Raw genomic sequence first — 57,671 nt, 5'->3', positions numbered from 1 at the left:
ATTTGACACATCTAAAAGGCTGAATTTCTGCCTTGTGATGGACAGTACTGATATTAAAAATAGAGGTGTATTGTGGGACATTTTATTCCACCAAATTGTCTCCTGTTTTGATTGCAGCGTTCGCTTTTTTTTGGCGTAGGACCTGTGGCCATCTTCGACGCGTCGAAGACATTTTCGGTTCTTCGACGTTTGATGTGGAATTCATGAAGCCACCACGACCTGAAAAGTGGCCGCGATCAGAGTGTACGAGGTGGCCGTTTTCCGTTGTTTTGGGTGGCCGTTTTCGATTGTACTCCCCGGCCGTTTTCACGTGTTCCGCGCAGTGATAAAAGTTCAGAAACGGTGCTCTCAGCTTTGCCAATCAGTTTTGCCAGGTCGACTTGGGTTTTGTTGACAGACTTGTCTTTGAGTTTTTGTAAGGCCTCTGCGACCTCCATCTGGGATAGGTCCTCGCGGATCAGATTTTCTACAAGACCGAGTTCTGCTGGATCTCCATCGGTGAACCATGCGGGGATTTTTTTGAGGTTCAGAAGTTTATGAGCTTTGTAGCGACGCGACCCAGATACGATGGAAATTGTACCGTCTTCCAACTCCTTCACTACGATAGGATGAATCAGTCCTTTCTTTTGAATTGAATCAACAAGTTTTTGAAATTCATTTTCTTCCATCAATTTTCGAGGCTGATCTGTATTAATTTTTAGTTCGCTCACCGTGAGTTTGTAGATTTTCCCACATTTATACTTTCCCATGGTGTCCCCTTCAGGATGATTCGTTCGATGGCTACTGAATATTGGGTATGTCATCACGCAATAGATATTCTTTCGGCAATTCCTCTTCACCGGGAGTTAAAATCCCAGCTCCGTTCGCGCACGCTCGATTCCTTTCTTCTGAACTTCAAGGTCAGGGCTTCTCTCGGAGTTAAGGATCGCGCTGCGGATCAGGGCATCGACTTTTTCCCGCCCGATGAGTGATTTTGCCGCTTCCCGGGGAGTCTGCCCGTCAAGGATCGGAAGGGGGGTATCGACCCATTGACCCCAGTGGTCGAGAAACATGTTTTCCATGTGTTCCCTCACCGCAGGATCTTGCATCATCTTGTTGTGGAAACCAAGCGGGTCTTCATCGTCTTTGGCGCCCTCGTCAGGATTACGCATGGGCTTTATGCTTGTGGTTTTGAAGTGCGCCTTCTCACCCATCACGTTCTGAATGATTTCCCGGATTTTAGCCGCTCTTTTTTCCGAGTTCACTTCGACGGTCATGGTTTCACTTTCGATGTCTATGTATCCGAGGATGGTGTTTGACATTGGCGTTGCTTTGGCTGTCTCTAGCCGACTCCAGGGGATTGTCACGCCAGCAAGTTCGCCGTTCTCGGTAAAGTCGGCGTTTTCGAGGAGCTGTTCTGGCGACTCCGTCACGCAGAAGTGGACCAGGGCGTCAAAGGCATCTTTCGGGCTTGAGATGCGGTAGTGAAGCGTCTGCAGGGATAGAGGATCGCCATCCGTATTCGACAGAGACGGAGGGTTGATGGCCGCCGCGTACAGTTCCAGAAAAACCTCGCGAATCTCAAATTCGTATTCTGGCAAATCTTTCGTTGAGAGCGCATTTTTCTGGCCTATCAGGGATGTGCGCAGGTCGATGACATGGGTTTTCCATGGCAGAGGGAAGGATATGGGGCTCGCGGCAGAGAGAAATTCAACGTCGTCGACCCTGGAGATGGCACAAAACAAGATGGACCCTTGAGCCAGCCACTCTGAGGCGCTGTGATCGGTGACCCTGTGCGAACTGCCGGTGAGAATGTCGATGCAGGCAAAGCCGTTGCCGGGGAATACGCTCGTTACTTCGTAAAATGAAAAGACCAAGCGACCCACGGATTCAAGGACGTGAAGTTCAAGGCTGTCGATCTTACTTGATCGTTTTTGGCGGTAGAGTTCCGCGATCGTGGTATCGGCGGGGAGGACAATTTCAAAATCAAGTTCATCGATGTCCGGTTGCGTCAGATCCCAGCTACAGAGCATCCAAGGCACCATCACCTGTGAGAGTTCATCGATGGTGTCCTCGTTATCGAGTTCGTCGCCCCAGAGCAGGAATGTGTCGATGGCCTCGTCCATGCCTTCTGCTTCAAGCGTGTTTTGCGCGAAGGTCATGAGCTTGCCAGTCAGGCTTTGGAAGGTTTGGCTGATTCTTCGGTATGAAAAATCCTGACTTTCTTCCTTGGGCAGGCAGCATTTCTTGTATTTTTGTCCACTGCCGCATGGGCATGAGGCGTTCCGGGATATTTTCACCGCACATCTTCTCCCTGAAAGGATTTTTCAACTAACGTTGTAGACATGTTGTTATTTTGCAGACCAACCCACAGCCCCCCCGGGAAGGGATTCGTACCCACGATCACCATGAGCATCGCGTGGAGTTCATGGGTCGACTTCCGGAAGCGACTTTGGAAAGTCTGGTAGTCCATTGGCGAGGGGGTGGGAATAGTCACCGGATGCGTATGCCAATCACCCAAGTAGTGCAGCCCCCTTTCGAATTCGGCGTTGATCTCCCTCTGATCAGCCCGTTGGTTCAAAATGATCTTATTCCAGAATCTTCGATAGGCCGACACCGGTCCGGTCGCCTTCTCTACCTTCATAATGTTCGGGGAGGGGAATGTCCCGAACAGTTGGCCGCCTGCCTCACTGCGCTCCCCTCGCTGCGCGTTCGCTTCAAAGTGGGCAAGGACGTTCGGAGTGAGGGTGACAACTAGGTCGGACCCCTGGGCCGTAAAGGTCAACTCCTGCATACGTGGCAATCCTTGTCCTGATCCCATGGGGCTGTAAAGAAGGTCCCTTCGTGCCTAGGGGGAAGAAAATCGGCAGCCCAGTCGGATTCACGTCCGTCGTGAGCGCTGATCATGCTGGCTGCAGCAACGTACACGCGCTGACTGGGTGATTCAAGCTCTCCGAGAATCACTTCAATAGAAAATTTGGCAGTCATGGATGCGATAGGATTCATCTCCAAGGCACCATACGGCATAAATGAATCTCCGCAGGCCGGGACCAAAGTCTTAAGGAGTCTTTCGCGAGGGAATGTACACGCTTCGCTTTTAACTGTACGCTCCCCTTCTATGCCGCACTCCAAGCATCCGGAAACAGAATTCACAAGCACTGCCTTCCCCGCACAACAGTAAGCCTCCGCCCAAGCAAAAATTGTATCAGGCACGGGTCTCTTCCTACTATGCGATACTAAAAAACGATTCAGGAATAAATTCGACTGAAGTTCGCCGGTTGTGGACAGGATCAAATCTGCCCCAAGAAGCTCTTCTTTGTGCTTCGGGATGTTCAAAGCCTCTTCCCACTTCAAGGGGATCCCATTAAGTGACAGATGCGGAAAACGTCGTAGGAGTGCTCGGCTCGTCTCCTTGGCCTTGTTCCCGCGTATGGTGTCAACTCCCAGCAAATGGCGACCGATATTTCCTGCCTCCATGTCATCATGGTCCAGGATCGTAAGTTGGCCAACGCCCGCCGCGCACAGCATCTCCGCCACCCGGCTTCCGAGGGATCCCGCGCCGACCAAGACCACATGGGATTCGCTTAGTACCTGCTTCTTTTCCGATGCGGAATTGTCCCCCCCTCGGAATCCGAGCCAATCGCCATCGACGCGTGTGATATTGAACGGCAATATCTCGCCACCAAGGCCGAAAAACTGTCTCTGGATCAGATTACTCATACCGGGCTGCCAATAACCGGAAGAAGTCTTTGGACCTTGATTTCTGGATGGTGGAAGCGCAAGTAATCCGGCGAGAGCTGGTCCGTGTTCCGTATCGAACCCAAAGCAAATCGGTAGGTCGTTGCGGCGGCCTTTTGCCACCTTCCTAATGGCCTTCTGGCGTTTTGTAGGAGTGCATGCAAGGAGCACCTCTGCGGCAGCATCGTCCGCCAACGAAAGGAGCGCACGGAGGTGCTTGTTTCTCAAAGGGTATAAACCCGGCATGAGCCCTTCTTTCAGCCAAAGAAACGCTGCGGGTTGTGTATACACCTTAACGTCGGGACCAAAGACGTTCTTGGCCCAAGCCACCCCATCCTCTTGATTTTCAGCGAGGAGGTAACCTGCTTTCTTGTCTCCGGTGAGTGTTAGATGGGATACGACCCGGGATCGCTTTATGGATATTTTAAGAAGAGACCAACGATGCTTCATAGGCGTTTGCTTCAATCTACAAAAATTGGCCCAATAGCTAAGAAATTCTTGTACAAAATGATCTGAGTTTTTACTCGAAAAATTGTCACGCAGAAGATTCGCAGTGGCGTCGAGAAGATTGTTGCAAAGGTCGCGGCACATTGCGTCGTTCAGAGCTGGATATGCATTATCCTGCGGTCCAAGAAGACACAGTCTACCACTGAGCTCGACGTGAGGATACTGTATGGCCATCTTCTCGTGAGGTTCAAGGAGGTAGACGTCGGGAGGAGACAGTGGAAAACAGTTCCGCAGGAAGATCCCTAGGATAACTTTATGGTCATCAACATTAAAAGGGAAAGACCAACCTTTCGCGAATACTCCTTTGGTGGAGGTGCGCTCTTGGATTTCCACGAGGGAGAGCTCTTCAATGTTGCCGACAAGCCGGTTTAGGTGTCGGCAGATACCTCCAGCAGCCTTATAGTAGATTTCTGGGAAAAAAGGTAAAGAGGAGCCTTTAGCCAAAGGTGGTGTCTCCACCCTTGTCTACTGCTTTCTTGGGTATCCCCCCCATCGCGACGAAGCAATTGCGATTCTCGGGATTGTCTTCATCCTCAATGTACTGATCGAAGTAGTGCGTGTTAAAGAACTTATTCCATGCGTCTAGTGCTTGTTTTTTAGTGCAGTCTGGGTCGTCAAGGATTTCGAGCTTCGGGAGCCACTCGTCGAGCTTGGCCTGCAAACTGTCCATCTTTGCCTCGCGCCCGGACGCGAAATTCTCATCGGTTTCGGGGTCGGGGTGTTGGGCTGTTTTGTCACCTCTGTCCAGGCGGGCCTTGATGGTCTTCAATAGAGCATGAAAAGCAATGTCGTCACGATCGCGCTGGGGAACGTACAGTTCGTCGACCAAGACGGAGAAGATTAAACCGCTGGGAAGGTTCCACGATTCCCGACTAGATGCCCAAGCTTTGAGCAAGCACACAAGTCTACGCATCTGGTAGGGTTGATTGTCTTCGGGGCTTTTTTCGGGAACCACCTTCTTGAACCAATTTGTGATGATCTGTGGGTCCGACTCAATCCAGTCTGCGGCGGCCAGTTCGTGGTGTTCAGTGCCGTCGTCATCGGTCCACTCTCGATATACCGGGATGTCGACGTGATAGCCAGTTGCGTAGTGCACGCGGACGCACTTTGGAAGGCACTCGGGCTTCTTCTTGAATCTGTAGCTGTCATCGTCAATCGCATCACGGACCATTTGGCGGGCTGCCAACGCCGTCTTGTCGGCACCCTGGGCACCTTTCAGTTCATCACGGGAGAAGCAGGCCCCGTCATCAATGTCGTAGTCATCATTGGGACGCTGGACCATTGTGTACATCGCGTAGGATCCCTGAATCAGATGATGTGTGGGCGTAGGCATCTTGTTTTTTATCAATCCATTATTCAACCGCTTCCGGTTTGTCTTACGACGCTCCTTCATCTCTTTCCTGTTATCTTCAGGCAGTTTGACCTCGCTCCCATAAAACGCAAATAACTCAGCATGAGTATTTACAGTGGTCATTGATATACCTCCTCATATGGCTTCATCATCTCGAAAACCAGGGCTAAACGACAAAGATCCGCATCTCCGTTTTTGATTTTACTAAGCACCGTCTGCGAATCATGCCTGGCTCTGTCTAGAAGGACCTGGACGGCCTCTTGTGAGGGATTGTCTAGAGCAAGGTGCTGGGCTTCTCCGGAGGAAGGAGACGAACATGGAAGGCGGACGATGTTGGCTTCACATTTCAAGTATCTTGCGATGTGCACAGCCATGTAGCCGTGCCCTGTGGCCTGGGCATCAATGGACAAGCCTAGAGGCCCCACTCCGAAGTTCCAATCGAACACCCCCCGATCGGGATTCGTAATGGCATGTCCAGTTGCCGGAGAACATGTGCCGACGGAAAAGATATCTATAGGCCGATCCTCTTCGCCATTAAGTTTGTTGATATGAAGGGCTTCGATGAGGCCTACCAAAACAGGATTGTTAGCCCAGAGGCCGCCGTCGAGAAAACAGCACTGGCGATACGCATTTCGGTGGTCTTGTATCTTGGCAACCGGGAAGACAATCGGAGCAGCGCTCGTCGCCAGGCAAACATCAGACAGCTTGAAACAGCTGTCTATGGTAAAGTCTGGGTCGTGGGGCGTCTTGAAAACCTTACTACAGGAGGTTTCCGCGTGGACGGCAGGAACGCAAAGGGCGATTCTCCGTTCCCTGTAAAGGTCAGCCAAAGTTGTCGTGCCAAACACGTCTTCGAGCCTTTTCTTCAGAGCCAAACCATTTGCAGATGAGGAGCGTCTGTGCTTCCAGGCCCAGCGTATAAGTGCGCTCCCCTTCCCAGAGGGTTGCGGGCTTGGAAAAATCGAAGGGCCATGCTCACTGTAGAGAGAGACCACTTTGTCGGGGTGAAGCCCCTTTGCTAATGCGCAGGCCAGTATGCCTCCGGTGCTCGTCCCGGCAATCAGGTCGAAGCCGGTACCGATGTCGAGGCCACTTTTCACGCCCCTTAACTGTGCATAGTGGTCCATTATGTCTTTCAGCAATGCGGCAGTGTACAGGCCGCGTATTCCACCGCCATCTATGGTCAGGACTCGAAACGGTATTGCTTTATCCTCTGGCGAACACACCGTGAAACCTCGTCTTTATGACAACTCTAAAAATTCGGACGATCAGTGGCCTAGAGTAGTCACTTAATCATTAAAGATTTATAAATCCTGACACGCATTGGCCACAAACGATTGCTTCTAAATTGAATACGTAGTTTAGCCTGCTTTGTTCTTTATTTTGGAAAAATGATCTAGTAGGGGACTTTTTTTCTATTTTGTAAACATCCCATTGTCCATCATGTGTTCGGATAAGAAATGTCTTGTTAGCTTCGAGTGTTTTATTGGTAAAGTCGACAATAACTATGTCTCCATTTTTTAAATATGAAATTGAGTCTTTATTGTCATGGACCCAATAGCCAGTGTTTTTTGGTGTTAATTTATTTATTTCCATAAAAGATTTTGTAAGGGGGATTCGTGGACTGATATCACTGATGATTGGCCTTCCGTCATTAGTTATTTTTGAGATGTGATTGATGAGGACGATATCGTTATATAGAGAAATATGAAATGAGTCATATTTCTCGCCAATTCCATATGCGATCCAGTCAAAGTTAAATCCCTTATCCTCAAATCTTTTTTTCCATCCAGTTGGTATGTGATTTTTTTGCAGAGCTGGGGTGATATTCGATCGGTTACATTCTAATATCCTTGCAAGTGATGAATAATTTCTTATAACTTTGGCATCAACTAATCTGTTATAAACTTCTTCAAATGTGACACCTGGGATCGCAGTATCGTAATTATTCGCTGGCATTGTGTGTGTTATTCTTGATAAAAAGTTGGCGGGGCATGGAGGGGAGTTTTTGTCCTCCACTCCAGCACTTCTCCTATGCAATTTGCTATGGATTCGTCGATATACCCGCTATAATGATGGTTATCTATGCCCCAGAAGTGCGATTCCCGCCATTAATAACGTTAATTCAGTCATCTTTTTTGCTCCTTCTGCAAATTTCGTAGTAAATGTTGATTGAACTAAATCAATTTCCAATTTAATGAAATTTGGGGCGAAGCTGATCATGAAGATAAGTACATCAATTATTCCATAGCCAGTGAATAGGTATGTTCGGTTTTATATGTTTATCAAAAAGATTTATTCATATTTGATGTCGTCCAAAAATTCCGATGAAGGGTCAGCACTTGTGACAAGCAGGTGATCCCTTGCACGAGTACATGCTACGTAAAGCAGATGCCTCTCCGTATTGTACACCTCCTCTAGGTCGGCTTCATCCATGATGGAATTGATTCGCGTCTGTGATGGAATAATTTCGTCATCACACGCCATCACCGCGACGGCCCGGAACTCCAAGCCTTTAGCCAGGTGCATCACGCTTACGGACACGCGGTTGGGTTCAGTCGAGACATTCTCATCGAGAACGACGTAGGCCAAATTGGATTGCTCCAAAGCCGTGCTCGCTCGGTCCAACTCGTCTTCTGATCTCACGAATATGCCCATCTCGTGGAGGGCTAAGCCACTGTCGCGAAGCTTAGCGAGCCAATCACCAACAAACTGGCCTTCATCCTCTTGAGTGTCGAAGACCTTGATCGTCGGGGACGGTCCATTGAAGACGGAAACCGTGCCTGTTCGCCGATCTGTATTTCCGTCCGCGTCCGAAACTTCCGGACCGAGCAATCGATCGGCTTGGGTGCGGATCTGGTGGGAGGTGCGATAATTGACGCTCAGCGTGCGTGAGCGGCCACGGATGTCCACGCCAAGGGCCTTCCAGGAAAAAGGCTGCTGGAAGATGCGCTGCCCCATGTCGCCCGCGAAAAAGAGCCCATTGGGGTTGCCCTGGCTCAAGGCAGCCAGGAAGCGCATTTGCTGGATGCCAATGTCCTGGGCTTCGTCGACCACCGTGTAATCAAAAAGTGGCCGTTTCCGTTCGGCCATGTGTTCAGTCAATGCTGCAAATATTTGGGCGGTTGTCATGAGCCCATGTTGAGCCATCTGGCTGCGAACGGCCTCGAAGATTTGCCAAAGAATGGCCCGCTGCGTCTCGGGAAGACGAGTTTTTCGGCCCAAACGTCGCACATCACGGTATTCTTCCCACGATGTGATCTGCCAAGCATCGACGATTTCGTCCCATTCTCCACAGAGAAAGTTGAGGCTGAATTTGTGGGCTGGAATGGTGTCAGACGCTGCTCCCAGCATTTTTCGCAGTTCATTGTTGTTCACGAGACGGACCTTGCCGAACGCGGATTCGTAAAGGCGAAGCCCAATGGCGTTCATGGCATGAACTTCGAGTCTTTCCCCAAGACGCGGTTCATTGCTGACAAGACGGCGAAGCTTGGTATGCAGAGCCTTCGCAAGAGTGTCGGAAAAGGTGGTCAGTAAAACCCGTGCATCAGGATTGGATTTGGCCAGGAAGACAGCCCGGTGCAGTGCAACAATTGTCTTGCCTGTGCCAGCGGAGCCGGAAACTCGTGCCGGTCCGGAATAGTCTTTTTCCACCCACTGCCGTTGGGCGGGATGAAGGAATACCGTCCATTTTTCCCATGGGTATTCCAAAGCCCTCTCCAGTTCCTGGACATCGTGCATAACCCTGAAACGACGCTGAGCATCGGGATGGGCAAAGGGGTCTGAACTGGCAGGGGTCTGGACTGGTTGAGTGGGCTTCCCCCCGGTTGCCAACTCCAGAAGCGCTTCAGCCGCCTCCGATGGGAGATGGTCTGCAAGCGTGAGCAGGGTGTCCTCGTCGGCAGCGTGCACGTCCTCGACCCACTCGGCGGGCACTCCGTATCGGAGCAGGTCTTCGCGCGTGAGATGACTCAGAACGAGTTTTTTAGGGGAAGTAGTATGTCCCGGCACATAGATGGGGATTCGAATTTCCTCGACACGTTCACGGATTTCGACGAACTGGGCAGCCCCTGTCGTGGGATGGGTTTCCAGCTTGCGGCGTTCAGCCCAGCGGTAGGCCTGTTCATGATGATCCACATAGCAAAGCAGCAAACTTGACGCTGACTTGTGGACGATGAGCCGAATGTCGTTGTTGACCCGGACGGACCAAAAATTTGGGTCCTTGGCCTGGCCAAGCTTGTGAAAGCTCATACCGGGATTGGCCGGGTTCATTTGCAGATCAAAGGCCGTCGTCTTAACGGCCTTTTGTTCCTCAGAGGTCAAGCGGACCAAGCTGTCCGTGAAGGTTATGGCGATTCGAAAGTTCATTCACTGCTCCGTTACAGCTTGGATAAACGCAAATTTGAGATCGATTGCTTCCCTGGCAACATTTTCCAAAATACGATCCGGATGAATGCCTTCATCAAGAAAACGGGCGCAAAATGAGTTCGGTGCGCTCAGTGGCTTTCGGTGTACGAGGGAATTTCGAAATGTGCTGAGATTTTTCGCCCTATCCAGGAGATTATGCGGAAAAAAATCATTCTCTTTAGCTATTTTAATGGCGCTACCTAACTGTATTCTGTTGTCTTCATCAGCATGCATGTTCGCGATCAGAGAATTCATAACAACATGTTCGATAAAGCATGTGCTTAGAATAATTGCAGAAATGAACAATCCTTCAACATAGCAGCGTTCAATTTCTCCGAGAATCGACATCGTGTCCAATCGCCCGACAGTGACTCCGTGGTCCTTCTTGTATTGAGATAACCACAAATCGCGTTCGACACGCTCTTGCCTGCGCTGTTCGTCACTCTCCGCAAATGCGGCGGTTAGACGAGATACAAAATCGGGGTTGAACACACCCATTACACCTTAAACACCTTCATAACCTCATCCCCCAGATGGTTGATGACCTTCACCGCGATACGACCATTCTGCGGCTTATCGAAGGGACGGGAGATGTCGCTGTTAAGCGAGGCCCACGCGTCTTCGTTGATTTCAGCTTTCAGTGTGGTCTTGAGGGATTTGTAGGGGTCATTTGCGCCTAGGAAGTAGGCGTGGCGGACGAAGAAGCTTTCTTCGTTGTAGTCCGTGTCGATAAACCAGCAGGCGATGCCATCGGCACCGTCGCTGCGTACTTCGCCAGTATTGGGATGGAAGACGTCCACCCCGTTGATTTTGACCTGGATTTGGTCGGACTTGGTGGTGATGATGTCGATGTCTGGCTCACCGAAAATGACAAAGAGGTTGCCCTTGCCGGTATTCTTGAGGTCTTCGGCCATGTGTAGGTCAGCGTTCATGCGAGCCTTGAGCACGGGCAATCGGCCAAGTTTGGAGAAGTCCGTGGTATGGGCCTCATAGCTGAAAGCGCAGGCAATCAGGACGTCAAAATCCGCGTCACTGGCTTCACGGGCGGCGCTGACCAAATCTGCCCGCTGTACTGTGCCGAACTCCGGTCCAATAAAGATAGCAGCCCGGCGGTCCGTGTCTCCCTCCAAGTAATGCCCTTCCGCGCAGACTAGGTCTCCGGCCCAAGGAGTCAGTGACACGAACGAGATTTTGTCTTCTTTGTGAGCCTGCTGAACACCAGATATTTTCAGGTTTTCGAGGATCATCTGAACGAAATCGCCCCCGCTAGCCGTGGCATCATTCTTCTTTTGTGGATCGATGAGGGCGTCGTTTTCGTCCACGATCATGGTACGATGCGGTGACAGGCTTTCCACGGTAAACGGGCCGGCCACGCGGACCTTTTTCTTATCCTCGTAGGGTTTGTCGTAGAGATGTTCAAAATCGGCCTTGGCCGCGATGGAAGCATCAATGGCCTGCTGTCGGGCAATGCGTTCCTTCCACCACTGGGCATGGATTTTATTGATCGGTTCCGGCCAGTTTTCTTCAGCCTGCCTGGGAATTTCCCACTCTTCCCAAGTTTCCTTGAGTGCCTTGTTGAGTTGCTGTCGCAACGGCTCTAGACGCTCCTGATAGTCCTCCCAAATAACGTCGATCTCGGCATTATTGGTAATGGACTTGAGGGTAATGTGTGGCACACGCTCATAAACAAAACCATGTCGAATGTCGTTGTGCGTAGGCTTGCTGGAAGGGTGCGAGTTGGTGACTTCTGCTTCTTTAGCTTGGCCCTCGGGAGAATCCGCCAGTAGATAATAGGGGTATCTCGCTCCCATAATACGAGTACGAGCCAGGGCTAATGCTACGCGCGAGGTATCAATAGTGATCCAGCGGCGACCCCATTGTTCAGCAACATAGGCTGTGGTGCCAGAGCCGCATGTTGGGTCGAGCACAATGTCGCCGGGGTCAGAAGCCATGAGTAAACATCTTTCAATCAATCGCGGGTTTGTCTGAACTACATAGATCGGAAATTTTTCTCCGTGAAATTCGGTCCAAATATTAGATATTGAAGCATAGGACCAGTCATCCCAATATATCACACCTCCAAGTGATTTGCCTCCACCGTCAAAGATACGATCAGCTTTTTCAAGTCTACGCATGTCAATATCTGGTTCATACGTCCAATGACGATTTGTTCCGCATTCAAACTCTTTTCCATGAAATAAAAAGTTTTTACTACGTTCTGAGCGATCTTGACTAACTAAGGGGTAATTGACACGAGCCCATCTCCAGCCCGAATTGAGTTTTTTATCAATTTTTTCAGGATCTAGATTTACGATTCTAACTTGCTCTCCGTCTTTAGAAACAAGTGTATTGAATTTGTTGTCATCCTCTGGATCTCTTCTTTCTTTAAACAATGTGCATAATTTCAATTCATTTCTATTTTTTGAATACCACAGTATGAAATCATTTACAGGATCAGTTGATGTTGTTGCGCTCTTCTTTTTTACAATAATTGTAACAATTGAATTTTCAGATCCAAAAATTTCATCCATTAACACTCGAATTCGATGTATATTTTCTTCCCCAATTTGGACAAAAACAGATCCTGAGTCCGTTAATAAATCTCTGAAAATAGTCAGCCTATCCCGTAAGTACGTTAGATAGCTATGAATTCCATCCCGCCACGTGTCGCGAAAAGCTTTTACCTGCTCAGGTTCGCGAGTAATATGGTCCATTTTCCCATCTTTCACATCACGACTGGTAGTTGACCATTGAAAATTTGAATTGAATTTGATGCCATACGGTGGATCAAAATAGATGCACTGCACCTTTCCGCGTAGCCCTTCCCGCTCAGCCAAACTTGCCATGACTTGGAGCGAATCGCCCAGAATCATGCGATTGCTCCAATGCGCATCGTGCTGGTAGAATTCGGTCTTGGCCTCAGCATCGGCCTGGACCTCAAAATATGAAAACATGTCCAACTGACGCTGGCCGGACTGCGGCTTGGCCTTGGCCTGTTTTTGCAGGTCGTCAATCAGGGCTTTGGGGTGGACGTGCTCTTGGATATACAGCGGAGCGGCATGGACGATGAGATCGGACCAGTCCTGCTCATCCTTGCCACGCCAGACAATCTGTGGGTCCAGGTCGCGATTGCGGCGCTCATACGCCACACGGATAGGCGATCTGTCCGTGTCCTTGAGCAGTGGCTGCAATTCGGCGGAAGGAATGTTCTTGCGGGACTCGCCATCGTGGACGATGGTCTCAACGGTTTTCATCTTGTCGTTCTTTGCCATGGGTATCCTTCTTATCGTCCGCCCTTCACTTAGGGTCGGCAGTACTTCGCTGTGGACTTGAAATATGATATTTTTATGAAAAATAGACCGCTTAGCCAGACTAATGCCTACCTGCGTGATCCGGAAAAACGCCATCGGGCAGTACTGCGGTCCGTGCTGCCATCTTCTGCCGTCGAGGGTATCCTGTTCACGGACAATGAACTGGCAGAAATCGAACGACAATGGGCAGAAAAGCAGACTGCTGAAGGCTAAAATCTACCCACTCGCGCCAACATACTGCTCGATCATGGCGTTGAACCTCGCTTCGATCTGCGCCTTGAACTCCGCTTCCATGACATACATGTCCGTGAATTCAGCAAAGGCCCAGCGGCCATGTGTGCCCAGGTTGTTCACGCCGGGCACCCAGTAGGTCTCCATGGTGTCCTTCTTGGTCTTGGCGTCCTCTTTTCGATAGCCCTTAATTTCGACCACCAAATGAAGTGGGTCGTCATGTCCGTCATCCACAAGCACGATGAAATCCGGAAAATAGGTGCGGTTCTCGGAGCCGTATCTGTACGGCACTTCCAGCCCAAGATTCTGGTTTTTAACATACGCCAGTACCTTCGGATGGTTCTCGGCCACACGGCAGAATTCGCCTTCCCAGTCACTGTCCAGGATGACCCAATTAAGATGACTACGCCTGGAGTCCGTTTCCCAGCGGTCAGTCTTGGAGGTGACGAAATTGACGAACATGGTCGAACCGGTGGAATTGTATGGATCGAGTACCGCCTTGATGGGACGGGTATCGGACAGTGCGCGTGTGATGGCTGCTGTGATTCGCTCGCAGGCCATGTCGGCCAGTTCCTGATACATAAGCTGCGCCGGGTAGGTGTCGCCTTTGCAGACGAGACATTTGTCCAGCCATTCTTTGGCAATGCGCTTCAGTTGGCCAAAAAGATGAAGTTTTGGAGCCTCTCCGGGATCGCGCCATTTTGTGATCAATAGGCGATTGGTCAGATGGAAAAGCAGGGTGGATTTGCGCAGATCCCCGGTATGGACCAGGTTCAGGTTAACCCCTTCACCGATGATGCCCCTGTTCTCGGTTTGGGTGGGGCCGACTAGATCCGGGGTAAGTTCCAAGGTCGAGTCTGGGGTAAACGATGCACTGAGGCGTTCTTCGGGTAATTCCACGCGGTAACCGGCAACACGGGGAAAAGTGATTTCCAGCGCATCGCGTTCCGGGCGTACGGCTTTGACCTGAACTGTTTCACGAGGACGCTGAGGTTTGGAAACGACGGGTTTGGCCGTGAAGTCGAAAGGAATGCCAAGGACATCGGCATACTCGACATTAAAAAGGCCTTCCTCGTTCAATTGGTATTCCTGACGGCGCAACGCGCGGCCAATGACCTGCTCACACAACAACTGCGTGCTGAAAGCCCGCACTCCGAGGATATGAGTCACAGTGTTAGCGTCCCAGCCTTCTGTCAGCATGGACACGGAAACCACGCAACGGATGGAGTCACCCAGATAGCCGGATTTGCCTACAGTGTTCATGACTTCGCGCAGGAGAGTGACATCATCGAGCTCCTTGCCCCTGCGAAGTTCATCGGCCATCTTGCCGCCACGCTCTAGGATATCACGTCGGAATTGTTCGATTTCACCGGATGCAATTTTGCGAAAGTTGTTGTCCAACCCCTCCCCAGATTCCAACTGTTCACTATCAATGAGCAGGGTTCGCGGACGTGGATAGGGATTGCCGTTGTCGTCGAAATTCCGGAAGTGCTCCAGCCGTCCTTGGACAAAAGTGGACGTGCCGTCGTCATTTTCACGGTTGAAACCGGAGATGTAGTCGTAGACCAGTTTGGATGTCGCGGTGTTGTTGCAAACCACGATAAAACACGGCGCGACGGATATTTCGGCCATTCGCCATTCCTCGAATGTCTTGGCGTAATGGCCGTAGAGGGCTTCAAGGGCCGTTTGCAATTTGACCGGGATGCTGAGCGGATCGAGATCCTTGTTCTTGCCTCGGCCTTTTTTGGGCATGTCCTTGCGAATATGTTCCCAGAGGTTGCGAAACATGGGAAGTTCATCGCCTGGAATGTTTTCAGCAACAGGCACTCGGGGGAGTTTGACGATGCCACATTCGATGGCGTCCATGAGGGAAAAATCGCTCATGGTCCATGGAAAGAGCGTACCTTCGACATATCCAGAGCCGCTCAAAAAAAATGGGGTGGCTGAAAGATCCATGACCCTGATCAGGGCTAGCTTCCTGTTGACTGCTTCCAGGCCAGAAATCCACAGTCGAGCGGCCTCGTTGTTTTTTTCGGCCTCTTTTTTGTCATCACCTTTGAGATCCGGATCAGCCTCGCCGGGTTTTTCCCGGTAACAGTGGTGAGCCTCGTCATTGATAGCTATGATATTTTTCAAGCCCATGAGGTCAGGCATGACCCGCTGGAGCATCTGACCTTCTGTTTCCAGAGTCTGGAGATCCTCTCCTCGACCTTTAAGCAAAGAGCGACCGCCTTTTGAAAGGTCCATGCGTTCACGCAGTTTGAAGGCGTGGTAGTTGGTTATGACGATCTTGGCACGCTCCAAATCTGGTAACATGTCCGTAGGTATGAGTTCACGGCGTTGATAGTAGCTGTCTGGATCATTGGGCAGGAGAACACGAAGACGATCTCTGATGGTGATTCCTGGCGCAACGATCAGAAAACCGCGTGTGAACTTTTTGCTGTTTGGGCGGCGGACGGCATTGATTGTCTGCCAAACAATGAGCATGGCCATGACCGTAGTTTTTCCCGCACCAGTAGCCAACTTCAGCGCCAGACGTGAGAGTTCTGGATTGGCATCAGCGTTGGCCTTGTCTAGATGGTCGAGAAATTTTTTGCCGTAGGCTTTGAATTGCGGCGCCACTTCCGTGAGCCAAATGGCGGTTTCCACTGCTTCGAGCTGGCAGAAAAAGGGGCGGATGCCGCTGAACTTGTGATGCCGCCAGTGCTGAAGCAAACGGGCTGTTTCCGGCGTGACCTGCCATTGGTTGGGGTTGGGCAGGGTCCGCCAGCGGTCCACATGTTCACGGACTTCGTTGATGAGAGAGGTCAGGTCGTATTGCTGCTTCTCATTGGACAGACCTTTTCCTTCATCAACGACAAAGGAAAGTTGCTTTTGGGCGGCCTTCTGCTTTTTTGGTTTTGGAATGGGAGTAATGAACTCGGCTTTACGCCGGGATTCCATGACGCGTTGCGTTGGCTGACCGGTTGCATCAAGTTCCCAGTGTCGCTTTGGACAAGCGTAGGGGGAATTAAGGATAGGGTGGTCAAAAAACGGGTTACTAACGGGTTGGTCCACAAGATCCTCGCTGCGTACATGGAAAAAATTTGGGTTCTGGCCAAGTCACATCTTCACGAATCCGCCAGCGCTTTTGAAGGCAGCCTTAACCCAGGCCTTTGCTTCTGCAAGAGGGCTTGGGCCTCCTTTCTGAAGGAACATGCTGGACGTGGCTTGAATGGACGTGACGTTGCCTGTTTTCATCTGAGAACTCAAGGTAATAAGGGCTTTTTTCGCTTCTGATGCTGGGCCGAATAAGTCTTCGTAGCCCTGCCAGACTGGGCCGGTGACTATGACGTAACCCAAGTCTACAAGTGGAAGTGTCGTGGTCAATTTTTCGTTCGCGCGAACGCAGGCCCGCAATGCGAGAGTCTTGGCTTTGTTGTCAAAGAAAAGCAGAATGACGTTCTGTCCTCGATCTTCCTCAAAGACGAAAGTGATCGCCTTTGCCGAATTGTCCGATGAGACCGCGTGCGTCAGTGGAAATGCTACGGCTTGAATTGGATGCTGCTCATTTGGGATAGGCCTTGCTGGGGCCTGCTTAGTTTGCGTTTGTTTGGGGCTGAAAATGCTGGTCACTGTGGCCTGCATGGTTTTGTAAGCGCCGATCAAGAGGAGGGCGGCCAGGGCGCATGCTGCGAATTTGAGCGCCAGCACAGGCCATTGAATTTGTTGGGTTGCCGATTTTTTGTGCTGCGAATTCTGGCCAGAAAGAAGGGCCTGCAGTGTCGCGGCTAAGCCCTTGGGGTCTGAGGTCTGGGCAGAATGGGTGTCGTGGAGCGGATTCGTTTGGACGCGGGCGTAGATGACGCCGCATTTTGGGCACTCGCCTGCACTAAAGTGCAGATCATCGTTTTGTGTGCGCTCATGAAAGCATTTCGGACAGACAATGGCGCCGGTCTGGGACTGAGGGACCATTGGGCTGGGTTGTGCAGCCTGGTCGGACAGCGCAGCGGCCAGCAGGGGGATGATTTGATCTCTTGTCTGGGCCGGAAGGCTACCGCGCTGCGAGAGAATGTACGGTCGCAGGTAGCGGATGTTCAGCACCTGCGCCCCTCGTACAGGTCCGCGAATTTCGACAAATCCCCGCGAGAAGCAAAGGATTGGCTTGATCGACAGCCCTTCAAGTCTCTCCGCGCCCAGATGATCCCGGAGCGAGTAGGTCTGGCTCCAGCATTGATTCAAAAAATCCTTGAAAAATTTACGCCCGTTTCTCAGCAGAACGTCGTTTTCCTGAGTGATATTCCCTTTTTGGCTTTTGGTCTCCACCAAGAAGATGCCGTTGGGGCCGAGGACAACATGGTCGATGTTAAAACCAGCAAATTCGAGGTCATGGAAAACGTAGTATTCATCGGGAAGTTCCAGCAAGGCCTCGGCGACAGCTTGCTCGGCTTTAGCTCCAGTGTCGGCGTCGGAAATCCGTTTTTTAAGCTTGAGCCCGGCTTGTTCAAGCGACTTGATGGAGACGAAATAGATGACAGCGACCCCGAGACCCAAGTAAAGGTGCCCATGTGTCAGCAGATAATACGCGGCAGGTATCAGCAGCAGTGACGAAAGCATGGGTAGGGCGATACGAGAAAGCATATCCTTGTACCGCGAATTCCCCATGGCAAAAGCACTTTTGCCAGCTGATCCAAAGACCTGAGCCATTTCCTCCTCACCCTCCTGGAATATGTGCACCTGAGATGTGCTGCACATTTTATTGCAGCCATTCTGATAAGCCTCAGCTGTGCAAGAGTGTCAAGTATTTTAGGATGTAAGACATATTGGTCGGCGTTGTTGGATTCGTGTCGTTAATTGGTGCTTGTCAGACAGCTATCGAGATATGCTTTCCATAGAAAATTTCTGTAGCCATTTCGTCGATAATTTTGGACATCGTCCCAGGCAGTTGGGACGATCCTCATGATTTTGATTGCCTTGACCTTTCATCATCTTGTACCAAGAAAATGTTTTTTAAGTATTCACAGGTGCAATATGTTCAAATCTATTATTAAAGACACTGGTCGGCCGGTCGTAATTCTTGACCCGCAATGGAATAGCCAGATTGATGCTCTTCGCAACCTGGCTGATCAAAATGTACTTGAGGGAAAAACTGCCGTGCTCGGGGATGAGGAGCAGTCATGACTCATGCGAAAGATAACAGTGAAAAATCATCTTTGATATTGAAAAAGAACACGGCTGAGATGGTCCTAGGTCGGACGCATGACATGCTTGGACTTACAGCGCGGACCATGGAGGTTACATCAGGGCAGCAGATTAAGGCTGAGGGGCCTGAGAGGCAAAGGGATTCCAAAGGTCCGTATGGGCCTGAATATTTGGATCCATTTACGGGCATGGAGTTCGTGTGGGTACCTGGTGGTAGCTTCGAGATGGGGGATGTGCTGTCAGACTATGATTTGCTGGAAAGTTCCTGCCCTGTGCATACTGTGAAGCTTTATGGCTTTTATATGGGGAGGTGCGCGGTGACACAGGGTGAATGGATGCGAGTCATGGGAAAAAATCCGAGCGGATATCCAAGAGGGGACCGCTATCCTGTGGTGGAAGTGAGCTGGAACGATGTTCAAGAATTCATCTTCCGGTTGAACCAACAGAGTGGGCGCACTTATGCCCTGCCGTCGGAAGCGCAGTGGGAATATGCGGCTAGGGAGGGGGGAAAACGTGTTCGTTTCGGCACAGGCCGAGACTGCATTGGCCCAGACGAAGCCAATTATGACTGCAGTGGGAAATATGTCGAGACCTATTCGCGTGCCGGGTTGTATCGTGGAGAGACCGTGCCGGTCGATAGTTTTTTCCCAAATGCTTTGGGGCTATACCAGATGAGCGGGAATGTATGGGAGTGGTGCCATGACGAATGGCATGATAATTATGAGGGTGCTCCACAAGATGGCTCAGTCTGGAAGACAGGTGAGGATTTGGATCGGGCTACGGACCGAGTGATTCGTGGTGGGGGGTGGAACTGTCTTCCGCAAGATCTGCGTGCCGCAAGTAGAAGCGGGGACTATTCTAGTAGTTGGTTAGATAATCTGGGTTTTCGCCTTGCCCGCCCATGTTCTCTGCAAGAGGGTTAATAGTCGGAATTTGAGCGTTCGCTCCTGGTTTGCTCATTTTTTTGGGCATTAAGAGTGCGGAGGTGACAATGCGCCGACTGCTTAAACGGTTGGAGATTATCAAAGCGGCGACCTTCCTTGAGGACGAGGAAACCATTGCCCTAAACGTGAGCAAGATGTGTGGCACGGCCGAGGAGACCGAGGGGCTCAAGGCCATTTTGGCTGATTTGGATTCCCTAAATTATCCAGGCGCATTCATCTCGATCTTGAATTCCCCGTGAAGTTGCTCGCGGGTGCCCCGCTTGCGATATAGTTTCAAAGCCTGGTCGGCATCAAATTTCAGGTTGGTCCACAAAGCGCAGATGCGGACCTCTGGAATCATCATGAACACACCGTCCTTGCTCAACACTTCCGTGACCTCGAAAATCTGGCGGACCACCATTTTCTTCTTGCTGTTTGACGTCTTCCAGTTTGGCCATAATGCGGTAATGCATCAGGAAGAAGGTCAGCACCGTTCGCTGATCAGACGGAACGGCCTCGATTGCCGCCATGAACTGATTCTTTTGGCAACATCTACAGCCAAGCGCTCACTCGTGTATTCGTTCGTTACTATAAGCACAAGTCAAAGGAAATGATTTGTAGGTCAACAGATTTTTTGTGTTCCGTATGTCTCTAAGTGCTCTCCGCAGTGACCTATTAATATTTTCTTTTCTTCATGTAAAAAAGCAATATGAATTCGTAAATATCCTTCTCTCTTGTTTGTTTTTATATGTGGAGTGCATGTATAATTTATTCCATTGTACTCGCATTCTCTTTTTTTCATTATTGATTTGTCTTTATTTGTTTGTTTTCCTTCTCTTAAAGAGAGTCGTATTCCCGTGCTGTCACAAAATTCTTTTTCTACGTCGCAATCTTTATCATCTGAAAAAATAATATTGTGCAGTGTTGTTGATATCTGGTTCAAAATTCTCCACGCTGATTTTACGCTGTAAATATTATCGTTTCCAGAAAAATTTTTTGCACTTTCAAAAGCATTTTGATGAATTATAATTTTATCAGGAAACATTTCTGAGAAATATACTAAGCAAGTTGTGATATCATCAGGGAGTTCTGGTATAATAGGTAGTATTAATTTTGGTAAGCTCTCTTGTTTTGTCGTTGTGAGGTGGTAATTTTTTGATTTTAATTTTGATATCTCTTCGTCAAAAATATTGTTCTGTTCAATAACCTCGTCAATAAATTTTTCTTGATCTTTAATTTTGTGTTCAAGATTCGTATTAACTTCTTCAAGTAACTGAACGTATGTGCTTGTTGCGCTTGTCGTGTTTTTGTTTTCATGCTTGAGATGGGTGAGGTAGTCGCGCGCTCTGGCGTTGATGACATCTTTAATTGTAATTATTTCTGACGCAGTGAATGATTTAGAATTTCTAGATATTGCAATTCCAATTTGATCAAAAACGCACTGTTGTCCAATTTCCTGAATTTTATTTTCAGTATAAAATCTATGAATTTTTGCATTACTTGGTGTGTTGTCAAATTTGAAAAATATTCTTATCATTCCTGGCTGTATAGATAATTCGTATGGGAAAATAGAATTGAAATCTGAAATTTTATTAGATTTTATTAGATAAATGTTTGCGTTTCCAATCGTAATTTTTTGTAATGTCTCAACGTCGATTGAATTTTTATTAGATTCATTTTCTGCAGCAATAATAATTGGTAAAACTCTTTTTTTGTTAATTATTTCTGATTGTATTGAATTAATGTCTACTTCAATGCATTGATTTATTGTTTTTTGTATTGTCGTTTCTTCTTTGTAGCATTCATATTTTGCAATAATATCTTTAATAAATTTTGGAACTGAAAAAAATGGTTCGCTAGGAATGAAGCCAACCCAATTTTCAAATATGGCATGCTTTAATGTGCATGCAAATCTTAATTTTTTGTTTTCAAGTTGGGTGAGCGCAATTTCTGTGCTCCATAATCTACACATTTCTTTAAAATCTTTATGTAAAAATTCTATTGCCCATGTTTTAGGGTTGGTTTGTCGGTATTCTCCTTTGTTTATAGCTGTTCTGATATAGCCCTCGCCGATTTTGTATTGTTCTGTATCCCCCAAATCAAACCATGACTGGTCTAGTTTGTGTTTTTGATTTTTCGTTGCATCATGATTTTTAAGCCAATTTTTAATTTCATTTCGCACTGAAGTAAGGGCGTTTCCTTTGCTGTTGTTGATATCAAATGCGGCTTTATAGTGTATTGTGTGAGATATGGGGATAAGTAACATTTTTCCTTCTGTAATTTTTGTAATATTTGCTTGACGTTTTGTGTTGCGAGTAGGGTTTTAGGAATAGAAGTCTAGCTCATTCATTTGATATAAAAATAGTATATTCATCTTTGTCTTTGAATATAAAAAAATTTCTTTGATCTGCGCTTACTTCTTTAATTTTCTTCCAAAATGCCTCACGTTCTGCAATATCAGGTACGTACCCATGGAAAATGCTCTCTCGTCGTCCATTTTCGTCTGTGTTTGCACATCCAGAAGCGATATACTCCCCTGTCTTTAAGGAAAATGCAACGCTCTTTGATAGCTTGTTAGGATTGCTCATTATTTTTATGCCTGGCCATTCATTCGTAATGTGTTTGCAAGATTGCTAATCAAATTATTTGAGATATACATCACACCTTTGAAGGCCCATCAAAATCTCAGCTAAAGCGGGCAGAGACGCTTCAGCGGGGATCACTTTTTTTCCAACCAACAAAGGAGTGATCATGCACAACCAAAATTATTGCTCTCCCGAAACAACCAAACTGGCAAAAGCCTTAATCCAAGTGCAACGTGTTTTGCAACCTGCAGCCAAGGACCGTCTTAATCCTTTTACCCATTCCAACTACGCGACCTTGAACAGCGTCATGGATTCCTGCCGTGAAGCGTTGCTCACCAACGGCATCTGGCTCACCCAGTACCCAGTCCCATCGGACCCCGGTCATCTCGGGCTTGTGACCAAGCTTGTTCATGCTGAATCCGGGGAGTGGCAATCATCGCACGCGGTTGTCCCTTTGCCGAAGAACGATCCCCAGGGCCTTGGCATCGCCATGACCTACATCCGGCGCTACTCCATCTCCGCCATGCTCGGCATCGTGACCGAGGAAGACACGGACGGAAATCTGCCCAAGGATTCCGGAAAAGGTGGACAACGTCAGAAAAGGCCTCCAGCCATGCAAGACTCTGGAACTCCATCTCCTCCCAGGCAACCGCAGCCAGCCCAACTCCCAAAACTTGATGGCATCACCTATCAGGAGATCACCGCCACTGACGGGCAGGTTTGCATCGTGGCCACCGGCAACACCCAGGCCAAGAAGGAGCTATTATCTGGAGCCGGGTTCAAATGGAATCCTCAGCGAAAAATGTGGTGGAAATATGCGCAAGCGTCCTGAAAATTCAGACACAAAACACAAGCGAAGGCTGCTCCACTCGGGTAGCTTTCGTCATTTTGGAGGGTAGGCATGAGTGAAATCGTGCAAGCTGAAGAGCACAGAGCCCATGGTCTCATGACGCTGCTCGCGAAAGGGCTTCTTGAATCGTCTGCTCAGAGAACCGCGTCATCACTTGGAGATCGGAGCCAATATATAGGCATGTCGGATATTGGGCGAGTTTTGGAATGCCCACGAGCTGCGGTGGGTCAAAAACTATTCGGTAATAGTCATGACCAACAACTGGATCAGCATGCCGTCCAGGCGCTGATCGGCAAACAACTTCGTCTGCAACGAGGGCATTGGTTTGAGGCGGGTATTGCCCAGGTCTTCAGGCAGCAACGATTGCCCGTGATCGAGCAACTGGAGATCGTGACGAGTTACCAGCAGGTGCCGATCAAGGCGCATTTGGACTTCGTATTTGTCAGCGCAGTAGGACAGCCCACGGTCCGGATTTTGGAGCTTAAAAGCTGCGAAAAAATCCCTAAAACCTTGTATTCTTCTTACGAAACTCAGGTTTATGGCCAAGTCGGCCTTTTGCGAGCACTTTGGGACCAACCGGCATTTGGCGTCCATGGTGAAGTAGGTAGTCAGGGGAGTGCCGGGCTCACGTTTCCGGAGATCTGCCTGGAGAAGTTTGGAATCGAAATGCCAGCCCATCCTTCAGAGGTCGATATCGAGGCATGGGTGCTGTGCCTCTCCATGTCGGATGCCAAAGCGTTTGGCCCATACCTTCCGGATGACACCATGCTAAACCTCTGCCTCAAAACAGCCGAGGACCTCTGGCGCAACTTCGACGCGTCGAAGGACAATGGCGAAGACTTTGACAACCTACCCACGGCACAAGGGTTTCATCCCCTGTGCTCATGGTGCGAATTCAACGCCGATTGCCCGAAATTTGATGGCCTTGATCAGCCTCAATGGGGCAACGCACTGGACCAGCTCAAGAACTTGAAAGCTAGGCAGGATCAACTGGATGCTGAGATATCGGAAGTCGAGGAAGGCTTGAAGACTGCCTATGCCTTGAGTGATGTCCATGGGTCATGGATCAACGCTGGAGATCAGCGTTTTCGTGTTTCGACTCAAGCCGGCAGACGCACCCTGAACAAGGACCAATTGCGCTTGGAACTCTCAGCTATCCTTGGAGAGGATGACGCGGATGCGCTCATCACCAGGTGTGAGTCTGAAGGCAAGTCCTTTGACCGGCTGAATATCAGCAAGATCAACAAACGCCCATAGACCCAACAATTTCAATCAAGATATCCCGGCTCCCCGTAACAGGGCGGCCGGGATTTTCATTTTATGGAGCACATTATGACCAATACCATTCGCGATGAGCTTGAGAAACTTCAGCCCATGGAACTGGACGCAGGAACCGTCTTTAGCGGTAGCCCCTCAGGTCGGATCATCAGGGGGTATGCCAGCCCATGCAGCTACACACCGACTCCGGATCCCGGTTACATTTTCCACGAGACAAGCCGAGACATCGCGGTCTGGCTCATGAATATATCCGATCCCCTGTATGTCTTCGGACCCACAGGCTCAGGAAAAACCTCAGCCATCAAGCAACTCGCCGCAAGGCTCAACTATCCCGTCTTCGAGATCACAGGCCACAGCCGCTTGGAGTTCCCCGACCTGGTGGGACACCTGTCCGTTCGTAACGGCAGCATGGAATTCGAGTACGGTCCCTTGGCCTTGGCAATGAAATATGGCGGGTTGTTTCTTCTCAATGAAATCGATCTGCTCGAACCGGCCACAGCCACAGGCCTCAATGGCGTTCTTGATGGCGAGGCGCTGTGTATTGCCGAAAATGGGGGAGAGCTCATCATCCCGCACCCGATGTTTCGTTTCGCGTCCACAGCCAATACTAACGGCGGATCCGATGAAACCGGATTATATCAGGGCACACTCAGGCAAAATCTGGCATTTCTGGATCGTTTTTGGCTCTGTGAGATGGGCTACCCCGCACGGGAGGCCGAGGAGAAACTCCTGGGTGGATGCTGCCCGAAATTGCCTGAAAGCATCCGACAGAAAATGGTCGAATACGCAAACGAGGTTCGCAGGCTTTTCATGGGTGAAGCTGGAGCCGGAATCGCGAATAGTATCGAGGTCACGTTCTCAACCCGGACCCTTTTGCGTTGGGCTGATTTGACCGTGCGTTTTCAGCCTCTCTCCAGACAAGGGGTCCAACCAGTGACATACGCTCTGGATCGGGCACTGGGATTTCGCGCCACCAGGGAAACCAGGGCCATGCTCCATGAACTTGCCCAACGCATTTTCCCGCAATCCATGGGGGAGTAGGTGGGAGTGCAGCTGCTGAAACGCAAAAAGATGCGACCACTCCCGACGACCTGACCAAAGTGCGCCAGGCCATGACCTCGGTCCTGCAAGCCATGGCCGCAAACCCTTCCTACCTTGGCATCTGTCCAAACCCTCCATCAGTTCTCCTGAAAAAATCCACGCCCCATGGCGGCAAGTTCTGGAAAGCCGTGGCTCATCCAAACGGGCTAGCATTGCAGTGGGGGCGACTCAATACCGCCGGGCAAGGTCGCGTCCTGGACATCCCTAGATGTGCTCAGGGCAATCCGGTGCAGGAGATGATGGATAGGGTGCTTGCCAAGATCAACGAGGGATACGGGCTTTGCTGGGTCACATTTTGAAAATCATTCCATCAACAAAGCGAGGTTGAATATATATGGATATTGCTCAACACGATTTTCCGTTTCGCCAGTCCATCGAGCTGGCCAAACAGATCCCTTCGACCGGGTTTCGCTATCACTGGAAAGCCGAAGTCGATTCCCTTGGTCTGATAATTCGCATTTGGCTCGGAGGCATCGACGGCGTGCCATTTCAGGCCTGCGTCACCCGCATTATCAAAAGCCAGCAGTGCAAGAACAAAAATCCCGTTCAGGAGATGTGGCGCAGGGTGCTGGAAAAAATCGACAGGCAGGATTTTATCATCGTGAACGGAAATTAGGGCGCCACACCAGGCGCTCTTTTCATTTGAAGGAGAAGAACATGAACACGCAAACCGACATCAAGGTTTTGGAAAGTCTGCTGGTCCTGCACCTTGAAGTGAACATCTGGACGGCACGCAAGAAACTGAGCCCCGAGGATTTCGATGGCGCAAAACTCCCCCCTGAGGACTTGGCGTCTTTGGGTAGCAAGAGGGTTTGTGATCCCGAAACCCTGCGAGTTTTTGGGACACTAAAAGCCAGGGCCGTGAGTCTCCTGGATAGACATTGTGTCCGCTTTCTGGGTGGCTGGGCTATTCCTGAAAACCAGGCGGACAGCATCGTAATCGAACTTGATCAGATTCTGCAGGACTTCAACGCGGCCAAGGAGGATTTTCTGTCCCGGTATGATGAATCCGTCCGGGAATGGATTGCCAAGCATTCGGGATGGGAACAGATAATCGCCGATTCGACCGTCAGCGCCGACTATGTGCGAAGCCGAATGGGATTTGTTTGGAAGCTCTTCCGCATTGTTCCGCCAGATCCGGTTGACCCGGTCATGGTTGGGCTCAAAGATGAGGTGGAAGGTCTGGGCCAAACCCTGTTCGGTGAGGTGTCCAAAGCGGCCACCGAAGCCTGGCACAAATGCTTTGCCGGAAAGACCGAGATCACGCGCAAGGCTCTTTCTCCCTTGAAGACCATTCACCAGAAACTCTCGGGTTTGAGCTTTGTCGAGCCTCGGGTATCTCCGGTTGCGGACCTCATTCATACAGCGTTCGAACATTTGCCCAAACGCGGGAAAATTGAAGGCGCGAACCTGCTCATGCTCCAGGGACTCGTATCCTTGCTGCGGGACGCGGAAGCGCTCATCGAGCACGGACAGAGAATCATGGACGGAACAAGCTCCCAGGACGTGTTGACCCTGTTGGTTGGGGGGCAGGGGAGTGTGCTGGAACAGGGTGCCCAGGATGAGCTGGACATCATGGCAGAGGTGGACGACATGCCGCCAATTTTTCCGGACATGCCCATGCAGCCGGTGATGCCGAACTGCGGGTTGTGGTAGGATTTCTGGGAGCGGTGATATCATCTGCCATCAGGAGAGTTGTGCATGGCGTGATTCATGGGTATTCGTAATAGGCAGTGTATCGGAGGAGGGAATATGAAGGAGACGTTGCAGGACAGGTACCTGATCGAAAGGGCATATCGAAATGCCTTTGGTCTGTGTTCACCGTCTACGACTGACTTCCCCAAAGAGGCACTCTTTGAGCTTGGATTCAAGGCCATACTGCGCGGATCTCCCGTGACTGAGGAGGAATTGCAGGCTTGGATAGTAAAAAATTCTCCTCCCACAAAGCCCTAGTTAGAACCATAAAACGACATTTTCCGGACATATAGTCCCGCTATTTCAAATAGAAACGAACGAAAGCCCTGGAGTCACAAGCTCCGGGGCTTTTCGTATTTGGAGGTCTTTATGATCGATACACGGGCCGTGATGCGCTCTTTGCCATTGGTGGCAAACGTGCTCGGCAGAAAATACGGAGTGCAGGTCGAGATGGGTGGGATGGATGCCTACACCGATGGCAAGACCATTCATCTTCCGGCCCTGCCAAGTGAGGTTCCGGACACTTTGCTGGCAATGGCCAGAGGCTACCTTGACCACGAAGCTGCCCATGTCCGGGAAACGGATTTCTCGGCGCTGGAACAGGCCAAGCTCACACCATTAGAAATACACGTCTGGAATACCCTGGAGGACTGGCGGGTGGAGCATAAACTCGCGGCCATATTCCCTGGGTGCCGCCAGAATTTCGATTGGCTCATCGGGCATATCTTTGGCTCGGATGATCAGGGCGTACCCGCTGCGCCTGCGATGAATATCCTTAATTGGCTGCTGCTCGAAGTTCGGTCCTGGGATGTCCAGGTGCTGTCTAGGCATCGCGACACTTTGGCCGGACAGGTGGACATGGACTTTCCGGGAATGAGGCCGAAGATCAAGCAGGTGCTGAAGCTGGTTCGAACCAGGTGCGATTCGACTCAGGCCGCCATAGATTTTGCCCGCGAAATCGTGCGCGTTCTGGATCATTTCGCGAACCATACCGACAAGCCGCAAGCACCCGATCAAGCCGAGCCTGGAGCGCAAAATGGTCCTGCGAGTCCATTCGAGTCAGGTGAAGCCAAAAGCGAAGAAGTGCGAAGTAACGACGAAAATCCCTCGGAAATTGGGGAGGATTCATCTCAACATACGGACCAGGAAAGCGAGTCAGTACTGTCCTACTCACCTTCCTCTGACCATGCCCACAATCCCGAGGGTGCAGTTGACCCCGGTGCTGATTATCAGGCCCGAGACGAGCTGCAGAAACTCATGGATGCAAGGGAGGATGACCTTCCACAAAATCTGGGAAACATCCTGGCAAGCGTTCTTAATGATACGTCGCAGGCATCGAGCTATTCCGGGATTTCCGTGGCAGTCCAGACATCCAAGCATGCAGCCCCGTTATCGGCCGACGATGTCCTGGAAGTCAGGCAAGCCTCCATGGCGCTGCGAACCAGGCTAAGCGGATTATTGCAGACAAAAATATTGTCGCGTGCATCGAGTGGCAGAAGAGGGCGTCTTGATACCGGGCATCTCCATCGCCTGGCTGTGTCAGACCCGCGTGTGTTTCGCACAAAATCCGAACGGGTTGGAATTGATACCGCCGTTCATATCCTGCTCGATTGTTCCGGATCCATGGTGCGTAGAATCCATCTTGCCTGCCAAGCCTGCTATGCGGTCGCCTCTGCCCTTGAGGCATCCAGAATCAATGTCGCAGTCACCGCCTTTCCTGGGGCTCAACTTCCAAACGGATCCTATACCACCGTGTCCCCGATTATCAGGCACGGCCAGAAGGTACACACCACCCTCGACCTCGGGCCTGCTGGAGGTACCCCCATGGGAGAGTCGCTGTGGTGGGTGATGCAGGAGATGCTGCCACTGGTCGAAAAGAGAAAGCTCGTGCTCATAGTCACCGACGGGGATCCGGATTCCGTGGACTGCGCCACCCAGGCAATCGAGCAGGGGTTACTTGCGGGTTTTGAGATCTACGGCGTCGGGATCACGAGCCCGGCAATCATGTCGCTATTACGCGGAAGAAGCGTCGTCGTGAATGCGGTGGCGGATCTTGCTCCGGCAATGTTTTCTTTGCTTCAGCACGGAATTTTCAGCGACCAGGCAGGTTGATCTTCAATAAAATTACCTGGCGCATGGGAGCCCTTTGCTATCAGCACGCCAACAACAAAGGAGAACTTATGGGGAGAATTCGCAATGGACCGATTCACGGACACCAGGAGGCTAGAAAGAGGCCTTTTGAAGGAGGTGAGACCGCATGACCTGGGGACCTGTTATCGCAATTGCAATCGCAATACTTGAAATCGTGAAGGAGAATATCGATGACTGAAGAAATTATGCCCAGGGAAGACAGAAGTGGAAAAGTGTGGGCGTTTCTGGGTGGATGCATTGCCGGGATAGCTGGTTTGTTTGCGGTGGCGGCAATGTCGGAATTGTCTTGTCCAACTCCATCCGCTAGCGTTGGTGAGGAGACTTTTGACGGTGAGGATGATGCGACGTCTGATATTGAAAACCAGGTGGCAACATAAATGATGCGACGGGGGGAGAGCGGAGCTCCCCTTTTTCTTAGTTGAACGGGGAACCGTTACAGAACGAGAGGCCACTGTTCACACTATACAGAACGGCGAGGGATTTAGTAAGGGCTAACCTGTTTCTTTGGTCGAAGATGTCCCGCAGATTTTGCCGAGAAACGAAAAGAGCGCTTTGCCGGCTGGGAAATTTAGAAGTTCTATATAGCCTACAGGTATGGGATCAATGCCTGTTGATCTAGAAAAAATTGTGGATCCGAGAGTTGAAATTGCGGCCATTGCGGCAATTCCTCCTGGGGTTCTGCATAAGTCATTGAGAAGCCCTCGTTCTGTGGAATCTTTCAGGGACAATTCGAGGCTCAAAAGCCTTGCTGTTACATCTTCTCCGGGAACCCCTCTGGAGTCTTCATATCGCCATACTGTAGTTTTTGTCACACCAAGGATTATCGCTAGATCTTCTTGTGTCAGTCGTAGAGTTCCTCTGATTTTTTTAATTCTTTCTGGGGTCATGAATCTCTCTTTCGCAATTGATCTAGGGATGAGGTACGGTTTATCTCCACATATTTCCATATTTTTTAGGAAAAAACCTCGAAAAAAAGCCTATGAATCGACATTGTGATAAATCTAAAATTTTCAGTTGAGGCGCACCATTGGAAGGTCAATGATGAATTGTGTCCATTCTCCTAAGGAAGTCTGAGCGCCCATTATTCCTCCATGCTCTTCGGTGATTACGAAATACGTCGATAGACTGTCCAAGTCTTGTTCCTTTGCGGTTCCTCGCTGTTTCAAGTGTGTAGGATCCTTGAGCCCCTGACCACGTCCGGCTAATTCGTTCGCCTATGAAAGACGCCTGCCAAAAAAATTCCCCTTGCTAGGCATCGTGCTGACGGGCGCAGATCTGGTTTGGTGGGAATGGATGCTGCACGGCTATAGTATTGCAATTGAGTCAGTGGAAAATACGTTGGATTTTTGTAATCTATATGCTTGGCGCAAGTTTCGTTTGCAATGCATATATAATAGCCTCGTTTCACGTATCTATGAGTGCAGAAACGTTGTTGTGACCCATCAGGAACTTTTCGTCCGGGCGTACAAGGCGACCGCCCTTTATTGCTCCGATTTCGTCTTACCCGAATGAGTCGAGAATTTTGCGAACTTCTTCTAGACATACTGGCTTTGAAATATAGGCATCCATTCCTGAAAGTTTAAAACGCTGTTCATCTTGAGGCATTGCGTACGCAGTGAGCGCGATTATCGGAATATGTGATTTTTCTTTAAATTTCTTGTCATTTCTAATAATTGTTGTCGCTTCTATTCCGTTCATGATTGGCATCTGGATGTCCATCAATATAGCGTCATAATTATTGTTGGTGATTTCTTGCAAAGCCTCCATGCCGTTGCGTGCAATTTCTATGTTGTATCCTGACTTTTCAAGAAGTATTTTTAATGACACTAGGTTTACATCGTCATCTTCGACAAGAAGAATGTTTTTGTAACTCAAAGTATTATTTTTTTGCAATGAGCTAGATTCTTGAATGTTGTGCTCATCGTTGTCCACATCAAATGGTAGGGAAACGTAAAAAGTTGTCCCAGAGTCAAGTTCGCTTGATACAGACATAGTTCCGCCCATCATGCGAACAAGTCTTTTGCTGATTTCCAAACCAAGTCCTGCCCCTTGGTGTTGTTTTGTGTAACCCTTGCTGACTTGGGAAAACGGAGAAAATAATATCCCAAGATCGTCGTCTGAAATTCCGCACCCTGTATCAGATATTGTAAACAAGATGCGTGTTTGGCCTGCATGTTTGCTTGGCAGGGAGGAGACATCAATAGTGACGTTCCCGGACTGGGTGAATTTAAATGCGTTACCAATGAGGTTCGTTAAAATCTGCTGTACTCGCAAGGGGTCACCAATGAGAAATCTGTGACGCAACGATTCAAAGTTTTTGAACAATGTAACCTTGTTTTGTCGTGATGTGGGCAGGAAGATGTCGAGAACCTGATTGACAGCTTCAGGTAAATCAAATGTTTCCTTGTGGATGCTCATCTTTCCGGCATCGGATTTGGTGATATCAAGAATGTCAGACAAGAGGCGAGTCAGGCGATCGCCTGCTTGTAGCGCTAGACTGCAATATTCAGTTTGCTCTTGATCAATGGCCGTAGTTTTTAAGAGTTGCAGCATTCCTAGAATACCATTCAGAGGCGTTCTGATTTCATGGCTCATGTTTGCCAAAAATTCTGATTTGACAGCATCTGCCCTCTCGGCAGCTTCCTTGGCGGTCCGTAATTCGAGTTCGGCGCGTTTTCGATCAGTGATGTCGCGATTTGATCCTCTTCGACCAAGATACATCCCCTGTGCATCGAAGATTGGCTTGCACTTGTGGCAAATCCATACAATTTCTCCAGATGGTTTGACCAGTCGAAGGTCCATCTCCCGGTGGTCTGGATGGGAGCAGTCAACCTCCTCAAGGTGGGAAACCCAAGCATCATAGTCGTCTGGGTGTATTAACGATCTGATTTTGCAGCCAGATTCCCCTAAGAATGATTCGGCGGGAACTCCGGAAACCGCTTCACAAGATGGGGAAACCCATGTGTAATGGCCGTCCGGGCCACGCCAATATTCCCAGTCTGAGGTGTTGTCGGCTATGATTCGAAGACGTTCTTCGCTTGCTCGCAAAGAATTTTCAGCCTCTTTGCGCATGGTGATGTTCTCTCGAATAAGGATGCCGCCAGTCATTTGGCCTTGGTGAAATAGAGGTATTCCTCGGATGTCCTGCCAAGCCGAGCCGCCGCCGGATGTGTGGGGGATGTAAACGCTTTCAATATAGACCGGCTTCCCTTCAAGCAAAGGGCGCAAATTGTCCTGCAATTTGGCAGAAACTATCCCAGGCAGCTCAAAAATTGATCTTCCGATAAAAAAATCTTCTTTTAAATGGCCTTGTGAAAATATTTGCAAATGAAATTTGTTGATAAAATTGATTATTCCATTGCTTTTGAATGTCATTATAGATAATGGAATGTTGTTTAAAAGAGTTTTGTATAAAATTTCTTCTTCTTTAAATTTTTCATGCGATGTAATATCATTTTTCAATTCAGAAATTATAGGAGAGGTAATAAGATCAAGTTTTTCGCGAAGTTTTGTGTTCAAAGCTTCAAGTTCGACAATTCGCTTGCGTGCAACGTTCAGAGCGGTGAGTATCTGTTCTTTAGTAATATCAGATTTTAACACGTCTCATCCTTGTAAACGAAATGTATCAATCTCAGGAAACGGCACTTGAAATTTTTTTTGCAGGGGGTTGTTTTTTATGCTTGATTATCCATTATTTCACATGTTATAAGTAGTCAACCTTTTTTTGAATAAATTTGATTAGTTGTCAATGGCGCACTGTTTTGTTCTTTTTTACAACAGGACCGTTTTTTGGAAATTTATCGTAACGGAGGCAACGCATAGTGTTTAAAAATATCAAGATTGGCACCAGACTTTTTTTCGGTTTTGGAATTCTCCTGCTCCTCATGACGGTTGTCGGGCTGTACGGACTCAGGTCGGTCAAGGTTCTGCAGGACAATCTGCATCTGATCAGCGACGACCTCATGCTCAAAGCTTGTCAAGCCAACGACATCATGCACAATGTCAATGTCATCGCCCGCGGACTGCGCAATATCATTATTGATCCCGACAAGGACCGGCAGGAGCGCGAACTGAAGCGGATTGCCGAGAGCCGTCGGAAAGTAGGGGAACTCTTTGATGTTTTGACCAGGACTGTCTCCGATCCCAAAGGCGCCGAGCAAGTAAAGGTCAGTGCGGAGCTTCGGAAACGATATGTCGAGGTTTCTGAGAAGTATTTACAGCTGGCGGTGGCCGGGCGCGTTGAAGACGCTCGGAAGCTGATGTTCGGCGATTTGCGCGAAGCCCAGAATACCTACCTCCAATCCCTGAATGATCTGGTTAGTGTCATGGAGGAGGGTGCCCAGGAAGCGGCGGTGCACGCTGACGAACAAGCCAGCGCCGCCGTGGCCATGATTCTGGCGATACTTGGCGCGTCCTTGGCTCTGAGCGTTGCCATGGCCTTTTTTCTGGTGCGCTCCATTACCGGACCGGTGCATCAAACCTCGGAATTGGCTGCGGCCATGGCCAAGGGTGATTTCACGACCAAACTCGACATCGCTCAGAAAGACGAAATCGGCCACATGGCCGCGTCGCTCAACACCATGGTTGGCCAGCTCAGCTCCATGATCCGCGATATTATCGGCGACGTGGCCACCTTGAGTTCGTCTTCCGGCGAACTTGCCGCCGTGTCCAAGCAGCTGACCTCGTCCGCTCGCGATACATCGTCCAGGGCGTCCACCGTGGCCGCTGCGGCCGAGGAGATGAGCGCCAATTTCCATTCGGTCTCGGCCGCCATGGAACAGTCGTCCGGTAACGTGCAGATGGTTGCCACAGCGGCGGAGCAGATGACGGCCACGGTCAGTGAAATCGCCCAGAGCACGGACAAGGCCAGAGCCATCGCCGCGTCCGCAGTTCAGCAGTCACAGCTGGCCACGGAAAAAATGGGCGCACTGGGTGAGTCCGCCACAAAGATCGGCCGGGTGACCCAGATGATCAACGACATTTCGGAGCAGACCAATCTGTTAGCTCTGAATGCGACCATCGAGGCGGCCCGGGCCGGGGATGCAGGCAAGGGTTTTGCCGTTGTCGCCAATGAGATCAAGGAGCTGGCCAGACAGACCGCAGCCGCGACCGGTGATATCCGCGAGCAGATCGAGGGTATGCAGACGACCACCGCCACCACGGTCATGGACATTGAAAGTATCTCGCGCATCATTGCCGAAATCAGCGAGGTTATCACTGGCATCGCAACGGCCGTGGAAGAGCAGTCCGTCACCTCCAACGACATTGCCGGAAACATCTCCCAAGCGTCTATGGGAATCACGGAAGTCAATCAGAACGTTGCCCAGGCCTCAAGCGTGGTGGCCGACATCAGCCGCGACATTTCCGGCATCAACCAGCAGTCGAGACAGGTCGGCGACGCGTCCGGTCAGGTCCAGGACAGCGCCCAGAACCTGGCGGCCTTGGCGGTGCAGCTGGACAAACTGATGAAGCAGTTCAAGGTTTGAAGCCGCGAGGTTCTTTGCGGAGATCGTAACCGATCAATCGCCACCATCTTCCATGGTGGCGATTGAGCTGCAATAAGCGCAGGTGTTTTACTTTTTACGCGGCTTGGGCTTGGGGAGGCTTGGCAGGAGGGATTTGTCCACGTGCTACGGCATGAGGGTTCGCATGTCTTCCGTGGTCTGCGCGGAGGGGAATCGTTCGAAGAGGATTTTTGGTAGGCTTGGGGGGCGGTCTCGCTGGCGATGTCGCGTGATTCTGGCCAGTGCCAATTCCAGCGAACAATTTTCAGGGGGCTTGATACCGCTGCTTTGTCTGGAATGGCAAATCGTCCACATATGGCTTTCTCGTGCGCTTGAACGTCTCAAAACTGAAGTCTGAAGAATATCTTACGCCGAAAATGATAAAGGCTAGCGTCTTAACAGTGATAGTCGTTTTGTTTATATTTGTGTACTGATTATAATAATTGATAAGCATGAGTTTAAAATGCCAAAGAATCGGCCAGATTATTCTGTATTAGTAAATAAAAATGAAGATGTATTTAAAAAAATATTCGAATCAGAGTTTTGGAGATGTGAATATACAAAAAGAAAATATATTTTAGATATTCGTGATAGAAAATCTATCCAAGAATATTATTTTATAAAGTCGTCATGTGGTGTAGATTTGGTTGATCATGCATCACAATTTGTGATGTATCATGCTGACGTCGCACTTGGAATTGATGGTGATGAGTTAGCGCCAAGAAACGATATGTATGAATATTTGGAGCAAGTTATAATCGCATATCACAATTATGCATATCTCGATGATCCAAAATATCGCATAGATGATAATACAGGATTTGGATTTGATCTTTGGGAGTTGGTTGATTGCCTTGGCGAAAGAGAGATTGAAAGTATTAATATTTTGCATGCTGATGCGCGTAAATATGGTTTTTTTCCGATGGATTTAATAGCAATTCATCCAATTGAAAAGGCAGAGTGTCTTATAGCTGATTATGTTAGTCAGCATGGTGAATTTCCTTTTTTTCAAAATTCTTTTCTTATGGAGAAGAAGTTAGATCCTGATTTTCATTACAAAGATAGAAATGGAAAGCAGTATTTTGTCGAAGAAAAATCTGAAAATGCTGTATATGTATACATTGATTGTTTAAACGAAAAAGAAACAATTGAAAAAATTTATCAGCGCATTATCGGGTTAATAAATATGGCATTAAAAGGTAAAGTCGCATATGTTGCTGGAGTTCGCGAGAATTCAGATGTTCAAATTTGTTTTTATAACAAATCAATTATTCAAGATAAAAGTAAATTAAAAACGATTTTGAAGTATAATTTGTCTGCTTACAGAAACTGGTACGATCCAGTAAAATTTATGCTTACAGATGATACAATTAAGGTATCAAAGTATTTAATGGTTCCTGGATACGAGAATGTTCCGTTTCATAAAAGAGCTGCGGGTTTGTGGATTTGGGATCAAGTGCATTTTCATAAATTTAAACTTTCAGACGCAATTGAAAAGGCTAGAAAAATCAAATCATTAAAAATATATGACAATATAGAGTATTCGTCTATATTAAGGCTTTATAATCTTGCAAAAATGTCTGTAGAAAAAATGGAAGTGCTAAAATTTAGTGATTTATAGAAATTATCGAGCAATTATATTCACAATGCTGTAAACTATTAGATCCTGCGTGCTTTTCAAAAATCAGCTCCTATCAACTTGCCTTCCTAGCCATTGACCTGCTCAACCCAGCCGCCATTTCCTGATTTTTCCCAGTCTCGTTAAGGTGGAACTAGCATGCGTGACTTTGCCGCAAGAGCTGAGATGATGTCGGCAAAGCGCTGCATGGTATTGTACCAATTTATTTAGAAAAAATAAAAGAAAAACCTGTCAATACTTCCTTAAACTTCATGACTACCCCCCGTTCCTAACAATAACGGAGGTGCTGTTATGAAGGATCAATTATTGGAGTCTTTGAGGAAGTCGTTGCCGCCAATTATCACACGGCAGGAGATTGAGCGGCAAACTGGAAAATTATTAAATTCCAGGACGTTGGCGAATTGGGACGCGCTTCGCACGGGTCCGGAAGGAAAAATGAGGTTCAAAAATAAAGTCGCGTACGAGCGGGAAGCATTTCTTCGCTGGTTTGCAAAGTATTTAGAGGAGGCGGAAGATGCTTAATCCACCAGTCATAATTGGTGAATTTTCTCCATTGTCTCCATATTTAGCGATCGGTAGTAGCGCCAGTAAATATGCGACTGAATTAGCAGCGGAGTTGGGCTCGTCTGAAGAAATTGTATCTATCACGTTGATGTCAATATTTGCTGCTGCGCAGATAGGTTCACAGTGTGTTATATCAAAAAATTACCGTATCTTTTTATCTCTATTTTTTGTTATCGGTGCACCACCAAGCGCTGGAAAAAGTCCAATTGTCGGTCGATTTCTCCCACTTCTTGAGAGACTTATTCGCACGCATATACTTTTAAGTCCTGAAGAAGAAAGGCGCCGTATTGCACGTCGTATTATTATTGAGAAAAGTATTAAGAAAATTTCTAAAAAAAGTTCTAACTCAAGAAGCATTACAGAGAGGGATAAATCTTCAAAGGAAATTTCTGAACTGATGAAGGAAGAAGAAGAATGTGTTATTCCATGTTCACCTATTCTAGGATCTATGTCTATTCAGTCATTTGTCAAAGAGATGAGTTGCCGAGGCGGGTATGGAATTTGTATTGATGCAGAAGGTGGAATTCTTTCTGAATTGAACACTGTTCCTTTATCCAAGCTTTCACCAATCTTAAGATCGTGGTCCAACGAATCAGTTGAGGATATTACAAAAAAGAAACAGTATTGGGTTGAAAAAACTTTCATACTGATGCTTGCGATGTGGCAAGTAGATCCTTTGCTTCAAGTTTTGCTAAATAAAGGCTTTCAAGCGATTGGTTTAATCGCACGTTTGTTACCTTATCTTGAACAGAATATACAACCACGGACAGGGATTGGCAGCGTGTCGGAAGAGAGTGAATGCTGGTTAGCAGAACATCTTGAAAGTGTGTTTGTTCGCACCGAGAATTGCAAATCGTTAACTGGGGAGGCGCCTATCTTTCACCTTTCCGTCGATGCGCAGAACGTACTCATGCGTTTCAAAGAATACGTGACCAGGATGCAGGGATTTAAGATGGAATTCGAGGCACATCAGGATATCGCTGGAAAGCTTGATGTGCAAGCTGTGCGACTCGCTATGACGCTTCATTCTATGGATTCGATGAACGTTGATAACTTGGCTATTGATGGGAACACAATGACTAGAGCCTGTCGGTTGGCTATATTCTTTGCATACCAAGCCATCAGTATCCTCCATAGGGGGCCGTGGGAAGAACGTTTGAAGGAAGCATTGCCTCTCATTAAAAGTATCGCAGAATGGCAATCCCATGCTTTGCAAAGAAAATTCGAAGCAGAAAATTTTCGTCGCGTTCTGGGTTTCAGTAAAACGAAATGTGATCGCCTACTATTCTGGATGGAGGACAACAAGTGGCTTAGCTGTAAGAAAACAAAGAAGCGCCTTCTTTCTGGTGGGTCCGAATTAGTCGAAGAGTGGGTCCCAATAGTAAACTTCCAGAATTTGTGTTAAGTTTATTATGTATGCTCAAGGAGTGTTTGGCTCCTTGGTTTTTCGATTACAGTTTGCAGCTAGCACCATCAAAAACCTCGTCATTTGACGAGGTTTTTGTTTTTGAAAAAGCATGTTGTGTGTAGTCAGGTCCACGCAAGATAACTGAAGTACTTAGTCGTCCCTGAAAAACTGTTAAAACGCAGCGTCAGGCGCAGCCTTGAACTGGCTGAACGTTGGGTCGAAGCCCATGCTCAAGGAATTTGAGGCACAAAAAATAAAGTATCCGGATGAACTTCCGGAAGTTGAAGGTCGCGCGGGCCATGAACTGGTTCACGGAATCGCCACGGTCGCAGATCGCCATGGTCGGCCTTTTACCGATGATACTCTCGACCTGGCTCAGCACTGCGGGGCGGGTATTACCATCGAAGGGGTTGTCCGGGAAGGACAGTGCGCCAACGATGATGCCACTGATCTTGGTCACGGTCACGGATGCCTTCGCGCCGAACTCGTATTTCTTATGTGCCTTGCTTTGCTGATGCAGGAAACGTCTGGCTCATGGAGGCTGTAAATTTTGCCCGTATCGAAACGCTGCTGGCCGCAGAAAGCCTGGAAATATGGATTCTGGACCCAGGTCTCGGCGACGTACTCCTCGCTCAAGTTATCAAGCTGCTTGAGGATGAGAAACCCGGCCATCAATCGGACGGGCTTGGCCGTGCACCGATACTTCTTGGGTTGCTTGGCGTCGTGCTTCAACTGTTCGACGACCCAGTCCGTAAACCCTTCCATCTTCGGCATGGGCTGGACCTTACGATGGTATTCAAACCTGGTCGCGTCGGACCAGAGGACCTTGCGGACCGTGTTCCGGCTCAGGTTGAAGTTCCTGGCTATCTGTCCGATCGATTTCTCGTCTCGGCCATGGGCCAGCTTGATCTTGCGTATCGTCTCCACCGTCAGCATCTCCTCGTCCCCCTCAAGTCGTTCAGTCGAACGACCTTTGAAGGGCTTGCCGGGGTAGGTCAATTTTCGATGCCGATTACTGCGATAGGTGGGTCATTATTCCATGCCGATTCACAATCAAGTTGTTCGATGAGATCTGGGCTGAGGAAGCTGCGCTGACAGTCCGTTTTTTTGGGCTGCATCGTTGGTAACCTCGGATCGACCAGAATAACGCTTTTGCACTGCGTCACTGGTTATTTGAAATACAATATTTCTGAGTAAATTTCAATTTATTTCAACATATTGTCATATTATCAGTGTCGACTACTTAGCTGTTCGAATGGCGTGCGCTGGGTTTGAAGGTCTAGTTTTGCATAATTTGCCTCCCCCCCCCTTAAAAACGGTGTTTTGGGGCATTTTTCATGGGGGGAGGGTGAAAAAAACGATTAATATTTGTGAGCTGTTTTTGGCTTTGGGGGGGGCAGCGATTGTCCGGGCTACATTCTGGTAGGGAATAAATTGCGCTGGTCAGAAATCACATAGTTGACCAATAGTTGACCAAATCGTTGAGAAACAAAAAAGGACTCAAGCTAACTAGCCGGAGTCCTAATTTTTTTATGGTAGCGAGGGAGGGAATTGAACCCCCGACACTGCGGATATGAGCCGCATGCTCTAACCGTCTGAGCTACCTCGCCGTATTCGCTTTGAGTTGCCCCGAAAGCGAAGTCGGTTAATATAGAGCAGGTTTGCAAATGGCAAGTTTTTTTTGAAGATATTTTCAGGAATAGAATATTTGCCTCTTCTGCTGGAATCGGCTATGAAATTACCTGTCCAAATTGTGAGAGTTTCACTCCTGATCCATGAGGATCAGGGCAAAACGCGAGGAGGGATCCAATGTCTGAAAACAAGCGCATGCATATTCGAAAAGATTGCCTGGTGCCTGTCCGTTATGTCTACGAAGGGCAGAACAAGACCCAGTATGCCCGTTTGATCAACTACAGCGACGGTGGCCTGTGCCTTAAAACCCGTACGCCCATCCAGAAGGACGCCAAGCTTGAGCTCTCCCTAGAAGGTTACTCCCCTGAGACCTCCATGGGCGAATTCGATCGCTACCCAGTGGCTGTATGCTGGAGCAAGGAAATTCCGGAGCGCGGGTTGCCGGTTTACGAGACCGGGTTGAAATATAGAGGATAGGGCCGGTTTTCCGGCCCTTTTTTTAAGCCTTGCCGTAGAGCAGCGCAGGGGAAATCTTCGCCACTGATTCAGTGCCGGTCATGACCATGGCCTGTATGAGTTCGGTGCGAAGCGTTTCGCTGTAGGCGACAACGCCTTCGGTCAGACCGCCCATGGCCGCGATGCTGAACGGCCTGCCGACCATGACCGCGTCCGCTCCCAGCGCGAGCATCTTGAGCACGTCGGCTCCGGCCCGTATCCCGCCGTCCACGATTATTCCCAGCTTTCCTTTCATTTGCTCGGCTATGGCCGGCAATACTTCGGCTGTTCCCGGCGTGTGATCAAGCACTCGTCCGCCATGGTTGGAAACCACTATGGCATCAGCGCCGGCCTGCAGGGCCAACGCGGCGTCTTCCGGTGTCATGATGCCCTTGATGATGAACTTCACTCCGGTCCTGGCGATTATTTCCCGCAACGTGTCCACCGATTTTGGTGAAACAGGACGCCCCATTTTGCGCAAGGTGATGAGGCCGGCCGCGTCGATGTCCATTCCTACGATCGTGGCTCCACTGTCCTTGGCCTTGGCCAGTTTTTCGTAGAGTTCGGCGTCTTCCCACGGCTTGATGAAGGGAATGCCGTGTCCTCCGGCGGCCGTGATGGCAGCCAGGCCCGATTCGTGGATGACGGGCGGCACTCCGTCTCCTGTGCAACCGATGATTCCTGCCTGCTTGCTCCCGTCAATGATGGCCTTGATGTATTCCTCTTCAGTGCGTTTGCCTCCCATGTTGAATGATATGCCTCCGATGGGGGCCGCCATGACGGGCATGGACAGGTTCATTCCAAGGATGCTGGTGCTGGTGTCGGGTTCGGTGATTTCATGCACCAGACGCATGTTGAAGGTGATTTTGGCCAGGGCCTGCACGTTGGCCATGAAGGCCGATCCGGTGCCGAGTCCACCCATGCCCGGAACTTCTCCGGCGCATGCCTTGCCGTTGCAGACAGGGCAGACACGACAGTAGCCGGTCATCAGGTCGCGGGCTGTTTTACGTACTTCCTTCATTTTTCATTCTCCCGTGGTTGAAGTGAAAACAATTTCCCTGGTATGCTTGAGGTGGTCCGTCATGGCTTCCCGGGCACGCTCCGGATCGCGCATGCTCAAGGCCTCCAGGATTTTTTGATGATCCTCCAGCGATTTGGCGCTGCGAACGGATGATTGCAGCGCTTCGTCCCGGCTTTCGCGCAGCAGTTCGTGCATCTGGTCCATGAGCAGCGTGATGGACTGGTTGCCCGTTGCGGCAGCAATGGCGTCATGAAACGCCTGATCGTAGAAATAGACGGGGAGACCATCCCGCATGTTTTTTGTGTAGGCGCTGATAAGCGACTGCATTTTTTGGAGCTCCTTTTTCGTGATGCGCTGGGCGGCCAGATGGGCGATTTGAGGTTCAAGCAGGAGGCGCAGTTCAAAGATATCGTCCAGACGGTGCCTCTCTCGTGCAAAGGCGTCTCCCATGGCCATGGCCAGGTTTGCCTGGCTGTTTTCGGCAATGTAGGTGCCTGCCCCTGGCTTGCTGATCAAAACACCGTGCTGCTCCAGGCTTTTGATTGCCTCCCGCACAGAATTTCGAGAAACTCCAAACATTATGGCAAGTTGACGCTCCGGTGGCAGGCGGTCCCCAGGTTTGAGATCGTCGTTTTGCACCATTGTTTGCAGACGTGTTGTGATTTCTTCGTAGATTCTTTTTTGTCTGATGGATATTGTCACAGTTTTTCTCCCGTGAAATTGGTCCTACCAATACGCCCGAAGCTGGTCAAAGGGCAAGTCTCCGCTTGGGGGTTGCCGAAGAGCGGGGAAAATGCTTTTTTCTTCCGTGGGAATGCAACTGGCCGAAAAACATGCAGGATCGAAAGGAGTAAAAGATGGATGGAAAACAAATTGTCGAAATATTCGAGGCTTTTTTTGAAAAATACAAGAAGACCGAGGGCGACCGGAGCAGTTGGTCGGCACATTGGACAGTGTACAACCAGGGCCACAGCTTCGAGATAAATCTGACAAAATGTCCCAAGGGAACGCGATTCAAGATCTTTTGCGACAGGAGCAAAATCGAGGAAATCGAGGGGTGGGAAGGGTTTCTTGCGAGCCTGGACCGACTGGAAAAAGCACATGCTCCGGCTTTTGAGCGTGGGGATTTTTTTACTCAGATGCAAGAGATGCTGTGATTTGTCAGGAGGCCGACTTCAAGGCCTGCGTGTCCGGGGGGAAAATCATTTCGGCTTCATGAAGGGTCAGGCTGGCTATGCCCATGTTCATCTTTTGGACGACTTCGAAAAGATCCTGAGCCTCTCCCTCGATTCCCGGCAGCAGTGCAAGGTTGAAATCCTGTTCCGCCTCGATGAAGCAGGCGCAAAAAGACTGGTAGGCGGCTTTGTTTTCGTATCCACTGCGAACCAGCGTCGCATGGCAGTTCCCTTGAGAATTCAGCAGCAACAGGTAGTGGGCCGTGAGCAGGGTAATCCATCTGAGGTAATGGGGTTTGGCGGGTGGGGGCATGTCTCCTGCGTTTTCCAATAGCTTGTCGACGTTCACTACTGAATCCGCCATTTTGGCCGCCATGGCGCTTTCCAGGGCATTCCTCCGAAGAGTCAGATAGTTGTGGGCGAATTCGTCTAGCCCAGATGAATACTGCTTCAATTTATGAGCATAGAAAACGAAGACCATGGGGATGAAACTGGCCCAAAAGGGTGGTTCGGGTTTTTCCAGGACCATCAACGCAAGCCGGTTCGCCATTTTGGTTTCTTGATCTAGAATAATTCGCTTTTTTTCTTCCGTGCACGGTGTGTTCATCAGTGTTGTCAACTCCAGTGCGTGTATGTGCTGATTGGTGGATCAGTCGCAAAGAGGTTGATGTGGATAGCTGACGGTAGATTTTTTTTCGACTTGAATCAACTCAAATCGGATTTATCTCCTGATGATGCGCAGGCTTCGCAAAAAATTCGGATATATTGCCGTAAGAAAATGAATTTCATGTTGTATTGACGAGTGCGAGTGTAGCGTCAAAGACGGTCAAGGCTAAAATTTGTAGTCATTCGCAAAGTGGATGCGTGTATCATGAATTGTTTTGTGCGCTTATATAGGTCATAGAGAAGAATTATTCTTAAATGAAAGGGGCAATACCATATTGTAATACGGTATTGCCCCTTTCAAGTGGTGATTTTTGAAGCGAGACCGGATTGCGGTCTTTTTTTAAGGTGTCTGTTGCGCTTTTGTGTTTAGGAGAAAATTGTGTCGGCATCCTGGCGGCGAAGATTCGTGACGCAGACGTTTATTTTTTGGATGACGTGATGCAGGTCCTGGTTGTCTCCGTCCATTTCAGGAAGAAGAGCCATGCTGTATGCATTTTCGGCCTTGTTCAGGCAATTGCAGAACAGAAGATAATTCGTCTTGCTTTGATAGCCGTCGCGGACCAGCTTGGAATGGCTGTTGCCTTGTGAGGTCAGCAGCAAACGGTAGTGGTCCACCAGGACGTTCATCCATTCCGCGAAAAGAGGCTTTGCCTGTTCCGGAATGTTGCCCACTTTTTCCACAAGTCCGGCCACGTTGGCCGGCCTTCCGGTCTCTTCGGCTTCCAATGCCGCTTCCAGGGCGTAACGTCGTGATTTGAGGTAGTTATCCACGAATTCCGTCAGACCGCTTTTGTACTGGTTCATCTTCTGCACGAAGAAGACAAAGAAGATTGGGACAAAGATCATCCAGATGGGAGGTTTGGGCTTTTCAAGAACCTGCAAGGCCAACTGGTTGGCCAGTTGCGATTCATGATCCAGAATATGCTGCTTTTTTTGGTCGGCGTTTTTTATGCTCATGGACAAGGCTGGTAATGAGTGACCCGCTCCGGGTCAAGATGTGGTTCCGGGAGGCCCTTTCGGGCGCGCGGTTTCATCATGCTTCAAGGCACCAGAACTGCCTGTTCCCTGATTTTTTGCGGCAGCACGATGCCGAATCGCGTCATCTCATGGATGCTGAACTTGTAAGAGCCTTCTTTTGCGGAGCGTGGTGGAATTTCCGCAGGCGCGACGCCGCTGAGAATTTCCGACACTATCTGGCCGCCTGCCAGACCTTGGTCGCGACCGTTCAGTACATACCCGCCAATAGTCTTTCCCTCGCCGACCGCGAAATCCCAAAAAGCGAAAATGGGCACGGGGGCGTTGGCGCTGGCCCAGGCGATCACCTTTTCATCCGGTACGTGCTCGCCCATGCCGTTGCGCAATGTATGGTAGAGGCCGATGTAAACGGTGTCAAAGCCCTCGGATTTGGCATTCAGCAGCGCATTTTGCCAGTCTTCCAGCAATTCGAACTGTTTGAGTTCCACGCGTACCTTGCCAAGATTAAAAGACTTTTCACCCTTGAAAGCCTCGTGCAGGACGGCATCGGAAGTGGAGTCCGAGTCAAAGAGAATGAGCACCTTGGTGTCTTCCGTATTGACCAGGCGGCACATGGAGTGCAGCGAACGCTTGAGCAGGGGGCGTTCAAGAATCCCGGTCATGTTGTTGGCCGGAAAGAGGCCGTAATCTCTGGGATTGCGGTTGAGCCCCAAGTAAACAACCGGAATCGATTTGTTTTTGAGGTGCGGACCCAGATACTTGGCCGCATTGTCGTCGCAGAGGATGATCAGGTCAGGCCGGCTTGACGTTAGGTGACGCAAGGCTTCTTTTGCTCGCTCCTCGTGCTGGGTTTTGGGCAGGCGCTTGGTATTCAGATAGAAATGATCGAGAGTCGCGTTTTGGGGCAAGGTGTCCAAAAGGCCGCTGGTCAAACTTTGCTCCCAGGCGTACTCCTTGTGATAGCTGTGAACGATGCTTATTGTTAGAGTTGCAGCAGCGTCGGATGTTGCAGTGCACATTATGAGCATTGTCAAGAACAGCTTCAGCATATCCGCCTCCCGTGGAACGCTTTGATATTCTTTTAAAATTATCACGGGTCGGAGGAAAGAACAACATGATTCCTTCCGTGACGAGTTTTCAGGCTTTTTTTGGTTCCGATCAGGATGTTTCGGAAAGCAAATCACATGGACCTGCACAGGCTGGTCATATTTTCGGCATCACAAAATTTGAATTATCAGGCTGTGTTATTTTGTCGCTGCTTCTGCATGTTTTCGGTGGCTGGATTGCTGATTTTCGGCCTGTGCAGGAGTTGATTCAGGACAGGCTCATTCTTTTGGACATTGTCACGCCCGCCCCAACCCCTCCTGCCGAGCCGCTAGTCGCGCCTGCTCCTGTGGAGGTCCCTGTGGCCGAGACGGAACGGTCGGTTCCAGTTCCTTCCCCGGATGTAAAAATGTCCGCGCCTGTCACCCTCGATCGCTCGGTTCGTAGTGCTGTTACGGAGAAAACCATGCCGGAAAAAACCGTGCCCCGCGCAAAGCCGAAATCTCGCGTCCAGAATGTGTCAGCGCCGGAAGTCGTGCATGATCCCGTTCCTGTGTCTCGGACGGTCGCCAAGAGCGCCGTGCCGATAGGGCAAGTCGTTCCTCGCACCGGAGTGACCGTGCTGGCCAATGAATCGGGACAAGACGCTCTCAAACATGGCGCGGAATCACGCTTCATGCATGGCGTGGCCACGGAGGAATTCGTGGAGGAGAATTACATCGGCGAATATTCCATGGGCAAGGCCGGGAAGGTTTGGATCGAGGATGATCGTGCGGGAAGCGGACATCTCATCCTGCATGCCGAGTCCATGGGGCTAAGACGTCCGCTTTTTCGGTTCAACCGCTTCATCTATGTCTACGGAGAAAATCCTGGTTCTCCGGAACCCATTCTAGGGTCGGTGACTTTCTTTTCCGACGGCTATCACATCCACCAGTTTTTATGGCAGCACAACTCGACACACGCCTATTTTCCACGCCGTGACTGAAAACATTGCCTCGCAGCTTGCATGTATCGAAACGTCGCCTGAACAGAAAATTAATCGAAGTCATTTTTTAGGAAGCTTGCACTTCTGAGTGTAGCGTCTTGCGCTTCAGTCATTTGAAACGAAGAAGCGCTAGTGTTACGATTTTAAGATGTGTAATATTTTTCAGGTACGACGCATGTGAAAAAGTTAACAAGTCGCACGCTGTCCATGTTGTGGCGAACAGATTATCGCGATCATGATTTTCGATCCAAAGTCCGTTGACATATCAAGAAATTTAAGGATATCTGATCGCTCGTGAAAAAAAGGCCGAAGTCTCTGCACGCTATTACCTTTTTGAAGGAGGAGGGTATGAGTCTTAGCAGACGTGAGTTCGTAAAACTGTGCTCCGCAGGTGTCGCCGGATTGGGAATTTCCCAGATTTATCATCCGGGCATCGTGCACGCCATGACCGAAGGGGCCAAAAAAGCTCCGGTCATCTGGGTACAGGGACAGGGTTGTACTGGTTGCTCCGTTTCTCTTCTCAATGCAGTCCATCCCAGAATCAAGGAGATTCTGCTGGATGTGATCAGCCTTGAGTTCCATCCCACCGTCATGGCAAGTGAAGGTGAGATGGCATTGGCGCACATGTACGAAATTGCTGAAAAGTTTAACGGCAACTTTTTCTTGCTGGTGGAAGGTGCCATCCCCACCGCCAAGGAAGGTCGCTACTGCATTGTCGGTGAAACTCTGGATGCCAAGGGGCATCATCATGAAGTCACCATGATGGAACTGATCCGGGATCTGGCACCCAAGTCCCTGGCCACCGTGGCCGTGGGCACTTGTTCCGCTTACGGAGGCATTCCCGCCGCCGAAGGCAACGTCACCGGCTCCAAGAGTGTGCGTGACTTCTTTGCCGATGAGAAGATCGAAAAACTGCTGGTCAACGTGCCCGGATGTCCGCCCCATCCGGACTGGATGGTCGGCACGCTGGTTGCCGCATGGAGCCACGTCCTGAATCCCACCGAGCATCCCCTGCCCGAACTGGATGATGACGGACGTCCTATGCTGTTCTTCGGCGACAACATCCACGAGAACTGTCCGTATCTTGATAAATACGACAACTCCGAATTCGCGGAAACCTTCACCAAGCCCGGTTGCAAGGCCGAACTTGGCTGCAAGGGTCCGTCCACCTATGCCGATTGCGCCAAGCGTCGCTGGAACAACGGCATCAACTGGTGTGTCGAGAACGCCGTGTGTATCGGCTGTGTGGAACCGGACTTTCCGGACGGAAAGTCTCCTTTCTATGTAGCGGAATAATCAAGGAGGACGCACGTGTCACAAGCAGCTACTCCCGCAGCTGACGGGAAAGTTAAGATTTCCATCGATCCGTTGACCCGGGTTGAAGGTCATCTCAAGATTGAGGTTGAAGTCAAGGACGGCAAGGTCGTCGATGCCAAGTGTTCCGGCGGAATGTTCCGCGGGTTCGAGCAGATTCTGCGCGGCCGCGATCCCAGGGATTCTTCCCAGATCGTACAGCGTATCTGCGGCGTGTGCCCCACGGCGCACTGTACGGCTTCCGTCATGGCCCAGGACGACGCCTTCGGCGTCAAAGTAACCACCAACGGCCGCATCACCCGTAACCTGATCTTCGGCGCCAACTATCTGCAGTCTCATATTCTGCATTTCTATCACCTGGCCGCCCTGGATTACGTCAAGGGTCCCGATGTCTCTCCCTTTGTTCCCCGTTACGCCAATGCGGATCTTTTGACGGATCGCATCAAGGACGGGGCCAAGGCCGATGCAACCAACACCTACGGCTTGAACCAGTACCTGAAGGCGCTTGAAATCCGCCGCATCTGTCATGAGATGGTCGCCATGTTCGGCGGTCGCATGCCTCATGTTCAGGGCATGGTCGTGGGCGGTGCAACCGAGATTCCCACGGCGGACAAAGTCGCGGAATACGCGGCCCGCTTCAAGGAAGTCCAGAAGTTCGTGATCGAGGAATATCTGCCTCTGATCTACACCCTGGGTTCCGTTTACACGGATCTGTTCGAGACCGGCATCGGCTGGAAGAACGTCATCGCCTTCGGCGTTTTCCCCGAAGACGATGATTACAAGACCTTCCTGCTCAAGCCTGGCGTATATATCGACGGCAAGGACGAGGAATTCGATTCCAAGCTGGTCAAGGAATATGTCGGACATTCCTTCTTTGACCATTCCGCTCCCGGCGGCCTGCACTACAGCGTCGGTGAAACGAATCCCAACCCGGACAAACCCGGTGCGTACAGCTTCGTCAAGGCTCCCCGTTACAAGGACAAGCCCTGCGAAGTCGGTCCGCTGGCCCGCATGTGGGTCCAGAACCCCGAGCTCAGCCCCGTTGGCCAGAAACTGCTCAAGGAACTTTACGGCATCGAAGCCAAGAACTTCCGCGATCTGGGCGACAAGGCTTTCTCCATCATGGGCCGCCACGTGGCTCGTGCTGAAGAAACCTGGCTTACCGCAGTGGCCGTTGAAAAATGGCTCAAGCAGGTTCAGCCCGGCGCCGAGACCTACGTCAAGTCCGAGATTCCGGACGCCGCAGAAGGCACCGGATTCACGGAAGCTCCCCGCGGCTCACTGCTGCACTTCCTGAAGATCAAGGACAAGAAGATCGAGAACTATCAGATCGTGTCCGCGACTCTCTGGAACGCCAACCCCAGGGATGACATGGGACAGCGCGGCCCGATCGAGGAAGCCCTCATCGGTGTGCCGGTTCCCGACATCAAGAATCCCGTTAATGTGGGGCGCCTGGTGCGCTCCTACGACCCGTGACTGGGCTGTGCCGTGCACGTGCTGCACGCTGAGACCGGTGAAGAACACGTTGTCAACATTGACTAACGCGGATTGACTGAACCATGAAGGGCCGGGAAACCGGCCCTTTTTTTTAGTGCGCCCGGCATGGAAGTCATGAATGTGACTGACGCCGGGAGAACGTTGGATCTGGAGAACATGGCATGAAACGACTTTTGGTTCTTGGAGTGGGCAATCTGCTTCTGACTGACGACGGCGCTGGTGTGCACGCGGTCAAGGATCTTGCTCTGGAGGAGGAATGGGATCCGGAAAAGGTCGATTTCCTGGATGGGGCCACCTTCACGCAGGATATTTTTTATATTTTTCAGGAATATGAGCGTGTGCTTGTCCTTGATACCGTCAAGGGCGGGCGGGAACCGGGGACGGTCTATCGTTTCACGGAAGACAATTTGCGGGACAATTATCAGCAGCGCCTGTCCCTTCACGACATCGATCTTCTCGATTCCCTGAAAATGGCCGAGTTGCTGGGCAACAAGCCGGAACTCATGGTCATCGGCATCGAACCGCTGACAATCAGCGAATGGTCCATGGAGCTTTCCGAGCCGGTCAAGGAGAAGTATCCGCGGTTTCTTGAAGCCGCGCGGCGAGAGATCCGCACTCTGCTGTCCTGACGGCATGAAAAAAGGCTCCACCGTTATGCGGGGGAGCCTTCTTTTTCTTGGTCGGACGGAATGGTCTACTGCTTCGGAGCCGGAGCCGTCTGGGCAGGAGCCTCTGGGGCTGCTGCGCCTTCGAAATCCACACGCATTTCCTCGGTCAATTCTTCGAGCTTGGGCACGACACCCTGCATGTAGGTGCGGGCCACGGTCATGCTCTGCTGCATGAGTTCGGGCATCTTGGCGGTGACCTTCTTGCCCAGATCGGATTTGTAGAAGTCGACCAGACCCTTGGTTTCTTCCTCGGTGAAAACGGAGGTGTAGAGATCCAGATACTGCGTCTTAACCTTTTCCCAGGACATGTCTTCCTTCAGGATGGCGTCGAAGCGGGCTGAGTATTTTTCCAGCTTGGGTTTGTCGGCTTCCTGGATGTTCATCTGGGACGCGATCTGCTGGAAGATCATGGTCACTTGGGCTTTCATCTTTTCCATGACCGTGTCGCCGTCGGTGATCTTGATCAGCTCTTCGGCCAGTGCCCGATGTTCTTTTTCTCCGCTGTAGGCGGTGCTGCAAGCAAGTACGAAGCAAACAATAAAAATCATTTTTTTCAACATGTTGTCTCCTTGGCGGACAAAGGGGGCGATCCGTTTGCGCGGGTTGAACCGAAGCATGGCGGGATCTTGCCGTAAGAATGTTATGGCGGACATCGCCAGGACCGTGAATTCCTAGTGCAAGCCATCTCGGATTACAAGGGCTCAGGGCTCGTAAACAAGCCCGAAGCCATCGTCATCGAAGAGTCATGATCAGGACTGTGGATACACAAATCCGCAGCTCTGATCACGGGCTGTTTTCTAAAGCTGGATCGTGACCGCCGACGCGGCGTTCTTGGCCTTTTCCAGCGCTTTTTCCAGGCTTTCGTCTCGGGCAAGGGCCACACCCATGCGCCGCTTGCCGCTGACCTCTGGTTTGCCGAAAAGGCGCAAATCCGTATCCGGTTCGCTCAAGGCCGCCTCAAGATTTCCGAACAGCACCTGCCGCGATTCGCCTTCAACCAGAATGACACTGGAGGCGGCGGGGCCATGCTGGCGGATGTTTGGCACGGGCAGGCCGAGGATGGCGCGGGCGTGCAGCGCGAACTCCGAAAGGTCCTGGGAGATGAGCGTGACCAGTCCCGTATCGTGGGGGCGGGGGGAGACCTCGCTGAAGTAGACGGTGTCGCCCTTGATGAAGAGTTCCACGCCAAAGATTCCCCGTCCGCCCAGGGCTTCGGTCACGGATTGGGCCATCCGCCTGGCCTCGGTCAGGGCCGCCTCGTTCATGGGCTGCGGCTGCCAGGATTGCTGGTAGTCTCCATCTTTCTGGAAATGGCCGATAGGGGCGCAAAAGGATGTGCCTCCGGCGTGGCGCACGGTGAGCAGCGTGATTTCGTAGTCGAAATCGACGAATCCTTCGACGATGACCTTGCCCTTGCCCGTGCGTCCGCCTTCCTGGGCGTATTTCCAGGATTTCTCGGCGTCGGCCGGGATCCTCACCACGGATTGCCCCTTGCCGGAGGAGCTCATGATGGGCTTGACCACGCACGGGGTGCCCACGGCTTCCACTGCGGCCAGGTATTCCTCATAGGTCTCGGCGAAGCGGTAGGGCGAGGTGGCAAGGCCCAGTTCCTCGGCGGCCAGACGGCGGATGCCTTCACGGTTCATGGTCAGTTTCGCCGCGCGGGCCGTGGGGATGACGGTGTGGCCTTCGGCTTCCAGTTCCACCAGGGTGTCGGTGGCGATGGCTTCGATTTCGGGGACGATGTAGTCCGGTTTTTCATCCTCGATGATCCTGCGCAGAGCCGGCCCGTCCAGCATCGAGACGGTGTGGCTGCGATGCGCGACCTGCATGGCCGGGGCGTTTTCGTAGCGATCCACGGCTATGACTTCAACGCCAAGCCGCTGCAGTTCTATGACGACTTCCTTGCCCAGTTCGCCGGAACCGAGCAGAAGAACTTTGGTGGATGATGGGGAGAGGGGGGTGCCTATTTGTGCCATTTTTTCCTCGGTGGGGTTGATGTATCAGGGTGCCCGCCACGTAGCCTATCTCGTTTTGTTTGACCAGAGCCGTGTGGGGATAAGGCTTGACGCATGCCCGCGCCCCAAGCAATAGACCAGGACTTTCCCACGATTTGGAGGATCAATGAATAAATTCGTGCTGTCGGTCATCGGCAAAGACAAGCCGGGCATCCTGGCAAAAATATCGACCATCCTGTTCACCCATGGCTGCAACATCGAAGATGTCAGCCAGACCATCCTGCAAACCGAGTTTGCTTCTATCTTCATCGTTCTCAATCCGGACGACCATCCGCTGGATGAAATCGGGAGCAGTCTTAACGCCGCCCTTGAGGACATGGAGCTCAGCGCCCATTTGCGCCCCATGGCGGCTTCGGCACCGGTTGCAGCTTCCGCCGCGCAGCCCTTCGTCATAACCACCAGGGGCGTGGACAAGCCCGGCACCATCGCCGCCGTGACCGAGGCCATCGCCTCGCTCGCCTGCAACGTGGTTCACTTCCGGGCCATCATCACCCAGGATGACGGCGTGGACGAGATGATCATGATCTTCGAGGTCGATGTCCCCTCGGGTGTGGAGCATCGCCATCTGCGGCGGGTCATGCAGGAGACCTGTTCCAAATTCGGCCTTGACGTCTCGGTCCAGCACCGCGACATTTTTGAAACGATTCATAGAGTTTAGGAGACCAGGCATGCTCAACGACCGCGAGGTTCTTTCCACCCTGTCCATGATCAAGAACGAGAATCTGGACGTACGCACAGTGACCCTTGGCATCAGCCTGCTCGACTGCGCTTCCCACGATCTGTCCAGATTTACCGACACCATATATAAACGGATAACGACCCTGGCCAGGGATCTGGTCACGGTGTGCGACGAAGTTGGCGACCGTTACGGCATTCCCGTCGTCAACAAGCGCATTTCGGTCAGCCCCATCGCCGTGGCCGCCGCTCCCTTCGACAGCCGTGGCATGGTCGAGGTGGCCAAGACCCTGGATCAGGCCGCCAAGGACGTGAACGTCGATTTCATCGGCGGATTCGGGGCACTGGTCGAAAAAGGGATGGCCAAGGGCGATCTGGCGCTCATCGACGCCATTCCCGAAGCCCTGGACGTCACCCACCGCATGTGCTCGTCCATCAACGTAGCCACCACCCGGGCCGGCATCAACATGGACGCCGTGGCGCTCATGGGGCGGACCATCAAGGCTGCCGCCGCGCGCACGGCCGACCGCGACGGCTTGGGCTGCGCCAAGCTCGTCGTCTTCGCCAACATCCCCGAGGACGTGCCGTTCATGGCCGGGGCCTATCTGGGCATTGGCGAGGCCAGTTCCGTCATCAACGTCGGGGTCAGCGGACCGGGCGTGGTCAAGAAGGCCATCGATCGCGCCTTGCAGGACAATCCGGGGGCGCATCTGGGAGAGCTGGCGGACGTGATCAAGCGCACCGCCTACAAGGTCACCCGCGTGGGCGAGATCATCGGCCGCGAAGTGGCACGCATCCTGGCCGTGGAGTTCGGCATCGTGGACCTGTCCCTGGCTCCGACCCCCAATGTCGGCGACAGCGTGGGCGAGATCTTCCAGTCCCTGGGCCTGGGCGCCATCGGTGTGCCCGGTTCCACGGCAGCGCTGGCCATGCTCAACGACGCAGTCAAGAAAGGCGGCGCCTTCGCCAGTTCCCGCGTGGGCGGCCTGAGCGGCGCTTTCATTCCGGTCAGCGAGGATCTGAACATCGCGGCCGCCGCCTCGGCCGGACATCTTTGTCTTGAAAAGCTCGAAGCCATGACCGCTGTGTGTTCCGTGGGCCTCGACATGGTGGCCTTGCCGGGCGACACCACGGCCGAGACCCTGTCCGCGATCATCGCCGACGAAATGGCCATCGGCATGATCAACAAGAAGACCACGGCGTGTCGCCTCATTCCCGTTCCCGGGAAGAAGGCCGGCGACCGGGTCCACTTCGGGGGATTGCTGGGCGAGGCAGAAATCATGTCCGTGCGCAGCAACGGTGTTTCGGCTGGATTCATCAATCGGGGTGGAGGCATCCCGGCACCCTTGCAGGCTCTTATCAACTGAGTTTGAGTCTGACGCCTTGTCCGGCTATGATTTGTGGCCTGAAAAAGGCATTTTGCGGCGAGTGCCGCTTGGGAGGCATCTATGGAATCAAAAGACGTATTTGGAAAGGATCGCTTGGCTGCGGGGCTTGCCGCCTGCACCATCCTGCTTCTTTTTGTCTTTTTTTACGCCCTGCATCAGAATGTGGCCGGGCTTGGCAGGGAGATCGACGAGCTCAAATCGCTGAACAGCGCCGTGCTGGACCTCGATGCCCGGCATGCCACGCTGGACGGCAAGGTGACTGAACTTGGTACGCTCCCGAGACGGACATCGCTCATGACCATGGAGAATCAAGTCAAGGCCATGGCGCATGCCGCCGAGGACCTGGACCAGCGCCTGGATGGGAAACATCGCGACAAGCTCGCGGCCATCCGCCTGATGTTGCAGGAGATTGGCGAGGATCTTCATTCGGCCAAGTGAATAATGAAATAAAGTTGGCAAAGAGGCCCGCAAGCGAAAGTTTGCGGGCCTCTTTGCGTTCATTTTCAAGGGAACAGAGTCGCTTTGACCAGAAAGGCGGTATAGCCGACATAGCAGGCCAGCAGGGCCATGCCCGCATAGCGGTTGATGCGTCCGGGGCGTTTGAATCTGAAACCAATGACGAAAAGGGACAGGGTCAGGGCGGTCATGACCGGCAGATCGCGCGTGATGACATCCGGTTCGACATCCATGGGATGGATGACACCGGCAATACCCACCACGGCCAGGGTGTTGAAAAGGTTGGAGCCAAGCACATTACCGAGGGCAATGTCGTGTTCGCCCTTGCGGCTTGCGATTATCGAGGACGCCAGTTCCGGAAGCGAGGTGCCGAGCGCCACGACGGTCAGGCCTATGACAAGATCGCTCACGCCGAGGGCGTGGGCGATCTCCACCGCGCCCCAGACCAGAAGGCGGGAGCTGGCGATGAGCAGCACAAGGCCCGTGGCCAGCCAGAAGTAGGCGCGGCCCAGCGGCATGCACTTTGCGCACAGTTCCTCTCCCATCTCGTCCCCGAAGGCGTCGGGCTGGGTCTGCATGCCCTGACGCACGGTCCAGAACATGACCCCGGCAAAAAAAGCCAGCATGATCAGTGCGTCGGAGCGGGAGAGGGTGCCTTCGTGAATGAGATATGCCGTAACGGCGGTCATTGCCGTGAGCAGGGGCAATTCCTTGCGCAGCACCTGGGAGTGGATCTCGATGGGTTTGAGCAGGGCCGTGAAACCGAGGATGAGCGCAATATTTGTAATGTTCGAACCAAAGGCGTTGCCCAGGGCTATGCCGGGAGTTCCGTTCACGGCGGCCAGCGCGGAGACGACCATCTCCGGGGCTGAAGTCCCGAATCCGACGATGATCATGCCGATGAGCAGCGGTGGCATGGAGAAGTGGCGTGCGACACTGGCCGCGCCGTCGATGAAATGGTCCGCGCTCCAGACAAGCACGGCAAGTCCGACACAAAGGGCGAGAAAAGCGATAAACATGTGACACCGTATTCGCTAAAAATTGATCCGGACGCCTTGGATCCCGGATGATGGCAGGACAACAGACCACGTCGCCCTGAAGCATGAGTCTTCTATCATGTCGCGAAAAAAAGGTGAGGTCCAGACGTCATTTTCGACGGCGCTCATGGCTTTCCGAAGACCGGGGTTTTACGGGAGTATTCTGAGCAAAACAGTTGAGTTTAAAACCCATTTCAGATTTCTGTTTACAAAAAATCGATAATTGAATAGGCGTTCCGTTTAAGCAGGCTTTTGACGGGAAAAAGCTGCCTTGCGTTGTTGTTTTGTGGGGATGGATGCTTGAGTGAAGCATCCTGTCTTTAGTTGCGTCAAACCGGAGCACAAGGACACTGTCTTGAAAAAACGTTACGTACCCATCACCATTGTCTGCGGTATGTTGGCGCTTCTGGCCCTCGGCGGTCAGTTTGCACCAGCCCCATCGGAAGAGCTGCCCGTTCGTCTTCGGTTGGACAACAAGGGCGGCGATGTTGTCTTCACCCATTCTCGTCACGTGCAATACGTTGAAAAAGATGGTGGCAACTGTGCCAAATGCCATCATGAGAGTGAAAATCCAGGTTTGACTCCGCTGCCGTGTGGCTCATGTCATGCGACGGAATTTGATGCGAAGTTCTCTTCGGACCACCAGACCAGTCTGCCCGAGGAGACCTGCGCGCGTTGTCATCATGCCGAACTGGGCAAGCTTGTCTACAGTCATGACGACCATGCTGAGCAGTATGCTTCGAGCTGCACCGATTGCCATCACGACACGGACATCGAGGCCGAGCCGGGTGCTTGCAACCAGTGTCATGGCGAAAAAGCAGATGGCGACACGCCCGCCTTGCGCGATGCCGTACATGCCAAGTGCGAAAGCTGTCATGCCGAGATGTATGAGGAAAAATTGGAAGGTTGTAACGAATGTCATGAATTGCTGCCCGGTAAGGCTGGAAGCCTCCAGCCGTCCTGCAATTCCTGCCACTTCGATACTGACGCCACGCCCTTGCCGCATCGCATGGAGTCGTTTCACGATCAGTGCATGACGTGTCACGAAGAGGCCGGCAAAGGACCTTTTGGCGAAAAATCGTGTACCCGCTGTCATACCAGGTAAGACCATCATGATGAAACTACGCCTGAACACCTCGGTTGAGATCAAGGACACTCTGCAGGAAGTGCCGGCCCCCTTGCGGGTCAGGATTCCTATTGAGAGCAAACACAAACCCGTTGTAAAAAAGAAGCAGATTTTGGGGCGCGGCCAGGTCATCGCGGAAAATCCCACCAAGGGCGCTTACGGAATCGGCTTTGTGCATTCTTCCATTGATGGCATCGTCGAGGACATTCAGCCCGACGCCATCATCATAGGCCCCATCCCCGCGCCCAAGGAAGGGGAGGAGGCCGTGGCCGCTCCGAGGCCCGAGCCATGTAGCGAGCTGGATTCTCTCGGCAACGAGGAACTGTGCCGCAAGCTGCTGGAAATGGGCGTGGATACGAGCAGGTTTCACGCGACGCGCAACCTGATCATAAACGGCCTCAATCCCGAGCCCGGAGTGCTGGTCAGCGAGCAGCTCATGAAGGACGCTCAGGAAGTCCTGAAAGCCGGTCTCCAGATTCTGGAACGGGCCATCAAGCCCGGAGTGGTGAAACTGGTCGTCGCCAACGGCAAGCAGCTTTCCCTGCATGGCTGCACCACAGTCTATGCCAGCGACGTTTACCCGGCCACCATCGATCCCCTTGTCGTTTACGCCGCTACCGGAGCCGAAAGACCGGACAATGTCGATGTCATCTCGGTTTCGGCCCTGTACCGGATCGGTCTTGTGGCCATGACCAAGCTGCCTCTCATGGAAGCCGCCGTCAGTGTCGGCGAGAAGGTTTACCGCGTGCCAACAGGCATGACGGTGCAGGATCTGCTGGACACTACAGGGACGGCGTACGGAACAGAATGGAAGCTGGCCTTGAACGGTCCCATGCGCGGTGTTGCCGTGAGTGATCTTGGCGTAGGCATCGCACCCACCTGCACCGCCGTGACCCTGGTTCAGGAAGGGCTCTATCCTCCGGTACAGCCCAATCCCTGCATCAACTGCGGCGAGTGTGTTCTGGCCTGTCCCGCCCGGATTCATCCCGGGATGCTCTCCCGGTATGCCGAATTCAATATGTTTGAAAGTACTCAATCACAGCATGTCGGAGCTTGTTTTGAATGTGGCATGTGTACTTTCGTGTGTCCGGCCAAT

Annotated in this window: 52 protein-coding genes, 1 tRNA gene and 2 pseudogenes (1 of these 55 only partly in view); 27 read left to right on the top strand and 28 right to left on the bottom strand. The window is 51.0% G+C overall.

Annotated features, from left to right (window positions below; genetic code table 11):
• Positions 1 to 236 precede the first annotated feature (236 nt).
• The 10 genes from BMZ24_RS12925 to BMZ24_RS12885 all read right to left on the bottom strand — a co-directional run bounded on the left by BMZ24_RS12925 (position 237) and on the right by BMZ24_RS12885 (position 13,254).
• Complete coding sequence (locus tag BMZ24_RS12925; RefSeq protein ID WP_161949157.1) at positions 237 to 749, bottom strand: ParB/RepB/Spo0J family partition protein; 513 nt, start codon at positions 747 to 749, stop codon at positions 237 to 239.
• Positions 750 to 845: 96 nt separating this feature from the next.
• Positions 846 to 2,279, bottom strand: coding sequence for an SEC-C domain-containing protein (locus BMZ24_RS12920; protein ID WP_161949156.1), 1,434 nt, complete (start codon positions 2,277 to 2,279; stop codon positions 846 to 848).
• Positions 2,276 to 2,773 (bottom strand): Mov34/MPN/PAD-1 family protein, encoded by a 498-nt coding sequence (locus BMZ24_RS12915; protein WP_161949155.1) that lies wholly within the window; start codon positions 2,771 to 2,773, stop codon positions 2,276 to 2,278. The genes BMZ24_RS12920 and BMZ24_RS12915 overlap by 4 nt, the downstream gene beginning before the upstream one ends.
• Positions 2,761 to 4,668, bottom strand: a complete 1,908-nt coding sequence (locus BMZ24_RS12910) for a ThiF family adenylyltransferase (protein WP_161949154.1) — start codon at positions 4,666 to 4,668, stop codon at positions 2,761 to 2,763. Before BMZ24_RS12910 ends, BMZ24_RS12915 begins: the two co-directional genes overlap by 13 nt.
• Positions 4,661 to 5,698: a cyclic GMP-AMP synthase DncV-like nucleotidyltransferase gene (locus BMZ24_RS12905; RefSeq protein ID WP_092192943.1), complete on the bottom strand. Its 1,038-nt coding sequence runs from the start codon at positions 5,696 to 5,698 to the stop codon at positions 4,661 to 4,663. The genes BMZ24_RS12910 and BMZ24_RS12905 overlap by 8 nt, the downstream gene beginning before the upstream one ends.
• On the bottom strand, positions 5,695 to 6,801 hold the full coding sequence (locus BMZ24_RS12900) for a CBASS cGAMP-activated phospholipase (RefSeq protein WP_092192941.1): 1,107 nt from the start codon (positions 6,799 to 6,801) through the stop codon (positions 5,695 to 5,697). Before BMZ24_RS12900 ends, BMZ24_RS12905 begins: the two co-directional genes overlap by 4 nt.
• 70 nt (positions 6,802 to 6,871) lie before the next feature.
• Positions 6,872 to 7,594, bottom strand: coding sequence for a hypothetical protein (locus BMZ24_RS19535; RefSeq protein WP_143077914.1), 723 nt, complete (start codon positions 7,592 to 7,594; stop codon positions 6,872 to 6,874).
• 276 nt (positions 7,595 to 7,870) lie between these two features.
• Entirely contained in the window at positions 7,871 to 9,943 is a 2,073-nt protein-coding gene (locus BMZ24_RS12895) for a 3'-5' exonuclease (protein WP_092192939.1), read from the bottom strand.
• On the bottom strand, positions 9,944 to 10,480 hold the full coding sequence (locus tag BMZ24_RS12890; RefSeq protein WP_092192937.1) for a hypothetical protein: 537 nt from the start codon (positions 10,478 to 10,480) through the stop codon (positions 9,944 to 9,946). It abuts the gene before it with no gap.
• Positions 10,480 to 13,254, bottom strand: coding sequence for a site-specific DNA-methyltransferase (locus tag BMZ24_RS12885; protein ID WP_092192975.1), 2,775 nt, complete (start codon positions 13,252 to 13,254; stop codon positions 10,480 to 10,482). Before BMZ24_RS12885 ends, BMZ24_RS12890 begins: the two co-directional genes overlap by 1 nt.
• 75 nt (positions 13,255 to 13,329) lie before the next feature.
• Between BMZ24_RS12885 and BMZ24_RS19705 the strand changes: the two genes are divergently transcribed.
• Positions 13,330 to 13,506, top strand: a complete 177-nt coding sequence (locus BMZ24_RS19705) for a hypothetical protein (protein WP_153304613.1) — start codon at positions 13,330 to 13,332, stop codon at positions 13,504 to 13,506.
• A gap of 3 nt (positions 13,507 to 13,509) precedes the next feature.
• On the opposite strand, the gene BMZ24_RS12880 is transcribed toward BMZ24_RS19705, so the two are convergent.
• Both BMZ24_RS12880 and BMZ24_RS12875 read right to left on the bottom strand, forming a co-directional pair.
• Complete coding sequence (locus BMZ24_RS12880; protein ID WP_092192935.1) at positions 13,510 to 16,581, bottom strand: BPTD_3080 family restriction endonuclease; 3,072 nt, start codon at positions 16,579 to 16,581, stop codon at positions 13,510 to 13,512.
• Between the two features lie 45 nt (positions 16,582 to 16,626).
• On the bottom strand, positions 16,627 to 18,210 hold the full coding sequence (locus BMZ24_RS12875) for a nuclease-related domain-containing protein (RefSeq protein ID WP_161949153.1): 1,584 nt from the start codon (positions 18,208 to 18,210) through the stop codon (positions 16,627 to 16,629).
• A 252-nt stretch (positions 18,211 to 18,462) separates the two neighbouring features.
• Between BMZ24_RS12875 and BMZ24_RS19530 the strand changes: the two genes are divergently transcribed.
• From BMZ24_RS19530 to BMZ24_RS12865, 3 genes are all read left to right on the top strand, one after another.
• Positions 18,463 to 18,684 (top strand): hypothetical protein, encoded by a 222-nt coding sequence (locus tag BMZ24_RS19530; protein WP_143077913.1) that lies wholly within the window; start codon positions 18,463 to 18,465, stop codon positions 18,682 to 18,684.
• Positions 18,681 to 19,628, top strand: a complete 948-nt coding sequence (locus BMZ24_RS12870; RefSeq protein ID WP_092192931.1) for a formylglycine-generating enzyme family protein — start codon at positions 18,681 to 18,683, stop codon at positions 19,626 to 19,628. The genes BMZ24_RS19530 and BMZ24_RS12870 overlap by 4 nt, the downstream gene beginning before the upstream one ends.
• Positions 19,629 to 19,696: 68 nt before the next feature.
• Positions 19,697 to 19,888 carry a hypothetical protein gene (locus BMZ24_RS12865; protein ID WP_092192929.1) on the top strand — a complete coding sequence of 64 codons (192 nt, stop codon included), beginning with the start codon at positions 19,697 to 19,699 and terminating at the stop codon, positions 19,886 to 19,888.
• Positions 19,889 to 19,939: 51 nt separating this feature from the next.
• Here BMZ24_RS12865 and BMZ24_RS19525 read toward each other — a convergent pair whose 3' ends face one another.
• The 3 genes from BMZ24_RS19525 to BMZ24_RS19515 form a co-directional block, all read right to left on the bottom strand.
• The gene (locus tag BMZ24_RS19525) at positions 19,940 to 20,158 is read right to left on the bottom strand and encodes a hypothetical protein (RefSeq protein ID WP_143077912.1); all 219 of its coding nucleotides are present in this window, start codon (positions 20,156 to 20,158) and stop codon (positions 19,940 to 19,942) included.
• 92 nt (positions 20,159 to 20,250) lie between these two features.
• A complete protein-coding gene (locus BMZ24_RS19520) occupies positions 20,251 to 21,894 on the bottom strand; it encodes a hypothetical protein (RefSeq protein ID WP_143077911.1) in 1,644 nt (547 codons plus the stop codon).
• A gap of 76 nt (positions 21,895 to 21,970) precedes the next feature.
• Positions 21,971 to 22,216 (bottom strand): hypothetical protein, encoded by a 246-nt coding sequence (locus BMZ24_RS19515; RefSeq protein ID WP_143077910.1) that lies wholly within the window; start codon positions 22,214 to 22,216, stop codon positions 21,971 to 21,973.
• Between the two features lie 163 nt (positions 22,217 to 22,379).
• Between BMZ24_RS19515 and BMZ24_RS12855 the strand changes: the two genes are divergently transcribed.
• The 8 genes from BMZ24_RS12855 (at position 22,380) to BMZ24_RS12820 (ending at position 29,665) form a co-directional block, all read left to right on the top strand.
• Complete coding sequence (locus tag BMZ24_RS12855; RefSeq protein ID WP_092192925.1) at positions 22,380 to 23,045, top strand: ERF family protein; 666 nt, start codon at positions 22,380 to 22,382, stop codon at positions 23,043 to 23,045.
• A 69-nt stretch (positions 23,046 to 23,114) separates the two neighbouring features.
• Positions 23,115 to 24,320 carry a hypothetical protein gene (locus tag BMZ24_RS12850; RefSeq protein WP_092192923.1) on the top strand — a complete coding sequence of 402 codons (1,206 nt, stop codon included), beginning with the start codon at positions 23,115 to 23,117 and terminating at the stop codon, positions 24,318 to 24,320.
• 75 nt (positions 24,321 to 24,395) lie between these two features.
• On the top strand, positions 24,396 to 25,382 hold the full coding sequence (locus BMZ24_RS12845) for an AAA family ATPase (protein ID WP_092192921.1): 987 nt from the start codon (positions 24,396 to 24,398) through the stop codon (positions 25,380 to 25,382).
• 71 nt (positions 25,383 to 25,453) lie between these two features.
• The gene (locus tag BMZ24_RS19510) at positions 25,454 to 25,741 is read left to right on the top strand and encodes a hypothetical protein (RefSeq protein WP_143077909.1); all 288 of its coding nucleotides are present in this window, start codon (positions 25,454 to 25,456) and stop codon (positions 25,739 to 25,741) included.
• A gap of 35 nt (positions 25,742 to 25,776) precedes the next feature.
• Entirely contained in the window at positions 25,777 to 26,058 is a 282-nt protein-coding gene (locus BMZ24_RS12840; RefSeq protein ID WP_092192919.1) for a hypothetical protein, read from the top strand.
• Between the two features lie 41 nt (positions 26,059 to 26,099).
• Positions 26,100 to 27,098, top strand: a complete 999-nt coding sequence (locus BMZ24_RS12835) for a DUF3150 domain-containing protein (protein ID WP_092192916.1) — start codon at positions 26,100 to 26,102, stop codon at positions 27,096 to 27,098.
• Positions 27,099 to 27,506: 408 nt separating this feature from the next.
• A complete protein-coding gene (locus tag BMZ24_RS12825) occupies positions 27,507 to 29,249 on the top strand; it encodes a cobaltochelatase CobT-related protein (RefSeq protein WP_092192911.1) in 1,743 nt (580 codons plus the stop codon).
• A 209-nt stretch (positions 29,250 to 29,458) separates the two neighbouring features.
• Positions 29,459 to 29,665 carry a hypothetical protein gene (locus BMZ24_RS12820; RefSeq protein ID WP_092192909.1) on the top strand — a complete coding sequence of 69 codons (207 nt, stop codon included), beginning with the start codon at positions 29,459 to 29,461 and terminating at the stop codon, positions 29,663 to 29,665.
• Positions 29,666 to 29,779: 114 nt separating this feature from the next.
• On the opposite strand, the gene BMZ24_RS19505 is transcribed toward BMZ24_RS12820, so the two are convergent.
• Positions 29,780 to 30,175: a helix-turn-helix domain-containing protein gene (locus tag BMZ24_RS19505; RefSeq protein WP_143077908.1), complete on the bottom strand. Its 396-nt coding sequence runs from the start codon at positions 30,173 to 30,175 to the stop codon at positions 29,780 to 29,782.
• Positions 30,176 to 30,788: 613 nt separating this feature from the next.
• Positions 30,789 to 32,888: a PAS domain-containing hybrid sensor histidine kinase/response regulator gene (locus BMZ24_RS12815; protein WP_092192907.1), complete on the bottom strand. Its 2,100-nt coding sequence runs from the start codon at positions 32,886 to 32,888 to the stop codon at positions 30,789 to 30,791.
• A gap of 221 nt (positions 32,889 to 33,109) precedes the next feature.
• On the opposite strand from BMZ24_RS12815, the gene BMZ24_RS12810 reads away from it, so the two are divergent.
• The 4 genes from BMZ24_RS12810 to BMZ24_RS12795 all read left to right on the top strand — a co-directional run bounded on the left by BMZ24_RS12810 (position 33,110) and on the right by BMZ24_RS12795 (position 38,400).
• Positions 33,110 to 34,774: a methyl-accepting chemotaxis protein gene (locus tag BMZ24_RS12810; RefSeq protein ID WP_092192905.1), complete on the top strand. Its 1,665-nt coding sequence runs from the start codon at positions 33,110 to 33,112 to the stop codon at positions 34,772 to 34,774.
• Positions 34,775 to 35,255: 481 nt separating this feature from the next.
• Entirely contained in the window at positions 35,256 to 36,413 is a 1,158-nt protein-coding gene (locus BMZ24_RS12805) for a hypothetical protein (RefSeq protein WP_143077907.1), read from the top strand.
• A 309-nt stretch (positions 36,414 to 36,722) separates the two neighbouring features.
• Positions 36,723 to 36,953, top strand: a complete 231-nt coding sequence (locus BMZ24_RS12800) for a hypothetical protein (RefSeq protein ID WP_092192901.1) — start codon at positions 36,723 to 36,725, stop codon at positions 36,951 to 36,953.
• Positions 36,946 to 38,400 (top strand): DUF3987 domain-containing protein, encoded by a 1,455-nt coding sequence (locus BMZ24_RS12795; protein WP_092192899.1) that lies wholly within the window; start codon positions 36,946 to 36,948, stop codon positions 38,398 to 38,400. Before BMZ24_RS12800 ends, BMZ24_RS12795 begins: the two co-directional genes overlap by 8 nt.
• A gap of 187 nt (positions 38,401 to 38,587) precedes the next feature.
• Here the strand turns inward: BMZ24_RS12795 and BMZ24_RS20180 are convergent.
• The 3 genes and pseudogenes from BMZ24_RS20180 to BMZ24_RS12780 form a co-directional block, all read right to left on the bottom strand.
• Positions 38,588 to 38,976, bottom strand: a pseudogene (locus BMZ24_RS20180) (IS5/IS1182 family transposase); the annotation flags it as partial.
• A gap of 57 nt (positions 38,977 to 39,033) precedes the next feature.
• Positions 39,034 to 39,168, bottom strand: a pseudogene (locus BMZ24_RS20580) (hypothetical protein); the annotation flags it as partial.
• Between the two features lie 768 nt (positions 39,169 to 39,936).
• Positions 39,937 to 40,013: transfer RNA gene (locus BMZ24_RS12780), tRNA-Met, on the bottom strand.
• Positions 40,014 to 40,212: 199 nt separating this feature from the next.
• Between BMZ24_RS12780 and BMZ24_RS12775 the strand changes: the two genes are divergently transcribed.
• Positions 40,213 to 40,512 (top strand): PilZ domain-containing protein, encoded by a 300-nt coding sequence (locus BMZ24_RS12775; protein ID WP_092192893.1) that lies wholly within the window; start codon positions 40,213 to 40,215, stop codon positions 40,510 to 40,512.
• A 22-nt stretch (positions 40,513 to 40,534) separates the two neighbouring features.
• On the opposite strand, the gene BMZ24_RS12770 is transcribed toward BMZ24_RS12775, so the two are convergent.
• Positions 40,535 to 41,551, bottom strand: a complete 1,017-nt coding sequence (locus tag BMZ24_RS12770; RefSeq protein WP_092192891.1) for an alpha-hydroxy-acid oxidizing protein — start codon at positions 41,549 to 41,551, stop codon at positions 40,535 to 40,537.
• Positions 41,552 to 41,554: 3 nt separating this feature from the next.
• Positions 41,555 to 42,253 (bottom strand): FadR/GntR family transcriptional regulator, encoded by a 699-nt coding sequence (locus BMZ24_RS12765; protein ID WP_143077906.1) that lies wholly within the window; start codon positions 42,251 to 42,253, stop codon positions 41,555 to 41,557.
• 155 nt (positions 42,254 to 42,408) lie between these two features.
• Here BMZ24_RS12765 and BMZ24_RS12760 point away from each other — a divergent pair, with 155 nt between their 5' ends.
• On the top strand, positions 42,409 to 42,708 hold the full coding sequence (locus BMZ24_RS12760) for a hypothetical protein (protein WP_092192887.1): 300 nt from the start codon (positions 42,409 to 42,411) through the stop codon (positions 42,706 to 42,708).
• Positions 42,709 to 42,712: 4 nt separating this feature from the next.
• Here the strand turns inward: BMZ24_RS12760 and BMZ24_RS12755 are convergent, their stop codons facing one another.
• From BMZ24_RS12755 to BMZ24_RS12745, 3 genes are all read right to left on the bottom strand, one after another.
• On the bottom strand, positions 42,713 to 43,345 hold the full coding sequence (locus BMZ24_RS12755) for an NF038143 family protein (protein WP_143077905.1): 633 nt from the start codon (positions 43,343 to 43,345) through the stop codon (positions 42,713 to 42,715).
• A gap of 413 nt (positions 43,346 to 43,758) precedes the next feature.
• A complete protein-coding gene (locus tag BMZ24_RS12750; RefSeq protein ID WP_092192883.1) occupies positions 43,759 to 44,349 on the bottom strand; it encodes an NF038143 family protein in 591 nt (196 codons plus the stop codon).
• Between the two features lie 83 nt (positions 44,350 to 44,432).
• Entirely contained in the window at positions 44,433 to 45,416 is a 984-nt protein-coding gene (locus tag BMZ24_RS12745) for an ABC transporter substrate-binding protein (protein ID WP_092192881.1), read from the bottom strand.
• An 11-nt stretch (positions 45,417 to 45,427) separates the two neighbouring features.
• On the opposite strand from BMZ24_RS12745, the gene BMZ24_RS19495 reads away from it, so the two are divergent.
• The 4 genes from BMZ24_RS19495 to hysD all read left to right on the top strand — a co-directional run bounded on the left by BMZ24_RS19495 (position 45,428) and on the right by hysD (position 49,836).
• On the top strand, positions 45,428 to 46,396 hold the full coding sequence (locus tag BMZ24_RS19495) for a hypothetical protein (protein WP_143077904.1): 969 nt from the start codon (positions 45,428 to 45,430) through the stop codon (positions 46,394 to 46,396).
• A gap of 348 nt (positions 46,397 to 46,744) precedes the next feature.
• On the top strand, positions 46,745 to 47,692 hold the full coding sequence (hysB, locus tag BMZ24_RS12735) for a NiFeSe hydrogenase small subunit (protein WP_092192877.1): 948 nt from the start codon (positions 46,745 to 46,747) through the stop codon (positions 47,690 to 47,692).
• A gap of 15 nt (positions 47,693 to 47,707) precedes the next feature.
• Complete coding sequence (gene hysA / locus BMZ24_RS12730) at positions 47,708 to 49,252, top strand: NiFeSe hydrogenase large subunit HysA (RefSeq protein ID WP_092192875.1); 1,545 nt, start codon at positions 47,708 to 47,710, stop codon at positions 49,250 to 49,252.
• Between the two features lie 116 nt (positions 49,253 to 49,368).
• Positions 49,369 to 49,836: a NiFeSe hydrogenase maturation protease gene (gene hysD / locus BMZ24_RS12725; RefSeq protein WP_092192873.1), complete on the top strand. Its 468-nt coding sequence runs from the start codon at positions 49,369 to 49,371 to the stop codon at positions 49,834 to 49,836.
• Between the two features lie 65 nt (positions 49,837 to 49,901).
• Here hysD and BMZ24_RS12720 read toward each other — a convergent pair whose 3' ends face one another.
• Together BMZ24_RS12720 and purT are read right to left on the bottom strand one after the other, a co-directional pair.
• The gene (locus BMZ24_RS12720) at positions 49,902 to 50,435 is read right to left on the bottom strand and encodes a DUF2059 domain-containing protein (RefSeq protein WP_161949152.1); all 534 of its coding nucleotides are present in this window, start codon (positions 50,433 to 50,435) and stop codon (positions 49,902 to 49,904) included.
• A 237-nt stretch (positions 50,436 to 50,672) separates the two neighbouring features.
• The gene (gene purT, locus BMZ24_RS12715; protein WP_092192869.1) at positions 50,673 to 51,854 is read right to left on the bottom strand and encodes a formate-dependent phosphoribosylglycinamide formyltransferase; all 1,182 of its coding nucleotides are present in this window, start codon (positions 51,852 to 51,854) and stop codon (positions 50,673 to 50,675) included.
• Positions 51,855 to 51,999: 145 nt separating this feature from the next.
• Here purT and BMZ24_RS12710 point away from each other — a divergent pair, with 145 nt between their 5' ends.
• The 3 genes from BMZ24_RS12710 (at position 52,000) to BMZ24_RS12700 (ending at position 54,394) form a co-directional block, all read left to right on the top strand.
• The gene (locus tag BMZ24_RS12710) at positions 52,000 to 52,551 is read left to right on the top strand and encodes a glycine cleavage system transcriptional repressor (protein ID WP_092192867.1); all 552 of its coding nucleotides are present in this window, start codon (positions 52,000 to 52,002) and stop codon (positions 52,549 to 52,551) included.
• Positions 52,552 to 52,561: 10 nt separating this feature from the next.
• The gene (locus tag BMZ24_RS12705; protein ID WP_092192865.1) at positions 52,562 to 53,935 is read left to right on the top strand and encodes a PFL family protein; all 1,374 of its coding nucleotides are present in this window, start codon (positions 52,562 to 52,564) and stop codon (positions 53,933 to 53,935) included.
• Between the two features lie 81 nt (positions 53,936 to 54,016).
• Entirely contained in the window at positions 54,017 to 54,394 is a 378-nt protein-coding gene (locus BMZ24_RS12700; protein WP_092192863.1) for a hypothetical protein, read from the top strand.
• 65 nt (positions 54,395 to 54,459) lie between these two features.
• Here BMZ24_RS12700 and BMZ24_RS12695 read toward each other — a convergent pair whose 3' ends face one another.
• Positions 54,460 to 55,431, bottom strand: coding sequence for a calcium/sodium antiporter (locus BMZ24_RS12695; protein ID WP_092192861.1), 972 nt, complete (start codon positions 55,429 to 55,431; stop codon positions 54,460 to 54,462).
• 373 nt (positions 55,432 to 55,804) lie between these two features.
• Here BMZ24_RS12695 and BMZ24_RS12690 point away from each other — a divergent pair, with 373 nt between their 5' ends.
• Positions 55,805 to 56,554 (top strand): cytochrome c3 family protein, encoded by a 750-nt coding sequence (locus BMZ24_RS12690; protein WP_092192859.1) that lies wholly within the window; start codon positions 55,805 to 55,807, stop codon positions 56,552 to 56,554.
• 7 nt (positions 56,555 to 56,561) lie between these two features.
• Positions 56,562 to 57,671, top strand: partial view of a 4Fe-4S dicluster domain-containing protein gene (locus tag BMZ24_RS12685; RefSeq protein ID WP_092192857.1) — the 5' portion only. The gene runs 87 nt beyond the window's last position; 1,110 of the gene's 1,197 nt are visible here — the first part of the coding sequence; the start codon lies at positions 56,562 to 56,564; its stop codon lies off the right edge, out of view.

Source organism: Desulfomicrobium norvegicum (assembly GCF_900114595.1).
GTDB classification, from domain to species: Bacteria; Desulfobacterota; Desulfovibrionia; order Desulfovibrionales; family Desulfomicrobiaceae; genus Desulfomicrobium; species Desulfomicrobium macestii.
Note: the sequence above shows the minus strand (reverse complement) of the source record. Positions and strands in the feature narration are given on the sequence as shown.

Coding starts and splice junctions, on each gene's coding strand:
- BMZ24_RS12925 (WP_161949157.1), bottom strand. CDS start 749: ATGGGAAAGTATAAATGTGGGAAAATCTACAAACTCACGGTGAGCGAA.
- BMZ24_RS12915 (WP_161949155.1), bottom strand. CDS start 2,773: ATGCAGGAGTTGACCTTTACGGCCCAGGGGTCCGACCTAGTTGTCACC.
- BMZ24_RS12905 (WP_092192943.1), bottom strand. CDS start 5,698: ATGACCACTGTAAATACTCATGCTGAGTTATTTGCGTTTTATGGGAGC.
- BMZ24_RS12895 (WP_092192939.1), bottom strand. CDS start 9,943: ATGAACTTTCGAATCGCCATAACCTTCACGGACAGCTTGGTCCGCTTG.
- BMZ24_RS12890 (WP_092192937.1), bottom strand. CDS start 10,480: ATGGGTGTGTTCAACCCCGATTTTGTATCTCGTCTAACCGCCGCATTT.
- BMZ24_RS12885 (WP_092192975.1), bottom strand. CDS start 13,254: ATGGCAAAGAACGACAAGATGAAAACCGTTGAGACCATCGTCCACGAT.
- BMZ24_RS19705 (WP_153304613.1), top strand. CDS start 13,330: ATGAAAAATAGACCGCTTAGCCAGACTAATGCCTACCTGCGTGATCCG.
- BMZ24_RS12875 (WP_161949153.1), bottom strand. CDS start 18,210: ATGGCTCAGGTCTTTGGATCAGCTGGCAAAAGTGCTTTTGCCATGGGG.
- BMZ24_RS19530 (WP_143077913.1), top strand. CDS start 18,463: ATGATTTTGATTGCCTTGACCTTTCATCATCTTGTACCAAGAAAATGT.
- BMZ24_RS12870 (WP_092192931.1), top strand. CDS start 18,681: ATGACTCATGCGAAAGATAACAGTGAAAAATCATCTTTGATATTGAAA.
- BMZ24_RS12865 (WP_092192929.1), top strand. CDS start 19,697: ATGCGCCGACTGCTTAAACGGTTGGAGATTATCAAAGCGGCGACCTTC.
- BMZ24_RS19525 (WP_143077912.1), bottom strand. CDS start 20,158: ATGGCGGCAATCGAGGCCGTTCCGTCTGATCAGCGAACGGTGCTGACC.
- BMZ24_RS19520 (WP_143077911.1), bottom strand. CDS start 21,894: ATGTTACTTATCCCCATATCTCACACAATACACTATAAAGCCGCATTT.
- BMZ24_RS19515 (WP_143077910.1), bottom strand. CDS start 22,216: ATGAGCAATCCTAACAAGCTATCAAAGAGCGTTGCATTTTCCTTAAAG.
- BMZ24_RS12855 (WP_092192925.1), top strand. CDS start 22,380: ATGCACAACCAAAATTATTGCTCTCCCGAAACAACCAAACTGGCAAAA.
- BMZ24_RS12850 (WP_092192923.1), top strand. CDS start 23,115: ATGAGTGAAATCGTGCAAGCTGAAGAGCACAGAGCCCATGGTCTCATG.
- BMZ24_RS12845 (WP_092192921.1), top strand. CDS start 24,396: ATGACCAATACCATTCGCGATGAGCTTGAGAAACTTCAGCCCATGGAA.
- BMZ24_RS19510 (WP_143077909.1), top strand. CDS start 25,454: ATGACCTCGGTCCTGCAAGCCATGGCCGCAAACCCTTCCTACCTTGGC.
- BMZ24_RS12840 (WP_092192919.1), top strand. CDS start 25,777: ATGGATATTGCTCAACACGATTTTCCGTTTCGCCAGTCCATCGAGCTG.
- BMZ24_RS12835 (WP_092192916.1), top strand. CDS start 26,100: ATGAACACGCAAACCGACATCAAGGTTTTGGAAAGTCTGCTGGTCCTG.
- BMZ24_RS12825 (WP_092192911.1), top strand. CDS start 27,507: ATGATCGATACACGGGCCGTGATGCGCTCTTTGCCATTGGTGGCAAAC.
- BMZ24_RS12820 (WP_092192909.1), top strand. CDS start 29,459: ATGACTGAAGAAATTATGCCCAGGGAAGACAGAAGTGGAAAAGTGTGG.
- BMZ24_RS19505 (WP_143077908.1), bottom strand. CDS start 30,175: ATGACCCCAGAAAGAATTAAAAAAATCAGAGGAACTCTACGACTGACA.
- BMZ24_RS12805 (WP_143077907.1), top strand. CDS start 35,256: ATGCCAAAGAATCGGCCAGATTATTCTGTATTAGTAAATAAAAATGAA.
- BMZ24_RS12800 (WP_092192901.1), top strand. CDS start 36,723: ATGAAGGATCAATTATTGGAGTCTTTGAGGAAGTCGTTGCCGCCAATT.
- BMZ24_RS12795 (WP_092192899.1), top strand. CDS start 36,946: ATGCTTAATCCACCAGTCATAATTGGTGAATTTTCTCCATTGTCTCCA.
- BMZ24_RS12775 (WP_092192893.1), top strand. CDS start 40,213: ATGTCTGAAAACAAGCGCATGCATATTCGAAAAGATTGCCTGGTGCCT.
- BMZ24_RS12770 (WP_092192891.1), bottom strand. CDS start 41,551: ATGAAGGAAGTACGTAAAACAGCCCGCGACCTGATGACCGGCTACTGT.
- BMZ24_RS12760 (WP_092192887.1), top strand. CDS start 42,409: ATGGATGGAAAACAAATTGTCGAAATATTCGAGGCTTTTTTTGAAAAA.
- BMZ24_RS12750 (WP_092192883.1), bottom strand. CDS start 44,349: ATGAGCATAAAAAACGCCGACCAAAAAAAGCAGCATATTCTGGATCAT.
- BMZ24_RS12745 (WP_092192881.1), bottom strand. CDS start 45,416: ATGCTGAAGCTGTTCTTGACAATGCTCATAATGTGCACTGCAACATCC.
- hysB (WP_092192877.1), top strand. CDS start 46,745: ATGAGTCTTAGCAGACGTGAGTTCGTAAAACTGTGCTCCGCAGGTGTC.
- hysD (WP_092192873.1), top strand. CDS start 49,369: ATGAAACGACTTTTGGTTCTTGGAGTGGGCAATCTGCTTCTGACTGAC.
- BMZ24_RS12720 (WP_161949152.1), bottom strand. CDS start 50,435: ATGTTGAAAAAAATGATTTTTATTGTTTGCTTCGTACTTGCTTGCAGC.
- purT (WP_092192869.1), bottom strand. CDS start 51,854: ATGGCACAAATAGGCACCCCCCTCTCCCCATCATCCACCAAAGTTCTT.
- BMZ24_RS12710 (WP_092192867.1), top strand. CDS start 52,000: ATGAATAAATTCGTGCTGTCGGTCATCGGCAAAGACAAGCCGGGCATC.
- BMZ24_RS12705 (WP_092192865.1), top strand. CDS start 52,562: ATGCTCAACGACCGCGAGGTTCTTTCCACCCTGTCCATGATCAAGAAC.
- BMZ24_RS12700 (WP_092192863.1), top strand. CDS start 54,017: ATGGAATCAAAAGACGTATTTGGAAAGGATCGCTTGGCTGCGGGGCTT.
- BMZ24_RS12695 (WP_092192861.1), bottom strand. CDS start 55,431: ATGTTTATCGCTTTTCTCGCCCTTTGTGTCGGACTTGCCGTGCTTGTC.